General features: G+C 63.5%; 48 protein-coding genes, 1 pseudogene and 1 riboswitch (1 of these 50 running past the window's edge). Of the genes and pseudogenes, 30 read left to right on the top strand and 19 right to left on the bottom strand.

The window, feature by feature from the left end:
• From tolA to ftsH, 6 genes are all read left to right on the top strand, one after another.
• On the top strand, nt 1-311 hold the final stretch of the coding sequence (gene tolA, locus NKI05_RS16880; RefSeq protein WP_023673842.1) for a cell envelope integrity protein TolA. Its footprint begins 847 nt before the window's first position; only the last 311 of its 1,158 coding nucleotides appear in the window; the start codon falls outside the window, past its left edge; the stop codon is at nt 309-311.
• A 38-nt stretch (nt 312-349) separates the two neighbouring features.
• A complete protein-coding gene (gene tolB, locus NKI05_RS16875) occupies nt 350-1,654 on the top strand; it encodes a Tol-Pal system beta propeller repeat protein TolB (protein WP_023673841.1) in 1,305 nt (434 codons plus the stop codon).
• Between the two features lie 259 nt (nt 1,655-1,913).
• The gene (pal, locus tag NKI05_RS16870; protein ID WP_023684182.1) at nt 1,914-2,420 is read left to right on the top strand and encodes a peptidoglycan-associated lipoprotein Pal; all 507 of its coding nucleotides are present in this window, start codon (nt 1,914-1,916) and stop codon (nt 2,418-2,420) included.
• A gap of 211 nt (nt 2,421-2,631) precedes the next feature.
• Nucleotides 2,632-3,714 carry a tol-pal system protein YbgF gene (gene ybgF / locus NKI05_RS16865; protein ID WP_023733018.1) on the top strand — a complete coding sequence of 361 codons (1,083 nt, stop codon included), beginning with the start codon at nt 2,632-2,634 and terminating at the stop codon, nt 3,712-3,714.
• 51 nt (nt 3,715-3,765) lie between these two features.
• Complete coding sequence (gene tilS, locus NKI05_RS16860) at nt 3,766-5,172, top strand: tRNA lysidine(34) synthetase TilS (RefSeq protein WP_023733019.1); 1,407 nt, start codon at nt 3,766-3,768, stop codon at nt 5,170-5,172.
• A gap of 103 nt (nt 5,173-5,275) precedes the next feature.
• Nucleotides 5,276-7,201 (top strand): ATP-dependent zinc metalloprotease FtsH, encoded by a 1,926-nt coding sequence (gene ftsH / locus NKI05_RS16855; protein ID WP_023673598.1) that lies wholly within the window; start codon nt 5,276-5,278, stop codon nt 7,199-7,201.
• 66 nt (nt 7,202-7,267) lie between these two features.
• Here the strand turns inward: ftsH and NKI05_RS16850 are convergent, their stop codons facing one another.
• Nucleotides 7,268-7,606 carry a winged helix-turn-helix transcriptional regulator gene (locus NKI05_RS16850; protein WP_023673597.1) on the bottom strand — a complete coding sequence of 113 codons (339 nt, stop codon included), beginning with the start codon at nt 7,604-7,606 and terminating at the stop codon, nt 7,268-7,270.
• Between the two features lie 215 nt (nt 7,607-7,821).
• On the opposite strand from NKI05_RS16850, the gene NKI05_RS16845 reads away from it, so the two are divergent.
• Both NKI05_RS16845 and NKI05_RS16840 read left to right on the top strand, forming a co-directional pair.
• Nucleotides 7,822-8,586, top strand: coding sequence for an SDR family oxidoreductase (locus tag NKI05_RS16845; protein ID WP_023699188.1), 765 nt, complete (start codon nt 7,822-7,824; stop codon nt 8,584-8,586).
• A gap of 28 nt (nt 8,587-8,614) precedes the next feature.
• Nucleotides 8,615-9,490: an NAD(P)-dependent oxidoreductase gene (locus NKI05_RS16840; protein WP_023736875.1), complete on the top strand. Its 876-nt coding sequence runs from the start codon at nt 8,615-8,617 to the stop codon at nt 9,488-9,490.
• Between the two features lie 73 nt (nt 9,491-9,563).
• Here the strand turns inward: NKI05_RS16840 and NKI05_RS16835 are convergent, their stop codons facing one another.
• Nucleotides 9,564-10,016 carry a hypothetical protein gene (locus tag NKI05_RS16835; protein ID WP_023744990.1) on the bottom strand — a complete coding sequence of 151 codons (453 nt, stop codon included), beginning with the start codon at nt 10,014-10,016 and terminating at the stop codon, nt 9,564-9,566.
• A gap of 238 nt (nt 10,017-10,254) precedes the next feature.
• On the bottom strand, nt 10,255-11,250 hold the full coding sequence (locus tag NKI05_RS16830) for a hypothetical protein (protein WP_023815239.1): 996 nt from the start codon (nt 11,248-11,250) through the stop codon (nt 10,255-10,257).
• 346 nt (nt 11,251-11,596) lie between these two features.
• Here NKI05_RS16830 and glmM point away from each other — a divergent pair, with 346 nt between their 5' ends.
• From glmM to serA, 5 genes are all read left to right on the top strand, one after another.
• A complete protein-coding gene (gene glmM / locus NKI05_RS16825; RefSeq protein ID WP_023704880.1) occupies nt 11,597-12,949 on the top strand; it encodes a phosphoglucosamine mutase in 1,353 nt (450 codons plus the stop codon).
• 251 nt (nt 12,950-13,200) lie between these two features.
• The gene (locus NKI05_RS16820) at nt 13,201-14,046 is read left to right on the top strand and encodes an outer membrane protein (RefSeq protein WP_023673590.1); all 846 of its coding nucleotides are present in this window, start codon (nt 13,201-13,203) and stop codon (nt 14,044-14,046) included.
• A 229-nt stretch (nt 14,047-14,275) separates the two neighbouring features.
• On the top strand, nt 14,276-15,136 hold the full coding sequence (locus NKI05_RS16815; RefSeq protein ID WP_023694608.1) for an outer membrane protein: 861 nt from the start codon (nt 14,276-14,278) through the stop codon (nt 15,134-15,136).
• Between the two features lie 201 nt (nt 15,137-15,337).
• Nucleotides 15,338-16,513, top strand: a complete 1,176-nt coding sequence (locus NKI05_RS16810) for a phosphoserine transaminase (protein ID WP_023726191.1) — start codon at nt 15,338-15,340, stop codon at nt 16,511-16,513.
• 58 nt (nt 16,514-16,571) lie between these two features.
• Nucleotides 16,572-18,173, top strand: coding sequence for a phosphoglycerate dehydrogenase (gene serA / locus NKI05_RS16805; protein WP_023726192.1), 1,602 nt, complete (start codon nt 16,572-16,574; stop codon nt 18,171-18,173).
• Nucleotides 18,174-18,237: 64 nt separating this feature from the next.
• Here serA and NKI05_RS16800 read toward each other — a convergent pair whose 3' ends face one another.
• Both NKI05_RS16800 and NKI05_RS16795 read right to left on the bottom strand, forming a co-directional pair.
• The gene (locus NKI05_RS16800; protein WP_023726193.1) at nt 18,238-18,702 is read right to left on the bottom strand and encodes a DUF2231 domain-containing protein; all 465 of its coding nucleotides are present in this window, start codon (nt 18,700-18,702) and stop codon (nt 18,238-18,240) included.
• Nucleotides 18,703-18,807: 105 nt separating this feature from the next.
• On the bottom strand, nt 18,808-19,713 hold the full coding sequence (locus NKI05_RS16795) for a DMT family transporter (RefSeq protein ID WP_023726194.1): 906 nt from the start codon (nt 19,711-19,713) through the stop codon (nt 18,808-18,810).
• 209 nt (nt 19,714-19,922) lie between these two features.
• Between NKI05_RS16795 and NKI05_RS16790 the strand changes: the two genes are divergently transcribed.
• Entirely contained in the window at nt 19,923-21,221 is a 1,299-nt protein-coding gene (locus tag NKI05_RS16790) for an adenylosuccinate synthase (protein WP_023684197.1), read from the top strand.
• A gap of 76 nt (nt 21,222-21,297) precedes the next feature.
• Nucleotides 21,298-22,938, top strand: a complete 1,641-nt coding sequence (locus NKI05_RS16785; protein WP_027050813.1) for a hypothetical protein — start codon at nt 21,298-21,300, stop codon at nt 22,936-22,938.
• 26 nt (nt 22,939-22,964) lie between these two features.
• Here NKI05_RS16785 and NKI05_RS16780 read toward each other — a convergent pair whose 3' ends face one another.
• The 4 genes from NKI05_RS16780 to NKI05_RS16765 are packed head-to-tail and all read right to left on the bottom strand — an operon-like array spanning nt 22,965 to nt 26,043.
• Complete coding sequence (locus NKI05_RS16780; RefSeq protein WP_023673676.1) at nt 22,965-23,264, bottom strand: CcdB family protein; 300 nt, start codon at nt 23,262-23,264, stop codon at nt 22,965-22,967.
• Complete coding sequence (locus NKI05_RS16775) at nt 23,264-23,506, bottom strand: type II toxin-antitoxin system CcdA family antitoxin (protein ID WP_023693600.1); 243 nt, start codon at nt 23,504-23,506, stop codon at nt 23,264-23,266. Before NKI05_RS16775 ends, NKI05_RS16780 begins: the two co-directional genes overlap by 1 nt.
• A gap of 55 nt (nt 23,507-23,561) precedes the next feature.
• A complete protein-coding gene (locus NKI05_RS16770; protein ID WP_352792698.1) occupies nt 23,562-25,382 on the bottom strand; it encodes an ABC-F family ATP-binding cassette domain-containing protein in 1,821 nt (606 codons plus the stop codon).
• Nucleotide 25,383: 1 nt separating this feature from the next.
• Nucleotides 25,384-26,043 carry a thiamine diphosphokinase gene (locus NKI05_RS16765; protein WP_023737031.1) on the bottom strand — a complete coding sequence of 220 codons (660 nt, stop codon included), beginning with the start codon at nt 26,041-26,043 and terminating at the stop codon, nt 25,384-25,386.
• Nucleotides 26,044-26,204: 161 nt separating this feature from the next.
• Nucleotides 26,205-26,319, top strand: a riboswitch (TPP riboswitch).
• Between the two features lie 43 nt (nt 26,320-26,362).
• Between NKI05_RS16765 and thiB the strand changes: the two genes are divergently transcribed.
• The 4 genes from thiB (at nt 26,363) to NKI05_RS16745 (ending at nt 31,687) form a co-directional block, all read left to right on the top strand.
• Nucleotides 26,363-27,370, top strand: a complete 1,008-nt coding sequence (gene thiB, locus NKI05_RS16760; protein ID WP_023754101.1) for a thiamine ABC transporter substrate binding subunit — start codon at nt 26,363-26,365, stop codon at nt 27,368-27,370.
• Between the two features lie 220 nt (nt 27,371-27,590).
• Nucleotides 27,591-29,189 carry a thiamine/thiamine pyrophosphate ABC transporter permease gene (thiP, locus tag NKI05_RS16755; protein WP_023754102.1) on the top strand — a complete coding sequence of 533 codons (1,599 nt, stop codon included), beginning with the start codon at nt 27,591-27,593 and terminating at the stop codon, nt 29,187-29,189.
• Nucleotides 29,186-29,950, top strand: coding sequence for a thiamine ABC transporter ATP-binding protein (thiQ, locus tag NKI05_RS16750; RefSeq protein WP_027050812.1), 765 nt, complete (start codon nt 29,186-29,188; stop codon nt 29,948-29,950). Before thiP ends, thiQ begins: the two co-directional genes overlap by 4 nt.
• Nucleotides 29,951-30,280: 330 nt before the next feature.
• Nucleotides 30,281-31,687: a M48 family metalloprotease gene (locus NKI05_RS16745; RefSeq protein WP_245260137.1), complete on the top strand. Its 1,407-nt coding sequence runs from the start codon at nt 30,281-30,283 to the stop codon at nt 31,685-31,687.
• A gap of 92 nt (nt 31,688-31,779) precedes the next feature.
• Here the strand turns inward: NKI05_RS16745 and NKI05_RS16740 are convergent, their stop codons facing one another.
• Nucleotides 31,780-32,637 (bottom strand): RNA polymerase factor sigma-32, encoded by an 858-nt coding sequence (locus NKI05_RS16740; RefSeq protein WP_023685806.1) that lies wholly within the window; start codon nt 32,635-32,637, stop codon nt 31,780-31,782.
• A 397-nt stretch (nt 32,638-33,034) separates the two neighbouring features.
• Here NKI05_RS16740 and NKI05_RS16735 point away from each other — a divergent pair, with 397 nt between their 5' ends.
• From NKI05_RS16735 to NKI05_RS16725, 3 genes are all read left to right on the top strand, one after another.
• Nucleotides 33,035-33,808 carry an amino acid ABC transporter substrate-binding protein gene (locus NKI05_RS16735; protein ID WP_023673667.1) on the top strand — a complete coding sequence of 258 codons (774 nt, stop codon included), beginning with the start codon at nt 33,035-33,037 and terminating at the stop codon, nt 33,806-33,808.
• 137 nt (nt 33,809-33,945) lie between these two features.
• The gene (locus NKI05_RS16730) at nt 33,946-34,626 is read left to right on the top strand and encodes an amino acid ABC transporter permease (RefSeq protein WP_023693608.1); all 681 of its coding nucleotides are present in this window, start codon (nt 33,946-33,948) and stop codon (nt 34,624-34,626) included.
• The gene (locus NKI05_RS16725) at nt 34,623-35,390 is read left to right on the top strand and encodes an amino acid ABC transporter ATP-binding protein (protein WP_023673665.1); all 768 of its coding nucleotides are present in this window, start codon (nt 34,623-34,625) and stop codon (nt 35,388-35,390) included. Before NKI05_RS16730 ends, NKI05_RS16725 begins: the two co-directional genes overlap by 4 nt.
• A 197-nt stretch (nt 35,391-35,587) precedes the next feature.
• Here the strand turns inward: NKI05_RS16725 and NKI05_RS16720 are convergent, their stop codons facing one another.
• The 6 genes from NKI05_RS16720 to NKI05_RS16695 all read right to left on the bottom strand — a co-directional run bounded on the left by NKI05_RS16720 (nt 35,588) and on the right by NKI05_RS16695 (nt 43,871).
• On the bottom strand, nt 35,588-36,169 hold the full coding sequence (locus NKI05_RS16720) for a CarD family transcriptional regulator (protein WP_023673664.1): 582 nt from the start codon (nt 36,167-36,169) through the stop codon (nt 35,588-35,590).
• Between the two features lie 426 nt (nt 36,170-36,595).
• Nucleotides 36,596-36,934 carry a ferredoxin FdxA gene (gene fdxA, locus NKI05_RS16715; RefSeq protein ID WP_013529180.1) on the bottom strand — a complete coding sequence of 113 codons (339 nt, stop codon included), beginning with the start codon at nt 36,932-36,934 and terminating at the stop codon, nt 36,596-36,598.
• Between the two features lie 253 nt (nt 36,935-37,187).
• A complete protein-coding gene (locus tag NKI05_RS16710; protein WP_023673663.1) occupies nt 37,188-37,574 on the bottom strand; it encodes an RNA-binding S4 domain-containing protein in 387 nt (128 codons plus the stop codon).
• Between the two features lie 17 nt (nt 37,575-37,591).
• Nucleotides 37,592-41,137 (bottom strand): helicase-related protein, encoded by a 3,546-nt coding sequence (locus NKI05_RS16705; RefSeq protein WP_352792765.1) that lies wholly within the window; start codon nt 41,135-41,137, stop codon nt 37,592-37,594.
• A 694-nt stretch (nt 41,138-41,831) separates the two neighbouring features.
• Entirely contained in the window at nt 41,832-42,557 is a 726-nt protein-coding gene (gene phbB, locus NKI05_RS16700; RefSeq protein ID WP_023698448.1) for an acetoacetyl-CoA reductase, read from the bottom strand.
• 129 nt (nt 42,558-42,686) lie between these two features.
• Nucleotides 42,687-43,871: an acetyl-CoA C-acetyltransferase gene (locus NKI05_RS16695; protein WP_023673832.1), complete on the bottom strand. Its 1,185-nt coding sequence runs from the start codon at nt 43,869-43,871 to the stop codon at nt 42,687-42,689.
• A gap of 302 nt (nt 43,872-44,173) precedes the next feature.
• Here NKI05_RS16695 and phaR point away from each other — a divergent pair, with 302 nt between their 5' ends.
• Nucleotides 44,174-44,788, top strand: a complete 615-nt coding sequence (phaR, locus tag NKI05_RS16690; protein WP_023816382.1) for a polyhydroxyalkanoate synthesis repressor PhaR — start codon at nt 44,174-44,176, stop codon at nt 44,786-44,788.
• Between the two features lie 45 nt (nt 44,789-44,833).
• Here phaR and NKI05_RS16685 read toward each other — a convergent pair whose 3' ends face one another.
• On the bottom strand, nt 44,834-45,289 hold the full coding sequence (locus NKI05_RS16685; protein WP_031194243.1) for a GNAT family N-acetyltransferase: 456 nt from the start codon (nt 45,287-45,289) through the stop codon (nt 44,834-44,836).
• Between the two features lie 50 nt (nt 45,290-45,339).
• Nucleotides 45,340-45,759, bottom strand: a complete 420-nt coding sequence (locus NKI05_RS16680) for a rhodanese-like domain-containing protein (protein WP_023702797.1) — start codon at nt 45,757-45,759, stop codon at nt 45,340-45,342.
• Nucleotides 45,760-45,827: 68 nt separating this feature from the next.
• Between NKI05_RS16680 and ftrA the strand changes: the two genes are divergently transcribed.
• The gene (ftrA, locus tag NKI05_RS16675) at nt 45,828-46,841 is read left to right on the top strand and encodes a transcriptional regulator FtrA (protein WP_352792763.1); all 1,014 of its coding nucleotides are present in this window, start codon (nt 45,828-45,830) and stop codon (nt 46,839-46,841) included.
• Here the strand turns inward: ftrA and NKI05_RS16670 are convergent.
• Complete coding sequence (locus tag NKI05_RS16670) at nt 46,838-47,977, bottom strand: citrate synthase (protein ID WP_023816384.1); 1,140 nt, start codon at nt 47,975-47,977, stop codon at nt 46,838-46,840. The genes ftrA and NKI05_RS16670 overlap by 4 nt on opposite strands.
• A gap of 93 nt (nt 47,978-48,070) precedes the next feature.
• Here NKI05_RS16670 and NKI05_RS16665 point away from each other — a divergent pair.
• The 6 genes and pseudogenes from NKI05_RS16665 (at nt 48,071) to NKI05_RS16640 (ending at nt 56,623) form a co-directional block, all read left to right on the top strand.
• A pseudogene (locus tag NKI05_RS16665) lies at nt 48,071-49,157 on the top strand (citrate synthase/methylcitrate synthase).
• A gap of 384 nt (nt 49,158-49,541) precedes the next feature.
• A complete protein-coding gene (locus NKI05_RS16660) occupies nt 49,542-50,672 on the top strand; it encodes a patatin-like phospholipase family protein (protein WP_023832039.1) in 1,131 nt (376 codons plus the stop codon).
• A 518-nt stretch (nt 50,673-51,190) separates the two neighbouring features.
• Nucleotides 51,191-52,369 (top strand): efflux RND transporter periplasmic adaptor subunit, encoded by a 1,179-nt coding sequence (locus NKI05_RS16655; protein ID WP_023816386.1) that lies wholly within the window; start codon nt 51,191-51,193, stop codon nt 52,367-52,369.
• 65 nt (nt 52,370-52,434) lie between these two features.
• Nucleotides 52,435-55,605: an efflux RND transporter permease subunit gene (locus NKI05_RS16650; protein WP_023734748.1), complete on the top strand. Its 3,171-nt coding sequence runs from the start codon at nt 52,435-52,437 to the stop codon at nt 55,603-55,605.
• 96 nt (nt 55,606-55,701) lie between these two features.
• Nucleotides 55,702-55,860, top strand: a complete 159-nt coding sequence (locus NKI05_RS16645; protein ID WP_023734747.1) for a DUF3309 family protein — start codon at nt 55,702-55,704, stop codon at nt 55,858-55,860.
• A gap of 346 nt (nt 55,861-56,206) precedes the next feature.
• Nucleotides 56,207-56,623: a DOPA 4,5-dioxygenase family protein gene (locus NKI05_RS16640; RefSeq protein ID WP_245261959.1), complete on the top strand. Its 417-nt coding sequence runs from the start codon at nt 56,207-56,209 to the stop codon at nt 56,621-56,623.
• Nucleotides 56,624-57,317: the final 694 nt, after the last annotated feature.

Here is a 57,317-nt window from a genome sequence, read left to right as displayed (position 1 = left end):
AAGGCCAGAAGCTGTCGAAGTCCGAGCAAGGGGCATTGGAAGAACAGCTCGGTGGCTGCTGGACCCTCCCGGTTGGGCTTGAGGGTTCTGAGGATTTCACCGTGGTGATCCGTTTCAGCCTGGATGCCTCCGGCAAGCTGGAGGGCCGTCCGACCGTCGAGAAGTCCAGCGGCAACCCCCAATTCGACAGCAGCGCGGTTCGCGCTGTGCAGAAATGCGATGTCGCCGGCCTGCAGGTGCCCGCCGGAAAGCATGACATTTGGTCCGACGTTCGCGTCAACTTCGATCCCAGAGCGATGCTTGGCCTGTAGCCTGAGCACCCAGAAATCAGCAAGAGAAGCGAGAAGACATGAAATCCATCCTCAAGCCGCTCCTGATGGTCGCCGCGATGGCGATGGGCATGAACGCCGTCGTCACCTTGCCTGCTCGAGCAACCCTCGAGCTCAACGTCAACAAAGGCAATGTCGAACCGATGCCGATCGCCATCCCAGATTTCCAGGGAGGGCTCGGCGCGCAGATTTCCGAGATCGTCACCGCCGACCTGAAGCGCTCCGGTCTCTTCGCACCGATAGACAAGAACGCCTTCATCGAGAAGATCGCCAATCCGGATGCGCAGCCCCGTTTCGACGACTGGAAGGTGATCAATGCGCAGGCGCTGGTCACCGGCAGCGTGAGCAAGGAGGCGGACGGCCGAATCCGCGCCCAGTACCGACTATGGGATATTTTTGGCAACCAGCAGATAGCCGGGGAGCAGTTTTTCGCCAACGACGCAAATCAACGCCGTGTCGCCCACATCATCGCCGATGCGATCTATGAGAAGCTCACCGGCGAGAAGGGCTATTTCGACACACGCGTCGTCTTCATCGACGAATCCGGCGCCAAGAATGCGCGCAAGAAGCGGCTCGCCATCATGGACCAGGACGGCGCCAATGTGCGCTATCTCTCCGATGGCCGCTCGATCGTGCTAACGCCGCGTTTCTCGCCCAACCGGCAGGAAATCACTTACATGTCGTACGAAAGCGGCCAGCCGCGGGTCTATCTGCTGCAGATCGAGACCGGGCAGCGCGAACTGGTCGGCAATTTTCCCGGCATGACCTTTGCGCCGCGCTTTTCGCCCGACGGCCAGAAGGTGATCATGAGCCTGCTGCGCGACGACGGCAATTCCAACATCTTTGCCATGGACCTGCGCAGCCGCTCGACCACCAGGCTCACCAATTCGACGGCGATCGATACCTCGCCGTCTTATTCGCCCGACGGCAGCAAAGTGGTGTTCACTTCCGACCGTGGCGGCCGCGCGCAGATCTATGTGATGGGCGCCGACGGCTCGGGCCAGACCCGCATCTCGTTCGGCGACGGCGTCTATTCGACGCCGGTGTGGTCGCCGCGCGGCGACCTCGTCGCCTTCACCAAGCAGACCGGCGGCGAATTCCAGATCGGCGTCATGAAGACCGACGGTTCGGGCGAGCGCATCCTCTCCTCGGGCTTCCAGCAGGAGGGACCGACCTGGGCGCCCAACGGCCGCGTGCTGATGTTCTTCCGCGACTCCGCCGGCGGCCCAAAACTGGTTTCCGTCGATCTCACCGGCCGCAACGAACAGTCGATCCCGACCGCGAATTTTGCTTCCGACCCGGCGTGGTCGCCGCTGCTGGAGTAACTAAGTTTCGGCCTGGCCCGCTCGCTTCGTTGCAACTCGGCAACACTACCTTAAAAGCCCCGTTTTGGGGCTTTTTTCACGCCAAAGTCGCGTTTTGGCCGCATTTCCGCCTACGGTCCGCGACCATTGTGGCATCAGGTCATTTTGGCTGGGGACGGCGGCTGAAACCAAATTTTAACCGTGTTTCTTGAATGCCGGTTAACCCAAACGTGGTTACTGGGTGATCAACGAAGTCACTCGAATACGAAGGAGAGGCGGCATGGGCCGTATCGCAGCACTTACCAGAAACCCGGCGATGATCGCCCTGATCGCGATGCTCGCCATCACCGGTTGCGCCTCGAAGAAAACCCCTAACAACGCTGCCGATCTCGGTCTCAATGGCGCGGGTGCGGCAACGCCGGGCTCGGCGCAGGACTTCACCGTCAACATTGGCGACCGCATCTTCTTCGACACGGACTCGACCGCGATCCGCGCCGATGCGCAGACGACGCTGTCGCGCCAGGCGCAGTGGCTCAACCAGTACAAGCAGTACGCCATCGTCGTCGAAGGCCATGCCGACGAACGCGGCACGCGTGAATACAATCTGGCTCTCGGCGCCCGCCGCGCCGCCGCCACCCGCGACTTCCTGGTCGCCAGGGGCGTTTCGGCGAGCCGCCTGAAGACCATTTCCTACGGCAAGGAACGTCCGGTCGCGGTCTGCGACGACATCTCCTGCTGGTCGCAGAATCGCCGCGCCGTCACCACGCTCTCCGGCGCCGGCTCCTGATGAGTAAGACGGCGGCCTTAGTCGCATAATTGCAACACTTCCATGCGAAAGGCGGCCTTGTGGCCGCCTTTTTCAGTTTCGGTCCCGGAAACAAACCCGGAAACAAAATTTGGCCGAAGTCTCGCCTCCTGCTAAGAGCCGAGGGCGTCGTGCCGGTCCCACTGTGATCGGAAGGCGCGAACAGGCTCACGATATTCACGGCGAGAGGCACATGCATTTCAGATCGGTCTTGAGCGGCACGCTTGCGCTGCTGCTCGTATCAGGCTTCGCGGCTTCTGCGAGCGGCACCGGACAACCCGCGGATAGCGGCTTTTCCTTCCATCTGCCGACGCTCGGCATTTTCGGCAAGAAGGAGAAGCCGGAGCAGCAACAGATCGCGCAGCAGCAGGACGGCACCGCCGCCGCGGGGCTGGAAGATCAGCTCCGGCAGATGAACGGCAAGCTCGAGGAACTCAACTTCCAGATCCTGCAGATGCAGGAGCAGATGCGCAAGCAGCAGGAAGACAACGAGTTCCGCTTCCAGCAGTTGGAAGGCGGCTCCAGCGGGCAGCCGCCGGCCCAGAAGAAATCGGAGGCCGCGCCGCAGGACGGTGGCGCGGGCACCGGCGTCGCCGAGGCCCCGGCAGACCAGGCGCCGGCCGATGCCGGCGCGCAGTCGGATGGCGGCCAGAGCGTCGGCGAGGTCATCGTCGAATCGCAGACCGGCGATCCCGGCAAGGTGATCAACGGCACGCCGCCCAAGACCTTCGGCACCATCACCGTCGACAAGAACGGCAATGTAATCGACGCCGGCGGCAACACGCAGGCAGCGGCGCCGGCGGAAGGTGCGGCTCCCGCCGCCGAGGCGCCGGCTGCCGGGGCTAAGACCGGCAAGTCGGACGGCACGGTGGTGGCGGCGCTGCCTGCCACCAACAACCCGGAAGAGATCTACCGCAACTCCTACCAGTTCATCCTGTCGGGCGACTACAGCACCGCCGAGCAGGGTTTTCGCGACCACATCGCCCGGTTCCCGAAGGACGCCAAGGCGGCGGACGCGCATTACTGGCTTGGCGAATCGCTGCTTGGCCAGCAGAAGTATCATGACGCTGCCGAGGTTTTCCTCTCCGCCAGCAAGGACTATCCGAAGGCCAAGAAGGCGCCTGACATGCTCCTGAAGCTTGGCGTGTCGCTGGTCGGCCTCAAGCAGAAGGATGTCGCCTGCGCCACCTTCGGCGAGATCGGCAAGCGCTATCCCGATATTTCGGCCGCGCTCAAGGAACGCGTCAAGCAGGAGAGGGCGCTGGCGGCGTGCTAGTCTTTGCCGTGTTGTCCCAGAACCGGGACCACTTTTGCGCGACATGCATTGATGCTCGATACCGAGCCTGACCTTTCGAATTTTTCGCAGATCGACTTTACCAACGGCGCGCTTGCGGCCGTGTCCGGCGGCAGCGACTCGACCGCCCTCCTTCTTCTCCTCAAGGCTCACCTCGACCGCAGCGCCCCGACAGCCCGGCTGCTGGCGGTGACGATCGACCACGGCCTGCGTCCGGAAGCAGCAGCCGAAGCGCGCAGCGTGGCAAAGCTTTGTGCCGAGCGCGGCATCGCGCACCGGACGCTCAACTGGTACGGCGCCAAGCCGTCGGCCGGCCTGCCCGCGGCGGCACGCGAGGCGCGCTACCGGTTGCTGGCCGAGGCAGCGCAGGCGCAAGGCATTGGTGTGATCGTAACCGGCCACACCGCCGACGACCAGGCCGAGACCGTCCTGATGCGAGCCGCGCGGAATGACGGGCGAGAGCTTGCAGGCCGAGGTCTCGCCGGCATGGCGCCTGCCACCCTCTATGACTGGCGGATCTGGATCGCGCGGCCGCTGCTCGGCGCTCGGCGCGCGGCGTTGCGCGCCTTCCTGCAGCGCGAACATGTCGGCTGGGTCGAGGATCCGACCAACATCGACACGAATTTCGAACGCCCGCGCATCCGCGCCGTGCTCGGCGAAGACCGGAGCGGGCAGCGTTTTGCCGAAGCGATCGGCCTGGCCAGGCGGGCCGCCGGCGAGCGCGAACAACTCGGTCGCCGCGCCGCCGCCCTGATCGGTGAATTTGCCAGCCGGCCGGCGAGGGGTCTCATCCGTCTCGATCCCGGTCTTGCCGAAGCTGACGACACGCGAGCCTCGGTCTATGCGCTGCGTGTCCTGCTGGCGGCGACGGGCGGCACCGCCTTGTTGCCGGACCAGGCGCGCGGCGAAGCGCTGTTCGAGCAAATGCGGGCCGGTCGGCTTTGCGCCACATTGTCGCGGGCGGTCGTCGATATCAGGCGAAACGGCATCTTCCTGCGCCGTGAATCGCGCGACCTGCCGCGTTCCGCGCCGATAGCTGGCACTCTGCTTTGGGACGGTCGCCGGCGGATCACGCCAGACATCGAAGCCGGGGCGATCACATTGGGCGACAGTCCGGGTGCATGGTTGATCGCGCCGCTTGGCGCCGCTGCCGCCGCCAGAACGCCGATTGCCGGGGATGGCGCGCCGCCAAGCCTTGTGCGCGCCGCCCTGGCTGCGGAACCGGCGCTATGGCGCGGCGGCGAATGCCTTGGTTTTGCAGGGGATGTAGCGGCGGCGGCGGCAATCGCCGTCAGTCCCGCCGTTGCGCCCTTTGCCCGTTTTCTGCCGTGCTTCGATCTGGTGTTGGCGCAGGCCGTGGCCGAGTTGATCGGCGCACCGCCTGTCCCGGCTTGCCCTTTGGCCGCCACAGTGCCGGTTGATCATGGCGCGAAAGCTTAACCCAGACGTGCTGTTATGCTTGGCAAGGGGGGGCGCTCTCCCTATGTTAGGCGCAAGTTTCCTCTCATGACGCGTGTCCCAGCGGGCACCAACGGGACAATTGATGAATCCGAATTATCGCAATCTCGCGCTCTGGGCGATCATAGCGGTCCTGCTCATTGCTCTCTTCAATCTGTTCCAGACGCCGCAGACTCGCGGGGCCTCGACCGACGTTCCCTATTCGCAGTTCCTGCAAGAGGTCGCGGCCGGCCGGGTCAAGACGGTGGTCATCGCCGGCGCCCGCATCACGGGCACCTACGCCGACAACGCCAATGGCTTCCAGACCTATTCGCCTGGCGATCCGCAGCTGGTCTCGCGGCTGCAGGACAAGAACGTCACCATCAATGCGCGGCCTGAGTCGGACGGTTCCAACTCGCTGTTCAGCTATCTGATCTCCTACCTGCCGATGATCCTGATCCTTGGCGTGTGGATATTCTTCATGCGCCAGATGCAGTCCGGCTCCGGCCGCGCCATGGGTTTCGGCAAGTCGAAGGCCAAGCTTCTCACTGAGGCGCATGGCCGCGTCACCTTCCAGGATGTCGCCGGCGTCGACGAGGCCAAGGAAGATCTGGAAGAGATCGTCGAGTTCCTGCGCGATCCGCAGAAGTTCCAGCGCCTCGGCGGCAAGATCCCGCGCGGCGTGCTTCTGGTCGGACCTCCCGGCACCGGCAAGACGCTGCTCGCCCGCTCCGTCGCCGGCGAAGCGAATGTGCCGTTCTTCACCATTTCGGGTTCCGACTTCGTCGAGATGTTCGTCGGCGTCGGCGCAAGCCGTGTGCGCGACATGTTCGACCAGGCCAAGAAGAATGCTCCCTGCATCATCTTCATCGACGAAATCGACGCTGTCGGCCGCCATCGCGGCGCCGGCCTCGGCGGTGGCAATGATGAGCGCGAACAGACGCTGAACCAGTTGCTGGTCGAGATGGACGGATTCGAGTCCAACGAGAGCATCATCCTGATCGCCGCCACCAACCGGCCCGACGTGCTCGACCCGGCGCTGCTGCGTCCGGGTCGCTTCGACCGCCAGGTGGTGGTGCCGAACCCCGACATCGTCGGCCGCGAGAAGATCCTCAAGGTGCATGTGCGCAACGTGCCGCTGGCACCGAATGTCGACCTCAAGGTGATCGCACGCGGCACGCCGGGCTTCTCGGGCGCCGACCTGATGAACCTTGTCAATGAATCTGCTCTGATGGCGGCGCGCCGCAACAAGCGCCTTGTCACCATGGCCGAGTTCGAGGACGCCAAGGACAAGATCATGATGGGCGCCGAGCGCCGCTCGTCGGCCATGACCCAGGCCGAAAAGGAACTCACGGCCTATCACGAGGCCGGCCACGCCATCCTGGCGCTCAACGTGCCGTCGGCCGATCCGCTGCACAAGGCGACCATCATCCCGCGCGGTCGCGCGCTCGGCATGGTCATGCAACTGCCGGAAGGCGACCGCTATTCGATGAGCTACAAATACATGATCTCGCGGCTTGCCATCATGATGGGCGGCCGCGTCGCAGAGGAGTTCAAGTTCGGCAAGGAGAACATCACCTCGGGCGCCTCCTCGGACATCGAGCAGGCGACAAAGCTGGCGCGCGCCATGGTCACGCGCTGGGGCTTCTCCGACAAGCTCGGCCATGTCGCCTATGGCGACAACCAGGAAGAGGTTTTCCTCGGCCATTCGGTGGCGCGCACGCAGAACGTCTCGGAAGAGACCGCGCAGATCATCGACGCCGAAGTGCGCCGGCTGATCGACGAGGCCTATGTCACGGCCAAGTCCATTCTGACCAAGAAGAAGAAGGAATGGATCGCTCTGGCGCAGGGCCTGCTCGAATACGAGACGCTTTCGGGCGAAGAGATCAAGCAGCTGATCGCCGGGCAGAAGCCCGCGCGAGATTTGGGGGATGATACCCCCACAAGCCGCGGCTCGGCTGTGCCGAAGTCCGGCCGCCGCAAAAAGGGTCCCGAGCCCGAAGGCGGCATGGAGCCTCAGCCGTCGAGCTGAGCTGACATCACTTGATGCAAGAAAACGCCGCGGCTCAATCCGCGGCGTTTTGCTATTCAGGGTCTCTCAAAGAGCATGCGGGACGGATGCATTTGCTTTGCCGGGGCGCACACCGTCAGTCCGGCCAGCATGTTGCTTGCCCCATCTGGCCAGCGGGATCAGGGCATTGTCCAGCTCGATGCCGAATTCGGTAATCGAGTATTCGACCCTCGGCGGCACCTCGGGAAAGATTTCGCGATGGACGATGCCGTCGGCCTCCATTTCGCGCAGCTGTTGGATCAGCATCTTTTCGCTGATGTCAGGCACCAGCCGCTTCAGCTCACCGAATCGTGCCGGCGCCTTGTGAATCTGCCAGAGCAGTAGCGCCTTCCATTTGCCGCTGATGACCTCCAGCGCCGGCCCCAATCCGCAACTATCTGGCTGTTTCTTTCCCATGTTTCATCCAATTCTGAGCAATCGGTGGGTAGCTTACATTTTTGTCGGTACTTGAGAAAAACCAAGCCGGTCCATAGCTTCAAACCAGCTCGCCGGCATCGGCGAACACCACAACATCATATCGGTACCTCGCTTCGACCTGCAAAGGCCGTCGGCGGCCGGATTTTGTCAAAAACGGATGGATCATGACACGATACGCAAACAAGAAGGCCGTTGTCATAGGCGGGACGCACGGCATGGGGCTCGCCGTTGCCGAAGCCCTGATCGAAAGCGGCGCCGAGGTCCTGGTCACCGGCCGCGACCAGCGCAACATCGAGGCCGCGCGAGCCAAGCTGCTTTCGCGAGCTCATGTCGTGCGGTCCAATATCTCAGACATGGCCGATATCGTCACGCTCGGTGCCGAAGTGGGGCAGAAGCTTGGCCAGATCGACTTCCTTCACGTCAATGCCGGGGTGGCCAATCTCGAACCCGTGGAGCGGGTCACCGAGGACAGTTACGATCGCACCTTCGACATCAACACCAAAGGCGCTTTCTTCACCGCGCAGCGCCTGCTGCCCCTCATCAGCGATGGTGGCGCCATAGTCTTCACCTCGTCGATCGCCGACGAATCCGGCACCGGCGGCATGAGCGTCTATTCCGGATCGAAGGCGGCACTGCGCGCCTTCGCCAAGGTCCTGGCCGCCGAGCTTCTGCCGCGCCGCATCCGCGTGAATGTGGTCAGCCCTGGTTTCATCGATACGCCGACGATGGGTGTGGCCGACGCCTCGGCCGAGGAGCGGGCCGCCTTCATGGCGATCGGCGACGCGGTCACGCCGATGAAGCGCCACGGCACGATGGAGGAGGTGGCGCGCGCAGTGCTGTTCCTGGCGTTCGACGCGACCTTCACCACGGGCGCGCGGCTGACCGTGGACGGTGGCCTTGGCCAGGACCTGAGCCCGACACCGGCGTAACCGCGCAACCAAACCAAGGAGAAGCAGAATGAGCGACATAACAGTGATCGGTCTCGGCGCCATGGGCACGGCGCTTGCCGAAGCCTTTCTGAACCAGGGACATGCGGTGACGGTGTGGAACCGTTCTCCGGCAAAGGCTGAGGCTTTGGCAGCCAAGGGCGCCATTGTGGCCAAGAGTGTCGAGGAAGCCGTCAGATCGAGTCCACTGATCGTGGCGTGCCTGCTTGTCTATGACACCGCTCGTGAGGTGCTCGGCCCAAGCCGAGACGCGCTGTCGGGCCGCACATTGGTCAATCTCACCAACGGCACGCCCGAGCAGGCGCGGGCGATGTCGGGCTGGGCGGTGAGCCAGGGCGCGAGCTATATCGACGGCGGCATCATGGCGGTGCCGCCGATGATCGGCGGGCCGCACGCCTTGATTCTCTACAGCGGTTCGCGCCAGGCGTTCGATGCCTGTTCGGGGCAGCTCGGAGCGCTCGGCACCAGCAAATTCCTCGGTGAGGATGCTGGCCTCGCGCCGCTCTATGATATCTCGCTTCTGACCGGCATGTACGGCATGTTCGCGGGCGTTCTGCAGGCGTTGGCATTGACGGGCGCAGCAGGAATCCCGGCCGGCGAGTTCATGCCGCTGCTGGCCTCCTGGCTTCAGTCGATGCAAGGCCTGCTGCCGAAGTGGGCGGAACAGATCGACAGTGGCGATCACACCAGCAATGTCGTTTCCAACCTGGGCATGCAGGTTGATGCCTACGTCAATCTCATCGATGCCAGCAGGTCGGCTGACGTCAGCACCGAACTCGTCTTGCCGATGCAAAGCCTGATGAAGCGCGGGGTGGCTGCCGGCCAGGCCAATGCCGATCTTACAAGCCTGGTCGCACTGCTCCAGCTCTCGAAACAAGGCGCTTGACGGGGCAAGACCCAAGAGAAGGCCCGCCAACCTTGCGGTTGAGGGCCTTCGATCTTCAAACGCTGCTGGTCGATCAGCTCTTCAGCTTGGCGTTGCAGAGGCTGTAATAGCCGCCGCCCTTCTGGATCCAGCGAAGGCCGTTCAACGTACCCGCGTCCTTGTTGCCGTGGTAGCCCTGCAGGCAGGTCTTCATCCGCGCCTTCGAGGGCTTCTCGGTCTTGAATTCGGCGGCGAGGGTGGTCGGGAATGTCACGCCCGTCGGCGCTACAGCGGGGGCGACCGCCGCGCTGGTTTCCTTCTGCGGCTGCGGCTCGGTTTTGACCGCATCCGCATTGGCACTCTCCGCAGCTGACGTCGCACACTTCTCGGTGCGGAAAGCGGTCCAATCCATGCCGTTCAGAGTGCCGCCTTCCTTGGCTGTGCGATAGGCCTCGCCGCATTCCTTCATTGTCAGTGCGCTTGCAGGGGTGACGCTCCACGCAATCCATGCCGTCACAGCCAATGCCGCCAATTTCAATCTGGACATAAGACCCTCCTGGTTGACAAAAGTTCGATGTCCTTTTGTATACCGTTTGTTCTGCATATGTTCAACTGGAATCTTTGCGCCAACCGTAAGTCTGCGGTGGGCAGTGTGGGCGAATAGATGATGCCAACACCTTCCGCGATATGTAAACGCGAGCAACGCCAGATGTTTTCGAGCGCAATAAAAAGGCCCGCGCATGTTGCGATGCGCGGGCCTCTGTCTGGAGAATATGGCTACGCGATCAGCTCTTCAGCTTGGCATTGCAGAGGCTGTAGAAGCCGCCGCCCTTCTGGATCCAGCGCAGGCCATTCAGCGTGTTGGCATCCTTGTTGGCGTAGTAGAGCTCGAGGCAGGTGTGCATGCGGCCCTTGGCCGGCGTCTCGCCGGCGTATTTCTTCGAGATCGCGGCCGGGAACTTCACGCCCTTGGGAGCGGTGACCGAGGGCTTCTCGGGCTCGCTGGTATAGGTCGCCTCGCTCGGAGCCGGCACGGTGTCGTCGTCATCTGCGCCTGCGCCGCATTCGGCCTTGCGGAAGTCGTTCCACTTCTTGCCGCCCAGCGTATTGGCAGACTTGGCAGCCTGGTACTTGGCGCTGCAATCGGCCATGCTCAGGCCCTTGCCGCTGCTGTCGGCAGCTGCCTTGGTGGTTGCCTTGGCGGGTGCTGCCGCGGCCGAGGCCCCGGCGGCGCATTCGGTCTTGCGGAAGTCGTTCCACTTCACGCCGTTCAGCGTGCCGGCGGCCTTTGCCGCCTGGTACTTGGTGCTGCATTCCTTGGCCGTCAGGCCCTTGGCGCCATCGTCGGTTGTGGCTGCGGCCTTGGTCGTGGCCGGTTCTGCCGCGGCGGACGCGCCGGCGGCGCATTCGGTCTTGCGGAAGTCGTTCCACTTTGCGCCATTGAGCGTACCGGCGGCCTTGGCAGCCTGGTACTTAGCGCTGCATTCCTTGGCCGTCAGACCCTTGGCGCCATCATCAGCAGCGGCGGCCTTGGTCGTGTCCGTCTTGGCCGCAGCGGCCTTCTTGGCCGCCGGCTTTGCGGTCTCGGTGGTGGCCGCCGCGTCGGTGCCGCACTCGGCCTTCCGATACTGATTCCAGGTCTGCCCGTTCAGCGTGCCGGCGTCCTTGGCGGCATTATACTTGGTACTACACTGGGCCATGGTCAGCGCGCTGGCGGGCGCCGCCATGAACAAGGTTGCGACGGCAAGACCCGTCAAAGTTGCAAGTCGGTGGATGAGCATGGCGTTCTCCCGTTGCTGCGCCCATAGGTTGTACCTGTGTCAATCAATAGCTCTCAACGCTAGGCTGCGCCAGATGCTAAACGGCGTTCTCCCGATAAGGTGATGGATCCATTGCGATCTGCCCCCTCCAACAGTCCGGCTTACCGGCCCAATCTGCGCGGTGTGGCCCAGTGTGAATGCTATATTGCGGCAACACCGTGTCATGGTACGTTGCCCAACGCTCCGAACAGCCTGCTACAATGATTTTCTAAGAATTGGTAATATACAATCACACAATGTGATAGTCGGGCTCGGACCAATTGTGGCATTACGAGCCGGCTGAAAACCGACGGGGATTCTGGCAAGCATGGCAGGACGTTATTTTGGCACCGACGGCATTCGCGGGCGCGCCAACAAGTTTCCGATGACGGCTGAGATCGCGATGCGGGTCGGCATGGCCGCCGGCCTGTCGTTCCAGCGCGGCAGCCATCGCCACCGCGTCGTGCTCGGCAAGGACACCAGGCTGTCCGGCTACATGATCGAAAACGCCATGGTGTCCGGCCTGTGCGCGGCCGGCATGGATGTGTTCCTGCTCGGCCCGATCCCGACACCGGCGGTCGCCATGCTGGTGCGCTCGCTGCGCGCCGATATCGGCGTCATGATCTCGGCCTCGCACAACCCTTATTACGACAACGGCATCAAGCTGTTCGGTCCCGATGGCTACAAGCTCTCCGACGAGATCGAGGAGCGCATCGAGAGCATGCTCGACAAGGATATCGAACTGGCGCTCGCCGATTCCGACGGGCTCGGCCGCGCCAAGCGCGTCGACGGCGTGCATGACCGCTACATCGAATTCGCCAAGCGCACGCTGCCGCGCTCGATGTCGCTGTCGGGTCTCAGGATCGTCGTCGATTGCGCCAATGGCGCAGCCTACAAGGTGGCGCCTGCCGCACTTTGGGAACTGGGCGCCGAGGTCATTGCCATCAATGTCGATCCGAACGGTTTTAACATCAACAAGGAATGCGGCTCGACCCATCCGGCCGGCCTGCAGAAGAAGGTGCATGAAGTGCGCGCCGATATCGGCATCGCACTCGACGGCGATGCCGACCGTGTCGTCATCGTCGACGAGAACGGCACCATCGTCGACGGTGACCAGATCATGGCGCTGATCGCCGAGTCCTGGCACCAGAGCGGGCGACTGGCCGGCGGCGGCGTCGTCTCGACGGTGATGTCCAATCTCGGCCTCGAACGCTTCCTTGGCGACATGAAGCTGCAGCTGCATCGCACCAAGGTCGGCGACCGCTATGTCGTTGAGCATATGCGCGCGCACGGGTTGAATGTCGGCGGCGAGCAGTCGGGCCACATTGTGCTGTCCGATTTCTCGACCACTGGCGACGGGCTGGTCTCGGCGCTGCAGGTGCTGGCCTGCATCAAGCGGCAGAACCGGCCGGTCAGCGAATTGTCGAAGAAATTCGAGCCGGTGCCGCAACTGTTGAAGAATGTCCGCATCGCCGGCGGCAAGCCGCTTGAAGAAGCCTTGGTCAAGGCGGCGATCGAAGATGCGCGCAACCGTCTAGGCAAGGCCGGCCGCCTGGTTATCCGGCCCTCGGGCACCGAGCCGCTGATCCGCGTCATGGCCGAGGGCGACGACCCACAGCTGGTCGAGGCCGTGGTCAACGACATCGTCGACATCATCTCGGAAACGCGCAGCGCCGCCTGATTGCGCTGCCTCCGACGGGAGGGGCGAACTGCCGGCTCAAGACTTCAAGCCCGCCTGCAGGCGGGCTTTTTGTTTCGGCCAGGGTTGGTCCCAGCGTCATGGCGGCGGAGGCCGTTTGCTAAAATGTCGAGAATTCGTGGTTAATCGACAGGGTTAAACGCCTTTTAACTTTTGCAATTCATTATCCACAACTGAGGTCAAACACATTCGAGCGGATTCAAAGTTCCGACGGGTTCTCAGGGGTGACAAACATGTTCAATGCAGCAAAAATGGCTTTCCTTGCCGCGCTGTTCGCAGGCGTGGCCGGGCCAGTATTCGCCGCCGATCTGGCGGAGCCGCCAGTGGTCGAAGAGGCGCCGGCGCCGATCGCCTATGAACAGCCGGCCGATTTCGGCGGCTGGTACATCCGCGGCGATATCGACTATCACTGGTCGAAGTTCCGCGGTGGTGACTACACCACCTACAGCCCGGCACCGCCCCAACTCCCCGGTTCGTTCGCCTCCGGCAAGTTGAAGAGTTCCTTTTCGGCCGGCGCCGGTGTCGGTTACCAGGTCAACCGGTACTTCCGCACCGATCTGACCTTCGACTGGATGGGCAAGTCCAATTTCCGCGGCTCGACCAATGGTTTCTGCGGCGGCGGCATAGCTTGTACCTCCGTCGACACATCGTCCTATTCGGCGATGCTGCTCCTGGCCAATGCCTATGTCGATATCGGCACCTGGCACGGCGTGACGCCCTATGTCGGCGCCGGCATCGGTGGTGCCTGGGTCAAGTGGGATACGCTGCACAATACCGATCTCGATGGCTCCTTCGAGCACAGCGGCGGCAAGGGCTGGCGCTTTGCCTATGCCCTCATGGCCGGCGCCTCCTACTGCCTGACCGACCGGGTCAAGCTCGATCTCGGCTATCGCTACAGCCACATCAATGGTGGCAAGATGTTCAACTACGCCTCCGACAGCGATGTCGGCCCGGGCTTCGATCGCGGCATCAACGTGCACGAAGTGCGCGGCGGCCTGCGCTACCAGTTCGGCCGGTCGGACTGCGCCCCGCCGCCGGAGCCCTACGTTCCCGAACCGGAGCCGGTCTACACCAAGTAGTCGCTTCGAAATCCAGGAATTTGCGAACCGCCCGGCCATGCCGGGCGGTTTTTGTTTGCCGATTGCGGTGCACTTCCAGGCCGCGGCGTGCGGAGAGAAAGCCTATCGAAATCAAATCGGTAACGTCGCGTTATCCTTAACCCGCACTTAACCACTATGGTTAACAATGCCTACTGAAACGGCGCTTGCGATCAAAATGAAGAGCGCCAATTTCAGGAGCCGGGGACCCATGAATTTCAAATTGCTGACAGCGCCGGCACTTGCCGCACTCGCGCTTGCGCTGCTGACGCCGGCGCAAGCCGCGGACTACGATCCGCCGATCTATGTCGATCAGGCGCCGGACTATCAACCGGTCGAGGTCGGCTCGGGCTGGTATCTGCGCGGCGATGTCGGCTACGCGTTCAGCCATCCCTTCGAGCATGAGGAAGCGACAACCGGCCCGCTTAACAGCTTTACCGATGAGAGCAGCCTTTTCACAGGCAGTTTCGGTATGGGGTATCATGTCAACGACTATCTTCGGGTCGAGCTGAACGGCGGGATTCTTCCGACCGACAAATTCGGGGAACACGCCAAGTTGGCAGCCACTTGCGACGGCCATACGCTTGTGGACGACGGTTTTGGCACCATCAATTCCGTCGCGGCTACGCAGGCATGCGATCTTTCCGACAATGCTTCCAACAAAGGCTACAGCATCATGGCCAATGGCTATGTCGATCTCGGCACCTATGTTGGAATCACTCCATATCTTGGCGGAGGGGTCGGTGTCGCATACAATAAATATTACAGGAGCATTGGGGCGAAGGATTGCGTGGAAGTGGCCCCCAATTCGTCCGGCACGGGCGGGTTCTCTTGTGATGATCCGGCCGGTTACGAGGGTGCAACGGATAAGGAGGGCAAATTCAACCTTGCCTATTCGATCGGGGGCGGTCTTTCCTATCAGGTGGCCAAGAATGTGTCGGTTGACCTTGGCTACGAATATTTCTCGGTGCCGGGCGCCAAATACGTCGCTTATGACAGCGGCGCCTTCAACATCCACAAGGGCATCAATTATCAGACGGTCAAGCTCGGGCTGCGCTACGACCTCTGGTAGGCTGGCTGCAGATACGAAACCCGACGGCGGATCTCTTCGATCCGCCGTTTGCGTTTGGGCTCACGACATCCTGATCCCGGACTGCTTCTATCTTGTCAGCGACAAAAACTTTCCTCTTGACGCCTGAGGGCTGAACGCATATCGCCGTCCGTGGGCCACCCCTCCCCAACGAGGGGCCACTATCTGGAAGGATAGACCACGATGACGACGCATACGAAGCCCGGACTCCGTCCGGCAAATCCCAATTTCTCCTCAGGTCCCTGCGCAAAACGCCCCGGCTGGTCGGTCGAGGCGCTGAAGAATGCCGCGCTCGGCCGTTCCCACCGCGCCAAGATCGGCAAGACCAAGCTCGAACAGGCGATCGAGCTGACTCGCGAAATTCTCCAGGTTCCGGCGGATTACCGTATCGGCATCGTGCCGGCGTCGGACACGGGTGCTGTCGAGATGGCGCTGTGGTCGCTGCTCGGTGAACGCGGTGTCGACATGGTGGCATGGGAAAGCTTTGGCTCGGGCTGGGTGACCGATGTCGTCAAGCAGCTGAAGCTCGCCGATATCAGAAGGATCGAGGCAGGCTATGGCGAACTGCCGGATCTCACCAAGATCGATTTCGACCGCGATGTGGTCTTCACCTGGAACGGCACGACCTCAGGCGTGCGCGTGCCGAATGGCGATTTCATACCGGCGGATCGCAAGGGCCTGACCATCTGCGATGCCACCTCAGCGGCATTCGCGCAAAAGCTCGATTTCCAGAAGCTCGATGTCGTCACCTTCTCCTGGCAGAAAGTGCTGGGCGGCGAGGGCGCACACGGCATGCTGATCCTGTCGCCTCGCGCCGTCGAGCGACTGGAAACCTACAAGCCGGCGTGGCCGCTGCCGAAAATCTTCCGCCTGACCTCGGGCGGCAAGCTGATCGAAGGCATCTTCAACGGCGAGACCATCAACACGCCGTCGATGCTGTGCGTCGAGGACTATCTCGATGCGCTTCATTGGGCGAAGTCGATCGGCGGTCTCGATGCGTTGATTGCCAGAGCCGATGCCAATGCCGCCGTGCTCGATGGCTTTGTCGACAAGTCGTCCTGGCTCGGCCATCTCGCGGTCGATGCGGCGACACGGTCCAACACGTCCGTATGTCTGTCCTTCACCGACGCCGATGTCGCGGCGCTCGACGCCGACGGGCAGGCGGCTTTCGCCAAGGCGATCGTCTCTATGCTCGACAAGGAAGGCGTCGCGTACGACATCGGATCCTATCGCGATGCACCTTCCGGCCTGCGCATCTGGTGCGGCGCCACCGTCGAGACATCCGATCTCGAGGCGCTGCTGCCTTGGCTCGACTGGGCCTTCGCCACGCAGAAGGCTTCGCTGAAGGCCGCAGCCTGAGATTTCGTGGTGGCCTGCGGGCCGCCCTTTCCCGACAATCCAGTTCAAGGAGGCCGCCATGGCGCCCCGCGTTCTCGTCTCTGACAAACTCTCCACCACCGCCGTCCAGATATTCAAGGACCGCGGTATCGAGGTCGACTATTTGCCCGATCTCGGCAAGGACAAGGAAAAGCTGCTCGAAGTCATCGACCAGTATGATGGTCTTGCCATCCGCTCGGCGACCAAGGTCACGGAAAAACTGATCAACGCAGCGACAAGACTCAAGGTCGTCGGCCGCGCCGGCATCGGTGTCGACAATGTCGACATCCCCGCGGCGAGCCGCAAGGGCATCATCGTGATGAACACGCCCTTCGGCAATTCGATCACCACGGCCGAACATGCGGTGGCCATGATCTTTGCACTCGCCCGGCAGATCCCGGAGGCCAATGCCTCGACCCATGCCGGCAAATGGGAAAAGAACCGTTTCATGGGCGTCGAGATCACCGGCAAGACGCTGGGTGTCATCGGCTGCGGCAATATCGGCTCGATCGTCGCCACGCGCGGCGTCGGCCTGAAGATGCATGTCGTTGCCTTCGACCCGTTCCTGTCGGACAAGCGCGCCGAGGAACTCGGCGTCGACAAGGTCGAGCTGGACGAGCTTTTCGCCCGCGCCGATTTCATCACGCTGCACACGCCGCTGACCGACAAGACGCGCAACATCATCGACGCGGCGGCGATCGCCAAAATGAAGAACGGCGTGCGCATCATCAATTGCGCGCGTGGCGGGCTCATCGTCGAAGCCGACCTGGTCGCGGCGCTGAAGAGCGGCAAGGTGGCGGGCGCCGGCGTCGATGTGTTCGAGGTCGAACCGGCGGAGAACAACGCGCTGTTCGGCATGGAGAATGTGGTGGCAACGCCGCATCTCGGCGCCTCGACAGCGGAAGCACAGGAAAATGTTGCGCTGCAAGTAGCCGAGCAGATGGCCGACTATCTGATCAAGGGTGCGGTTTCGAATGCCATCAACATGCCCTCGATCACGGCCGAGGAAGCACCGCGGCTAAAGCCGTTCGTCAAGCTCGCCGAAGTGCTCGGCGCCTTTGTCGGCCAGGTCACCGAGGACCCGATCAACGAGGTCGAGATCCTGTTCGACGGCTCGACCGCGACGATGAACACGCGCGCCCTGATCAGTGCGACGCTCGCCGGGCTGATCCGGCCGCAGGTCGCCGACGTCAATATGGTGTCGGCGCCGATCATGGTGAAGGAGCGCGGCATCATCGTCGCCGAGGTCAAGCGCGACAAGTCGGGCGTGTTCGACGGCTACATCAAGCTGACGGTGAAGACCGAGCACATGACGCGCTCGATCGCCGGCACCTGCTTCTCCGACGGCAAGCCGCGCTTCATCCAGATCAAGGGCATCAATCTCGACGCCGAGGTCGGCCAGCACATGCTCTACACAACCAATGCCGATGCGCCCGGCATTATCGGCCTGCTCGGCACGGTGTGCGGCGAGAACGGCGTCAACATCGCCAACTTCCAGCTCGGCCGCAACCGGCCGGGCGGCGACGCGATCGCGCTGCTCTATCTCGACGCGCCGTTCCCGGAGAAAGTGCTGGAACAGGTCAAGGCGCACAAGTCCATCGACTCGGCCAAGCGGCTGCAGTTCGACGTCAACGCAATGTAGTTGACGGCGTGGCGGATGCGGCGGTCCTCCCCCCATCATTGGGGCGGCCGTCGCAGAGGCCGGTTCAGGTCAATTCGTCTGAGCCGTCGGAGACGCCCACGCGATGCCGATAGACCAGTTCCCAGCCCTTCCACCCTGTAAACAGCAGGATCAGAACCACGATCAGCGATAAGATAAAGCCGGTCGGGATCACAGCCGCCGCTCCACCGGCATAACGCGAGTACCAGTTATAAAGCTCGATCAGCACGACGAGCACGTTGCCGCCGGCATGGAGCCATGCCGTCGTGAGATTGCGGATCTGAACATCGCCGAGAACATCCGTCAGGCCGGTAAGAGCGGCCAAGGCGCCCATGATCAGGCCGGCGCCGAGAAGCCAAAGCGATCCGGTGACCCACCCGGGATCGGCTGTTTGCCAGAAAATCAGATCGCAAACGAAGGTGCCGACAAAGAAGGCGATCGGAAACGGAATCAGCATTGGGTGAATGGGGTGACCGGCAATGCTTGCCGTGCTGCGAGGGTTATGGCTCATCTTGTTGCCTCCCACGCAAGCAAACTCCGCCAGAGGTAAAATGTTCCAGGTCGGCGCGCGGCAGCAGTTATCGCGACGGCGGCGCAGCGCGGCAGCAGCCAAATGTTATCCGCGGCGGTTCGGTGCCGCCATCTTGCGCCCGCTGTATTCGGCGAGCGAAATGCCGCCCAGCACCAGGACGAGCGCCAGCGCCTGGTAGAGCTGGAATGTCTCGCCGACGATCAGCACTGACAGCAGCGTGCCGAAGATCGGCACCAGATTGATGAACAGCCCGGCACGGTTGGCGCCGATCAGTTCGTTGCCCCTGATGTAAGTGATCTGCGAAATGACCGAAGCGCCGATCGCGGTATAGACGATGACCACCCAGCCGCTGATATCGGGGACGATAACCTTGCCGGCGGCGACCTCCCACAGGAAGAACGGCAGCGAGGTGATGAGGGCAGCGATCGCCAGGGACAACATCAGGCTCTGCCAGCGCATCACCGGCTTCAGCCGCAGCCCGACCGAATAACCGCTGTAGAGGACGACCGCGACCAGCATGATGGCGTCGCCGAAATTGAGTTCCAATGGGAGCAGCCGGCGCGGATCGCCGTGGCAGGCAGTCAAGATGACACCGAAGATGGTCAGCACCACGCCCGCAATCTGCGCCCAGCTCACGCGCAGGCGGAAGAAGAAGAAATTGGCAATGATGATCAAGACCGGCATTGCCGCCTGTTCGATCGAGACATTGATCGCGGTCGTGTAGTTGAGCGCGGTGTAAAAAATGGTGTTGAACAGAGTGAAGCCGCTGGCGCCAAGTGCAGCCAGCACGAACCAGTGTTTGCGCACCACCTGCCAGTCCTCCCTGATCGTGCGCCAGCCGATCGGCAGCAGGATCGCGACGGCCAGCACCCAGCGCAGGAAGACCAGCGTCATCGGCGAGACGTGATCGACCGCCAGCTTGCCGGCGACGGAATTGCCGCCCCACAGCAGGGTGGTCAGCAGCAGGAACAGGTAGGCGCGTCGATGCATTGCGGGATTCCGGCCGCCTGGGAAGTTGTGTTTGCCGGCCTATTGCCCCCGCCGACGCAAGTAAATGATGTCAAAGCCGAAAATTGTTGTGCCTCAGGGCATTTTCGGCGGCAAAGAAAGGTCGCGCTTGCGAGGTCTTGACGCTATAGAGGCCTGTCGTTTCGAACCATATCCAGGCCGCCAGGGCGGCATCTCAAGGGAAAAGAAACATGGCCAATGTGGTGGTCGTCGGCTCGCAATGGGGCGACGAAGGCAAGGGCAAGATCGTCGACTGGTTGTCGGAGCGCGCCGACGTGGTCGTGCGCTTCCAGGGCGGCCACAATGCCGGCCATACGCTGGTCGTCGACGGCAAGGTCTACAAACTGTCGCTGCTGCCGTCGGGCGTGGTGCGGCAAGGCAAGCTGTCGATCATCGGCAATGGCGTCGTCTTCGACCCGCACGCCTTCGTCGCGGAAGTGGCAAAACTCAAGGCGCAAGGCGTCGAGGTCACGCCGGACCGCCTGAAAATAGCCGAAAACACGGCGCTTATCCTGTCGCTGCACCGGGAGCTGGACGGATTCCGCGAGGACGCCGCCTCCAATTCCGGGACGAAAATTGGCACGACGCGTCGTGGCATCGGCCCAGCCTATGAAGACAAGGTGGGCCGGCGCGCGGTTCGGGTGATGGATCTGGCGGATTTGGAAACGCTGCCTCTCAAGGTCGACAGGCTGCTGACGCATCACAATGCGCTGCGTCGCGGGCTTGGCCATGGCGAAGTCACGCATGAGGCGATCATGACCGAGCTGACCTCGGTCGCCGATGAGATCCTGCCCTATATGGACCGCGTCTGGAAAATCCTCGACGACAAGCGCCGCGCCGGCGAACGCATCCTGTTCGAGGGCGCGCAAGGCACGCTGCTCGACATCGACCACGGCACCTATCCGTTCGTCACCTCGTCCAACACCGTTGCCGGCCAGGCAGCCGCCGGCTCGGGGGTGGGCCCCGGCGCCATCGGCTATGTCCTGGGCATCACCAAGGCCTATACGACGCGTGTCGGCGAAGGCCCGTTCCCGACCGAGCAGAAGAACGAGATCGGCGAATTTCTCGGTACGCGTGGCCACGAATTCGGCGTCGTCACCGGGCGCAAACGCCGTTGCGGCTGGTTCGACGCCGTGCTGGTGCGCCAGGCCGTCGCCGTCAACGGTATCAAGGGCATCGCCCTGACCAAACTCGACGTGCTCGACGGGCTGGATGAGATCAAGGTCTGCACCGGCTACCGTCTCGACGGCGAAACGATCGACTATCTGCCGGCCAGCCAGGGCGCGCAGGCGCGTGTCGAGCCGGTCTACGAGACGCTCGAAGGCTGGAAAGGCACCACAGCCGGCGCGCGCAGCTGGAACGACCTTCCGGCGCAGGCCGTCAAATATGTCCGTTACATCGAGGAGCTGATCGGGGCACCCGTCGCGCTCCTTTCCACCAGCCCGGAACGGGACGACACGATACTTGTGACCGATCCGTTTCAAGACTAGTTTTCTGAAGCCTTTCCGGGCATCGCGGCCGATTTGCGGGGGCCGGCGCGGAAACAAAATACAGGTCGACTGAAGCATGGCAGATTTCGTTGCTATTCTGAAAAAGGCGCTCGACAAGCACGGCGACGAAACGCCCGAAAAGCGTACGCGGATCTATGACAGCGTTCGTACCATGCTGGCAAAGAAGCTTGCGGAGTATTCGCCGCCGCTGGCCGCCGAAGCCATAAGCACGCAGAAGCGATCCCTGGAAGATGCCATCTCGAGCGTCGAGCGCGACTATGCCAGGGCGGTGCCGGCATCCGATCCGCTGGCGGAGCTGGAGCACATCTTCTCCTCCATCGACCGCAACAAGAACCAGTCCAGTCATGTAAAGCCTTCCGCCACGCCTGCGCCGGCCTGGCAGCCGGCGAAACCCGTGCAGCCGGCGCCGACCGCCAGGACAGAGCCGAGCTGGCAGAGGCCCGCGCCGACACCGCCGTCGCCTGCGGCGCGTGCAGAAACCATCGACAAGCAAGCCGTGGAGCTGGACGCCGACGACGACAGCGCCGATGTGTTCGCCAATGACGAGCAGCCGGTCGCGGACACGTTCCAGCGCCTGCGCCCAGCCGAGCGCAGGCGCAGCTATGGCGGGTTGATCGCGGCTGTCGTCGCGCTTCTGGTGGTCGCCGGCGGCGGCTATGGCATCTGGCTGAACAAGGATGCCTTTGGCTCGATGCTGGGCCTCGGCGGCGACACCAAGACGGTCTCGACCGAACCGCTGGTAAAGCCGGCGCCGGCCAAGCCCGCGGCCGATGCACCGGCACCGGCCGCTGCCGGCGAGGGAACGAAGTTCACCCAGCGCCTGTCGCCCGAAGGCGGTGAAACCGACCCCGGTCCCGCGGCCGGTCAAAGCGGCATCGGCGAGGGCGAGTCCGTCGCCGCGCTGACCACACCGCCCCCCCCGGCTCCAGCGCCACCTGCGGCTCCAGCGCCTGCGACCCCGCCGGCCGGCGACGCCGCAGCCACGGGCGCGCCCGCCACGCCGGCGCCCGACGCTTCCGCCACGCCACCGGCAACGCCGCCCGCCGATGGCGTCGCACCGCCGGCCAATGGGGCAGCACCGGCTGATGCCGCCGCCACGCCGCCCGCTGCGCCGGCGGCCGCCGCTCCCGCGCCGACCGTTGCGGTCGGCCAGAAGGCGATCTTCTACGAGGAACGCACCTCGACCGCGCAAGGTTCGGCCGAACCCGGCAGCATCGTCTGGTCGCTGGTGCAGGAATCGCCCGGCGGCGACCTGCCGCCCGAGCCGGCGATCCGCGCCGAGGCGACCATTCCCGGCAAGGACATCCAGCTGCGCATGACCATCCGCCGCAATACCGACCAGACGCTGCCGGCCAGCCACATCATCGAGATGATCTTCCTGACGCCCGAGGGCTTTGACGGCGGTGGCGTCGACAACATCCTGCGCGTCGCCATGAAGAGTTCGGAACAGGATGCCGGCAGCCCGCTGATCGGCATTCCGGCCAAGATCGCCGACGGCTTCTTCCTGGTGGCGCTCAACGACACCAAGGCCGACGAGGACGCCAATATGACCTTGCTTCGAGGCCAGGACTGGATCGACGTGCCGGTGGTCTACAAGACCGGACGCCGGGCGCTGCTGACCATGGAAAAGGGCATTCCGGGCGAGAAGGTGTTCGACGAGGCGCTGAAGGCCTGGCAGGCCAAGACGGCAGGTTGACGGGCGGCAGTAGCGGCTGCCTTCGCTCAGAAGCCCTGGAACAGCATGTCGAGGGCGGCGACGATGTCGTCGTGATGTCTAGAAAGGTTTCCCTCTGGCATCCGCAATTCGGACGCGCTGAAGGCCGACACAAACTGTGTGACCATCACAAGATCTTTGCCGTTTATAGCGAAGGTCGGGTTCAGGCGGCGGCCAGGAAGCGGGGCAATCTCGGGCGGCATCAAAGGAACGACCACCCTCGTGCTCAGCCCTTCAAGCATATCTGACTGCACGTCGAGAAGATAACCGTCGCTCTCGGTACTCCGATAGAAATCGTAACGCGCCATCAGAACGGCCGGTGTTTAGCCAATGGCAGTCCGTTCTTTCGGACATATTCGTTGGAGCTTTCGATGGCTTCCCTGTTTTCTTCTTGCCATCGACGCGTTTTCTCCGCCGCAATCGCTTTCGCGATCCCTGCTTCGGCAGCGCGGGAGATGTTGATGCCCAACGCTTTGGCGTCCTTGATCAACTGAGAGTCAATGGACGTGTTGACAGAGGTCCGCTGAGTTTTTGGCGTCGATTGAAGCACGGAGATGCCTCCTTTCATGCGCACAATATACGCGCATAAAAGACCGCAGGCAATGCTACCCCTCCATCTCCTCACGCAGCATTTCCAGTTCCAGCCACTCTTCCTCGAGTGCGGCCAGCGTGGCGCGTTCCTTGTCGAGGGCGGCGATAGTCTTTTGGAACGAGGCCGGGTCGCGCTCGTAATAGGCGGGATCGGCGATGTTGTTTTCCAAACGCGAGATCGAGGCCATTACCGCCTCGATCTTCTTGGGCAGCGATTCCAGGGCGAATTTCTGCTTGAACGACAGTTTCTTCGACGGCCCTTTTGGCGCTGCCGGCTCGCTCTTGCCCGGCGCCGGCGCATCGCTGGCTTCGGCCTTGGCGCGCGCCTTGCGGTCGTCGAGCCGGGTGCCGCCGCGCTGCGCCAGCATGTCGGAATAGCCACCGGCATATTCGATCCAGCGGCCGCCTCCGTGCGGGGCGATGATGCTGGTGACGGTGCGGTCGAGGAAGTCGCGGTCGTGGCTGACCAGGATGACCGTGCCGGCAAAGCCGGCGACAAGTTCCTGCAACAGTTCCAGCGTCTCCATGTCGAGATCGTTGGTCGGCTCGTCGAGCACCAGAAGGTTGGCCGGCCGCGCCAGAACACGCGCCAGGAGCAGCCGCGCCCGTTCGCCGCCGGACAGCTCGCGCACCGGGGTGCGCGCCTGTTCCGGCTTGAACAGGAAATCCTTCATGTAGGACACGACATGGCGCTGCTCGCCATTGATGACGAGGTTTTCGCCGCGCCCGTCCGTGAGATACTGCGCCAGGGTCTCGGCCGGATCGACCGCCTCGCGCTTCTGGTCGAGCGTGGCGATTTCCAGATTGGTGCCGAGCCGCACCGAGCCGGCATCGGGCTTCATCTCGCCGGTGAGCATCTTCAACAGCGTCGTCTTGCCGGCGCCGTTCGGCCCGACAAGGCCGACGCGATCGCCGCGCTGGATGCGGGTCGAGAAGCCCTTGACCACGGTCAGGTCGCCAAAACTCTTCTCGATGTTCTTGGCCTCGATCACCAGCTTGCCGGATTCGGCGGCGTCGCTGGCCACCATGGTCGCCGAGCCCTCGGCGCCGCGATGGCCGCGAAAACGCTGGCGCATGGTCTGCAGTTCGCCCAGGCGGCGCATGTTGCGTTTGCGGCGAGCCGTCACGCCATAGCGCAGCCAATGCTCCTCGCGCACGATCTGGCGGCCGAGCTTGTGCTGTTCGCGCTCTTCCTCTTCCAGCACAAGGTCGCGCCATTCCTCGAAATGGCCAAAGCCCTTGTCGAGGCGGCGGGTCTGGCCACGGTCGAGCCAGACAGTGGCGCGCGAGACGCGTTCGAGGAAGCGACGGTCGTGCGAGATGACGATCAGCGCCGAAGACGTCCGGACAAGCTCTTCTTCCAGCCATTCGATGACCGACAAATCGAGATGGTTCGTCGGCTCATCAAGCAGCAGAATATCGGGTTCGGGCGCCATGACGCGGGCAAGTGCTGCGCGGCGCGCCTCGCCGCCGGAGAGATCGTTGGGGTTCTCCGTGCCGGCGAGGCCGAGATGCTCCATCAGATATGTGGCGCGGTAGGGATCGTCGGCAGGCCCAAGCCCCGCCTCGACATAGGCGCGCACATTGGCAAAGCCGTCCATGTCGGGCATTTGCGGGAGATAGCGCACCGTTGACGAAGGCTGGCGGAAGACCTCGCCGTCTTGCGGCTCGATCAGACCAGCAGCAATCTTCAGGAGCGTCGACTTGCCGGAGCCGTTGCGGCCGACGAGCGCGATCTTGTCACCGGCGGACGCCGTCAGTTCGGCGCCATCGAGCAGCGGCGTGCCGCCAAAGGTCAGTCTTATGCCGTCGAGGTTGAGAAGGGGCGGGGCCATGTCAGCTTTCAGGCAAGGGGTAGGGGTGGGCGAGCAGCAGCGCGCGGCCATGGCCGAGCGCGATTTCGAGGCCGCCCCCGGTCGTGTTGGACTTGACCTCGTTCGAGATGGTCAGCGACGAGCCGAACAAGACCTCGACATGGTCGAGCGGCCACTTCGCGCCGGACACGGTGAGGCCCGAAAGATCGGAAAAGCCGAGCACCGAAAACAGCGTTCCGTCGGCATAGTCGAAGCCGGCCTTGCCATGCAGCAGAGGGGCGCCTTCCTGCGCTCCGCTGGTCAACAGCACTTTTGTGCCGGCCTCGGCCAGCCGCAGGCTGAGCGCCAGATGGAGGAAGGCGTGGTCGGCGCGCTTGCCGCCGAAAGCGCCGGCCAGCACCAGGCTGGTGGCGCCGCGTTCCAATGCCGCCGCGATCGCCAGTTCGCCATCGGTCTTGTCCTTTTCGGGAGGAAACACCTCCCGCGGCACGGCGGCGAGATCGGCAGGCAGGTCCGCCGGCACAGAATCGAAATCGCCGACCCACAGCTCCGGCATCAGGCCGATCAGGCGGGCATGACCGATGCCGGCGTCGGCGGCGATGACGCGCGTGCCCGCGACCTGGCGGTCGAGCCGCGGCGTGCGGACGAGATCGCCGCCAAGCAAGATGGTGAATGTGCTCATATCCGCTGGCCCTTACCAGCCCCGCCGACGAAACGGAAGGCCGAGCGGCACCGTCACTCTTTGTTGGAGCATGATCTTTTTCCGGAAACGGTTCCACTTTCCGGGATCATGCTCGGGCAAACTTCCGCTTGCGTGGCACCTTGGCCGGGCCTATGTGTCGAAACGCTCTAACGGGGTGCCGGACGCGATCTTCGCGGACCGGCTGAGAGGCAGTCTCGCCAACCCGCTGAACCTGATCCGGTTTGTACCGGCGGAGGGATTAGACGCTTCGGACAGCCCGACGCCTCAATTCCTTTCAACACGAATGAAGGAGGCGCCGATGCGCATTTTTTTGTCCCGTCTTGTCCCAGCGCTGGGGCTTGCTGTTTCGCTACTGGCAAGCCCTGCGTGCGCGCAGGAAAAACTCACGATCTATACCTATGAGAGTTTCACTGCCGACTGGGGTCCAGGCCCCCAGGTGAAGAAGGAATTCGAGGCCGAGTGTGGCTGCAGCGTCGACTTCGTCTCGGTCGCCGACGGCGTCGCACTTCTCAACCGCGTCAAGCTCGAAGGTGCCTCGACCAAGGCCGATATCGTGCTTGGTCTCGACACCAACCTCACCGCGGAAGCCAAGGCTTCCGGCCTGTTTGTCCCACATGGCGCGGTGGCTGAAAACAACGTGCCGGGCGGCTGGAGCGACGACACTTTCGTGCCCTACGATTATGGTTATTTCGCCGTCGTCTACGACACCGAAAAGCTGAAGAGCCCGCCGAAGAGCCTGAAGGAACTGGTCGAGGGCGATGCCGCCGACAAGATCGTCATCCAGGATCCGAGGACGTCGACGCCGGGCCTCGGCCTGCTGCTGTGGGTCAAGTCGGTCTATGGCGACAAGGCGCCGGAAGCCTGGGCGAAACTCAAGGGCAAAGTGCTGACGGTGACGCCGGGCTGGAGCGAGGCCTATGGCCTGTTCTCCAAGGGCGAGGCGCCGATGGTGCTTTCCTATACGACGTCGCCGGCCTACCACATGGTGGCCGAGAACACCGGGCGCTACCAGGCGGCCTCGTTCGAGGAAGGCGAGTATCTGCAGGTCGAGGTCGCCGGCATCACCACCACGGGCGCGAAGAACCCGCTGGCGGCGAAGTTCCTGGCCTTCATGACCGGGCCGAAATTCCAGGATGTCATTCCGGAGACCAACTGGATGTTCCCGGCCGGGAAAACCGACAAGCCGCTCAATCCGGCTTTTGATAGGCTGGTCAAGCCGGCGAAGACCTTGCTGTTCAGCCCGGAAGAGGTCGCGGCAAATCGCAAGGCCTGGGTGGATGAATGGCTGGCGGTGATGAGCAAGTAGATTTGGCTGTATAGTCAAAAGATGAGTGCTCTACGGCGCCCCCCTCTGTCCTGCCGGACATCTCCCCCACGAGGGGGGAGATTGGCCTTTACGTTGACTTTCGCCAATCTCCGAAGCTGCAGGAATGAGCGGAGCGCTAAAACCGCCAATCTCCCCCCTCGTGGGGGAGATGTCCGGCAGGACAGAGGGGGGCGCGAAGGAACGCGACGCCCGGTAAAGAGTGCAACGCTCTGACCCCCGCATCACGGCCGGCATTGTCGCGCTTGCGGCAATCGCGCTGCTGATCGGTGGCGCCTTCGCCGGCCTTATCCGCGAAGGCGCGCACGACCTTTCCGGCGCCGCGTCCGCCTTTGACCTCTATCTCCTGCGCGTTGTCCGCTTCACGCTCTGGCAGGCTGCGCTCTCGATGCTGCTTTCCGCCGTACCGGCGCTGTTCGTCGCCCGGGCGCTGTCGCGGCATCCGCGCTTCTTCGGACGCGGCTTCATCCTGCAGCTGTTTACTGTGCCCCTTGCCTTGCCGGCGATTGTCGCAGCGCTGGGCATACTGGCGCTCTATGGCCGCGCCGGTTATTTCGCCGCGATCGGTGGCCAGAGCTGGCCCGACATCTATGGGCTGCCGGGCATCCTCGTCGCCCACGTCTTCTTCAACCTGCCGCTGGCCACCCGGCTGTTCCTCGAAGCGCTGGGAACGGTGCCGGCCGATCAATGGCGGCTGGCGAGCCAGCTCGGCATGGGGGCGAGGCCAGCCTTCCGGCTGATCGAGTGGCCGGTGCTGCGCGCCGCGCTGCCGGGCGTCGCCGGGCTTGTCTTCATGCTTTGCATCACCTCCTTCACCATCGTGCTGATCCTCGGCGGCGGGCCGGCGGCGACGACGCTGGAAGTCGCCATCTATCAGGCGCTGCGTTTCGACTTCGATCCGGCGCGAGCGGTGACGCTGACGGTGCTGCAGATCGCGCTGACTTTTGCCGTCATGCTGGCGCTGACGCGGCTCGGCGCCAATGTGACCGGCGACGCCAATTTGCCTGTCGCGCCGCGCCGCTATCACTTGGCCGGCAAAGCAGAAACAGCGTTCAACGCCGTCCTGATCGTGCTCGCCTTGCTGTTCGTCGCCGGACCAATGGCGGCCACCGTCGCGTCCGGCCTCGACGCCGATCTCGGCCGGCTGGCGGGCGAGAGTGCCGTGCGTCAGGCGACGCTGACCAGCGCCGGTCTCGCCTTCTCGGCGGCGCTACTTTCGGTGGCGCTGTCGCTGTCGCTGATCATGGCGCGTCGGGCATTGTCGCTGCGCCGCCGGTCCAGTGCCCGTTCATTGCTCGAGCATGCCACCGACACCGGCGCCGGCTTCGTCCTCGTCGTGCCGCCCGTCGTCATCGGCGCCGGCTGGTTTCTCCTGCTGCGCACGGTCAGCGATGTCTTTGCCATCGCGCCGGTCATGGTCGTCACCGTCAATGCGGTGATGGCGATGCCCTTTGCCATCCGCGCGATGCGCCCGGCCTATGATGCGGCGAGCGAGCGCCATGAGAGGCTGTGCGCGCAGCTCGGGATTGCGGGCTGGAACCGGCTGCTTCTGGTCGACTGGCCGTCGCTCCGGCGGCCGCTGGCCACCGGCTTTGCCTTCGCCATGGCGCTGTCGCTCGGCGATCTCGGCGTCATCGCGCTGTTCGGCAGCGATTCGGTGCAGACCTTGCCCTATCTCCTGCTGGCGCGCATGGGCAGCTATCGCACGGCCGATGCTGCCGGGCTGGCTTTGCTGCTCGGGGCGGTCTGCCTTGCATTGGTGGTCGCGGCAGACTGGCTGGGACGGGGAGAGAGATCGTGACGTCCGCTGTGGAGAAAGGCACGACTGTCCGGCTGGACACGGTCTCGTTCAGCTATGGCGAAACGTCATTCCTGTTCGATGTCGAATTCGATACATCGAAGATCACCGCCATCATGGGGGCAAGTGGTTCGGGCAAATCGACCTTGCTCAATCTGGTGGCTGGTTTCGAGACGCCAGAGTCCGGTCGTGTGCTGATCGGCGGCGCCGATGTCGGCGCCGAGCCGCCTTCGGTGCGGCCGGTGTCGATGGTATTCCAGGAAAACAATCTGTTTGCTCATCTCTCGGTGGAGAGGAATGTCGGGCTCGGCCGCTCGCCATCGCTCAACCTGACCGACGCCGATCGCGCCGCAATCGCCGAGGCGCTTGACCGCGTCGGCCTGGCCGGCAAGGAAATGCGCCTGCCGCGCGAACTCTCCGGCGGCGAAAGGCAGCGCGTGGCGCTCGCCCGCGTTCTGGTGCGCGACCGGCCGGTGCTGCTGCTCGACGAGCCGTTCGCTTCGCTCGGGCCAGCGCTGCGCGACGACATGCTCGACCTGGTGGCCGGCGTTCATGCCGAGCGGGCGATGACGGTGCTGTTCGTCACGCATCAGCCGGAAGACGCTCGCCGTATCGGCGAGCAGATGGTTTTTCTGGACAATGGCAGGGTTGCCGCGACGGGACCTGCCGCCGATTTTTTCGACGGCACTGGCCCTGAAGCGTTTCGGCGCTATATCGGCGCAAGTTCGGGCGGATCACGCGATATTGCCCGGAAGCGGACATAATTTACGACCAAACCGGCTACAGGTGATGTGGCGCTTGCTTGCCATGGTCCAGTCGATGTGGCTAGGTCCGCTTAGTACTGGTCCGGCACGAGCCGTGATTTGCCCCTACAGCGCCGCACCCGGCCGGATGCGTAAACGCTGTAGGTTTTTTGATGTGTGCAGGATTGCCAACGAAAACCGATTTTTCGCTGGCGCGGACCCCGGTCCAAATCATGCGCCGAGAGCTGAAGGAACGCCGTGCTGCCGACCGGCACTGACACTTTGAAACGCAGACCGCTGGTGCGCTTCCTCGTGCTGGCCGGCCTTGCCGTGGCGCTGGCCAGCTGCCAGATGTTCACGCCTCCCGAAGTGCAGGAATCCGGCTTCCAGCCTTCCGACAAGCCGATCACGGTCGACAATGTCGCCGCCAACAGCAAGCTTGCCGAACTGGCGAAGGCGCAACATCCGCGCATCCTTGCCACCTATGGCGGCGAATATTCCGATCCCAAGCTCGAGCGCATGGTGGCCAAGGTTGTCGGCAGCCTGACCGTGGTGTCGGCCAATCCGACCCAGACCTATCGCATCACCATCCTCAATTCGCCCAACGTCAACGCTTTCGCGCTGCCGGGTGGCTATCTCTACGTCACCCGCGGCCTGCTGGCGCTGGCCAATGATTCGGCCGAACTCGCCGCCGTCATCGCGCATGAGATGGGCCACGTCACCGCCAATCACGGTCTGCAGCGACAGCAGCTCGAGGCCGAGGAAGGCCTGGCGACCAAGGTGGTCTCCGATGTGCTGGGCGACAGCCCGACCGCCAAGCAGGCATTGATCCGCGGCAAGCTGAGGCTGGCGCAGTTCTCGCGCAACCAGGAGCTGGAGGCAGACGCCATCGGCATCAAGTCGATCGGCGAGGCGGGTTACGATCCCTATGCCGCCGGGCGTTTCCTGCAGTCGATGTCGGCCTACACCGATTTCCGCTCGATCAGCGGCGCCACCGACGCCAGCCTCGACTTCCTGGCCACGCACCCCAACACGCCGCAGCGAATTGATCTGGCGCAGCGCCACGCCCGCCAGTTCGGCGCGCCGGGCATCGGCACCCGCGACCGCGATTCCTTCCTGGCCGGGATAGACGGCCTGCTCTATGGCGACACGCCGGAAGAGGGCTATGTGCGCGGCCAGACCTTCCTGCATCCGGGCCTCGGCGTTTCGTTCACGGTGCCCGACGGCTTCATCATCGACAATTCGGCGGCGGCGGTGACGGCGACCGGTCCCGGCGACATGGCGATCCGCTTCGACGGTGTGTCGATCGACAAGGATCGTGCGCTGACCGACTACATCAGAAGCGGCTGGGTGGCCGGTCTCGACGAGACCAGTGTGCGCCAGGAGACGATCGACGGCAACCAGGCGGCGACCGCGCACGCCGGCGCCGATGGCTGGCAGTTCGACATTGCGGTGATCCGCGCCGGCGGTCAGGTCTACCGGCTTTTGACAGCGGCCCCCTCGGCCAGCACGACACTCGATCCGGTGGCACGCTCGGTCAGCGGTTCGTTCCGCGTGCTCAGCCCCGCCGAGAAGGCGGCACTGAAGCCGCTGCATATCCGCGTCGTCACGGTACAGGCCGGGCAGACGATGGGCACACTTTCGGCGCAGATGGTCGGCGTCGACCGCAAGCTCGATCTGTTCCGCGTGCTCAACGCGATGTCGCCGGGCGCCTCGGTTTCGGCCGGCGACAAGGTCAAGATCGTCACGGACAGATAGCGCCGGTCTTCGTCAGAAACCCCAGCCTTCGTAGTGCTTTTTTCTGAGATAACTTTTCTGAGATAACTCGGGGTACCCCGTTCCTGGCAATCTCAGGCCGCCATGAACTCCGGATTCTGCTTCACCAGCGCGAGCTTGAGCTTTTCCATGGCGCGGGCCTCGATCTGCCGGACACGCTCCTTGGAAATGCCGAGCGTCTCGCCAAGCGCCTCAAGCGTCGCACCTTCGTCGCTCAGCCGGCGCTCCTCGATGATCCTGAGTTCGCGGGCATTGAGCGCGCGGAGCGCCGTCTTCAGCCACATCAGGCGCCGTTCGACGTCGATGGTGTCGCCGGCGACCTCGTCAGGCAATGGATCGTCCGAAATCAGGAAGTCCATCCGCTCGGTGGTGCCAGCTTCGTCGGCGAGCGGTGCGTTGAGCGAAGAGTCAGGTGCTGAAAGCCTGGAATCCATCTTCGCGACATCGGCCTCGGAGACGCCTAGGGCTACCGAGACTTCGCGGTAGAGCGTGGCGTTGGAGATCGGCTCGGCGCCATTGGCAAGACGGGCGCGCAGGCGCCGCAGGTTGAAGAACAGCGCCTTTTGCGCCGAAGAGGTGCCGCCGCGAACGATCGACCAGTTGCGCAGGATATAGTCCTGCATCGAAGCGCGGATCCACCATGTCGCATAGGTCGAGAAGCGCACCTCGCGCTCCGGCTCGAAACGCGCGGCTGCTTCCAGCAGCCCGACATGGCCCTCTTGGACCAGATCTCCGAGCGGCAGGCCGTAATGTCGGAACTTCGAAGCCATGGAGATGACCAGCCGCATATGGGCGACGGTGATCTGATGCAGCGCCTGCTGATCCTGGTCCTCCTTCCAGCGCAAGGCGAGAACATGTTCCTCATCGCGCTCGAGGTAGGGGGCTTTCATTGCCGTGCGGACCATGGTCCGTCCTGCCGTGTCTTCGATCATGCCGCGCTCCTGCTCCCGGACATTTTCGGACGGCCTGGCGGCCGTTATCTCTGTTTGACGCAATTCCGAAGGAAACCGCTTTCCCACTTTCCTGGAATTGCTTCGGGCCTAGCGCAGCCAAGGGTTCTTGAAATGGAAACGCGGCGCCCTACAACAAGCCATGAACGTGCCATACCGGGGATTGGTTCCGCCGCCGAGGGCGGTTGTTTTGTGCGGTCCGACAGGGCGCATCGACACCGCAGATCGGGACTATTGGCACCGATCGGAGCTGCTTTGAGAATCTGATTTCTGGATCGCCGTTTTTTTGAAATCTGGTTCCTTATTTTGCTGCGCTGTATCTGTCAGTTTCCGGCTCTCACAAGCGCCGGACACCGGCCAAGGACGGGATCATATAGAAATGAAATGGCTCAATTCGCTCATCATCGCCGGAACGCTGCAGGTTCTGGCTGTTACATCAGGCCACGCCGGCGCCAATCTCGACCAGATCAAGCAGGCCGGCACACTCAAGGTCGGCACCGAAGGCACCTATGCGCCCTTCACCTATCATGATGCTTCCGGCGCGCTGGTCGGCTTCGACGTCGAGATCGCCAAGGCGATCGGCGACAAGCTCGGCGTCAAGGTCGAGTTCCTCGAAGGCAAATGGGACGGGCTGATCGCCGGCCTCGACGCCAACCGCTACGACGCCGTGATCAACGAGGTCGGCATCACCGACGCGCGCAAGGCCAAGTACGATTTCTCCGATCCTTACATCGCCTCCAAGGCCGTGCTGATCGTGCGCGGCGACAACACCGACATCAAGACCTTCGCCGACCTCAAGGGCAAGAAGTCGGCACAGTCGTTGACATCGAATTTCGGCAAGCTCGCCGAGACCAACGGCGCCGAACTTGTCGGCACCGACGGCTTCGACCAGTCGATCCAGCTGCTGCTCACCGGCCGCGCCGACGCCACCATCAATGACAGCCTGTCTTTCCTCGACTTCAAGAAGCACAAGCCGGACGCCAATGTGAAGATCGCCGCGCAGGAAGAGAACGCCGACTATTCCGGCGTCATCGTGCGCAAGGGTGATCCGGAGCTGGTCGCGGCGATCAACAAGGCGCTGGCCGACATCAAGGCCGACGGCACCTACAAGAAGATCGCCGATACCTATTTCGGCCAGGATGTCTCGCAGTAAAGACCATCTCCCGGCGGTTTGCCGGCAATGACAAATAGCGGCGGGCCGTCTTTGACGGCTCGCCGTTATTCGCATGATATGAGAAGCACACAATCGCACTGCCGTCACCGCGGCGGTCTGTGAGGGAGGAGCCGTTCGTGCCGCACTGGCTACACCTGATGCTGGACTCGTTGCCGACACTGCTGTGGGCGGCGTTGATCTTCACCGTACCGCTGACATTGCTATCGTTCGCACTCGGCCTGTTCGTCGGCCTGGTTGTCGCCCTGGTGCGGCTGTTCGGCCCCAAGCCTCTGGTTGCCGTGGTCCGCTTCTATGTCTGGATCTTTCGCGGCACGCCGCTTCTGGTGCAGCTGTTCCTGATCTTTTACGGCCTGCCTTCGGTCGGCATATTGCTGGATGCTTTTCCGGCGGCGCTGATTGGCTTCACCCTCAACATAGGCGCCTACAGTTCGGAAATTATCCGCGCCGTGATCGGCTCGGTGCCGAAGGGCCAGTGGGAAGCGGCCTATTCGATCGGCATGACCTGGAGCCAGGCGATGCGGCGCACCATCCTGCCGCAAGCCGGCCGCGTCGCCGTGCCGCCGCTGTCCAACACCTTCATCTCGCTGGTCAAGGATACGTCGCTGGCCGCCGCCATCACCGTGCCGGAGATGTTCCAGGCGGCGCAGCGCATCGTCGCCACCACCTATGAACCGCTGATCCTCTATGTCGAGGCGGCGATCCTTTATCTGGCGATGAGCTCGGTGCTTTCGGCCTTGCAGACGCGGCTGGAGGAGCGGCTCAACCGCTATGGCGGCTTCCTGGAGGCGCGCTCATGATCGGCCTCACCGATATCGAAAAGCGCTTCGGCGACAATCTGGTGCTGAAGGGCGTGACGGTCACCATTGCCGAAGGCAGCGTCACCGCGCTTGTCGGTCCCTCCGGCGGTGGCAAGAGCACTCTGCTGCGCTGCATCAACCTGTTGGAGATCCCGACCTCGGGCATGGTGCGCATCGGCGACGAGACGCTGGAATTCCGTCCCGGCATCAAGATCCCCAGCCGCGACATCCAGCGCCTGCGGCTGCAGACCGGCATGGTGTTCCAGAACTTCCAGCTGTTCCCGCATCGCACCGCGATCGAGAACGTCATGGAAGGCCTGGTGACGGTGCTCAAATGGCCGACGGCAAAGGCGCGCGAGCGGGCACTGGCGCTGCTCGAGAAGGTCGGCATGGCGCACAAGGCGGACGATTGGCCGGCAACGCTGTCGGGCGGCCAGCAGCAGCGTGTGGCCATCGCCCGCGCCCTGGCGCCGTCGCCCAAGGTTCTGCTTTGCGACGAGCCGACCTCGGCGCTCGATCCGGAACTGGCGCAGGAAGTGGTCGACGTGCTCGGAAAACTCGCCAGCGAAGGCACCACCATGGTGATGGCCACGCACGACCTTCGCCTTGCCTCCAAGATCGCGCAGGAGGTGGTGTTCCTCGATGCTGGTGTCGTCGTCGAGAAGGGGCCGTCCACCGTGGTGTTCAGCAATCCGGAGCGGGAACGGACCAAGCGTTTTATTGCGACGCTGAAGCAGGAGGCGGAGAAGGAAGCCGGCGGCTGAGCCTTCTACGTTCCCCTTGTGGGGAGGTCGGACGGAAGGTCCGGGTGCGGTCTGGTGTCGTCCCCATCCTCGCTGCTTCGCAGCGACCCTGCCTGGGCGAGCCACGGGTCTCGCCCGTCCTTGGAACCCCACAAGGGGGAAAAAAACAAAAACCCGGCACAAGGCCGGGTTTTTCATGATTTCGACGGTGAAAGCGATCAGGCAGCTTCTTCCTGCTCGGCTTCCTCATTGTCGGCCTTGGCGCCGCGCTTCGGGCCCTTGTTGAGGTTGACCTCGATCAGGCGCACGGCTTCGGTTTCCGACATGCGGTTGACTGCCGCGATCTCGCGCGCCATGCGGTCGAGTGCCGCCTCATAGAGCTGACGCTCGGAATAGGACTGTTCCGGCTGGTTGTCGGCACGGTAGAGGTCGCGCACGACTTCCGAGATCGAGATCAGGTCGCCCGAATTGATCTTGGCATCATATTCCTGCGCACGGCGCGACCACATGGTGCGCTTGACGCGGGCGCGGCCCTGCACGACCTTCAGCGCGCGCTCGACATAATCCTCTTCCGACAGCTTGCGCATGCCGATGGAGGTCGCCTTGGCGACCGGAACCTTCAGGCGCATCTTGTCCTTCTGGAAGTCGATGACGAACAGTTCCAGCTTGTGGCCCGCAACTTCCTGCTCGTCGATCGAGACGATCTGGCCGACGCCGTGTGCCGGATAGACGATGTACTCGCCGGTCTTGAAACCGTGGCGTGCCGAGGTGGACTTCTTCTGCGGGGTGATCGTTGCCATTACGCCCTGAACTCCTTGTTGTGGCACCGGCGGCCTGCCGGTCCGAACGCATGCGACCGGGGACACCGATCGTTAGCCGCACAACAGATGAACCCATCGGAAAAAGCCGGGACCGGCAAACCGCATACATAGCGACTGCCTGGCCCAGATCGCTCTGGTCCGATTGGGGATTTCACCTTTCAGTGATTTGGGGCGCTTGCGCCATAAATCGACGTTGTGTCACCGGCATGTTTCAACTGGTGTAGCACAAAAAGTCGGAAGAATCAAGGTTTTGCTGCAAACGCGAAGGTCGAGCGCCATCGCCGCCTGTCAAGGCAGTTAATGTATGATGCGCGTTACGCAGCGTTATGAAGATCCAATAGGCCGCACTTTTTTGCTTTGCGCATCACCCTTTCCGAAATCGATTCCGATTCCAGCGTCATGTGCTCAGTCGCCTTCGCCGGGCTCGGCGGAGAAATATTTCTCGAACTTGCCGGCTTCGCCGTCGAAGCTCTTGGCATCTGCCGGAGGCTCCTTCTTGGCGGTGATGTTGGGCCATTTCTCGGCGTATTCGGTGTTGACCTGCAGCCATTTGTCGAGGCCCGGCTCGGTGTCGGGCTTGATTGCATCGGCCGGGCATTCCGGTTCGCAGACGCCGCAGTCGATGCACTCGTCGGGATGTATGACAAGCATGTTCTCGCCCTCGTAGAAGCAGTCGACCGGACAGACCTCGATGCAGTCCATGTACTTGCATTTGATGCAGTTGTCGGTCACGACATAGGTCATTGGTCGGCTCCGGGACGTCCCGTTCTTGCTAGAGCGACGTGCGTCCAATTGGACGCACAAAGTACGCTCTGACACTTTGAATCTGCGCATCGTGCCTTCCGAAAAATCGATTTCCGATTTTCGGGCCGATGCGGCGGCTTTTTTGGTGAGGTAACGCCTTTGCCTGCCGCTTGCAAGGGCAGCCATTGCAGGCGGGGCCCGCGTGTCCGGAATGAAATTCCAGACCGCCGGCATGGCGCAGACGGCCAAGGCTTCAGTCTTCGCCGAACAGCCGGTCGGTTTGCCTGCGCTCTTTCTTGGTCGGCCGGCCGCTGCCGGCGTCGCGCAGCGCCGGAATGGCATCGGCAACAGCCTCGCCTTTCGGCGCCGGCGGCGGGGACATGTCCTCGTAGAGCGTGCGCGCTTCCTCGGCCGGACCGCGCCGCACGCCGGTGCCAAGCACCTTCCAAATGAAAATGCGGCGCTCGTGCGTAATGGTCAAAACGTCGCCAGGCTTGACCAGATCGGAGGCCTGCGCTGCTTTGTCGCTGTTGATGCGGACGCGTCCGGCGACAACCAGCTTGGCCGCCAGCGAGCGCGATTTTATCGCGCGCGAAAAGAACAGCCACTTGTCGATGCGCTGACGACCTTCAGCAACCATCGCAGCGAACCTGGGGCTTATTTCTTCAGCTGGTCGCGCAATGCGGCGAGCTTGGCGAAGGGCGAGTCCGGATCGAAGCGCGCAGGGCGTTCCTCGCGTGGCTTGGCTTGGAAAGCCGGCTTGGCGCCTTGCGGTCCGCCTTTGCCTTCCGGCCTGCCGCCTTTCCAGTCAGGCCGGCCCTCGCGCGGACGCTCGCCTTGCGGCTTGCCGTCGCGGCGCTGTTCGCCCTCGGCCTGCGGCTTGGGCTTGAACTTCGAACGGTCGAAGCGTGGCTTGGCGGCACCGTCGCGCTGGTCGCGCCGGCCCTGATAGGCCGGCCGTTCGCCCGGTGCCGGCTGTCCGCCGGCAGCGTCGGCCGGCGCATCGGCGCGGCCAGCCTGGCCGTTACGCGGGCGATTGTCCCGGCCTTGACGATGGCGCGGGCGCTGCTCGAAACGACCCTGCCGCCACAGCAAGATGGGCTTTGGCGCTTCGGCCTCGGGGACAGGCTCAGCGCTTCCACCCTCCCCCTCGTGGGGAGGGTCGGCGCGCAGCGCCGGGGTGGGGGCAGCGCCGGCGTCGGCGGTTGCGCCTGAAGTGTCTGCTGTGTCTGCACCTGCTTCGTCAACGCTGTCACCCGCGTCGCTTCGCGCCGCGACCTCCGCCATCGAGGGGGAGGTAAGGGCGTCGGCGTTTTCGGCGACGGTGGCGTCGGCAGTGTCGTCAGCTTCCGCAACAGCCGGAGCTTCTTCCGCGATTTCTGCGTTAGCTTCGACTTGCTCGTCCGCGACAGGCTCTGCCGTTGCTTCCGCGATGGCTGGAGCTTCGGCGGTAGCTTCAGCGGCCGGAGTTGGCTCCGTACCCTCTTGAGGCGCGCCCGGCTGAGCGTCCGCAGCAACAGCCTCCGCTGCGGCTTCGGCGACGGGCTGCTCAGCCGCAGGCTCAGCGGCGGCAACCGCATCCGGCTCCGATCCAACGGCCGGCGCTTCAGCGACGGCTTCACTTGCAGCGGCTTCCGCCGCCTTGGCCTGTTCAGCTTTTGCAGCCGCGTCCGCAGCCAGCTTGGCGGCAGCCGCTTCCCGCGCCGCGTTGTCCTGTGCTTCCAGCCGCGCCTTGACCTCTGCCGGCGGCTTCGGCTCGGCGCGATAGCCGAGACCTTTCAGGATCTCTTCCATGTCGTCGGCGGTGGCGCCGAGGATGGACATCATCGGCGGCGTCACCATGAAGGACTGGCCGTCATAGGCGCCGTCCGGGCGCTGTCCCAGACCGGGCTTCCAGTTGGTCGCAGGCCGGATCAGGTCGGCCAGCCGTTCCAGAATGTCGATGCGCACGGCGCGGCGGCCGAGATTACGGTAGCCGGCGAGCTTGTAGAAGCTCTTGTCGAAAGCCGGATCGATGACCACCGAGGTGCGGCCGGAGGCCAGCGCGTGCACGACGTCGCCAAAGCCGGGCTTGTCCTTGCCGTCGTTCTTCAGCGCCCACAAAAGCGTGATCAGTCCGGCGGGCGCCGGCTTGATCAGCGCCGGCACGAAGACGTGGTAGGCGCCGAAGCGCACACCGAGCCGGCGCAAGGCGGCGCGACCCTCCTGGTCGAGCGACTTCATTTCCTCGGCGATGTCGCGGCGGTTGATGAGGCCGAAATGCTCGACGAGTTGGAAGGCGATGCCACGGCCGATGCCGGCGATCTGCTCGGCATTCTTCAAGTCGACCAGCGGCTTCAGCAAGGATTCGATCTGGAAATTGACGAAGCGCTCGGCGCGCGCGGCGACCTTGTCGCGGGCGGGACCGGTCAACTGCTCGTCGGCCAAAAGCACCAGGCGCGGCTTCAGCGCGTCCTCGCCGGCAACCAGCGTGCCGATCGGCGCGCCGATCCAGCGCAGCGTGCCGTCGGAGCCGAGCGCAAGGTCGCCATTGGCGCAGGCGCCGAAGCGTTCGGCACGTGCCTCGAACTCGGCGGCCAGCGCTTTTTGCGCTGCCGTACGCACGGCCTTGGCGTCTTCGCCGCCGGCGCTCTGATCGGCGGTGAAGCGGAACCCTTGCAACTCGCCGACATGATGGCCTTCGACAAGGACGGTTCCGGTAGGACTGATTTCGGCTTCAGGCATTGTATTTTCTCTAAGGCGCCGCATGAGGACGGAAGTCCTGCGGTCTACAAACCGTTTCGTCAACCGCTCATGCAGCGCATCCGACAATCTGTCTTCGATTTCGCGCGTCTTTTCCCGCCAGTGTGCCTGATCGGCCAGCCAGCCCGGCCGGTTGGACACGAATGTCCAGGTGCGGATCTGCGCAATGCGGTGCGACAGCGTGTCGATGTCCCCCTCGGTCGTATCGGCGCGGCGCACCTGCTCGGCCATGTAGTTCTCGTCGACATGGCCGTGTTTGGCGAGGTCGGTGTAGATAGAAGCGATCAGGTCGGAGTGCTGGGCCGGCGCGATCTTGCGGTAGTCCGGCAACGCGCAGGCTTCCCACAGCAGCGCGACGCGCTTGGCATTGGTAGCCAGCGCGCGGATGTCCTCGTCGCGGGAGAGATGTTCGAGCGCCTGGGCATCGACCGCCGGCAGCGCCCGCGTCAGGCCTTCGACCGGCGCGTTGGTTTCGATCGAGCGCTTCAGCGCGTCGAGGCTGGCGAAGTCGAAATGCGCGGTGCGCCATTGCAGCACCTTTACCGGATCGAACTCATGCCCCTCGATGCGCTTGACCAACTCCTCGTCCAGCGGATCGACCTGGCCGGTGACGCCGAAGGTGCCGTCGCGCAGATGCCGGCCGGCGCGGCCGGCGATCTGGCCGAGCTCGGCCGCCGTCAGGTTGCGGTACTGGTAGCCGTCGAATTTGCGGTTCTGGGCGAAGGCGACATGATCGAGATCAAGGTTGAGGCCCATGCCGATGGCGTCGGTGGCGACGAGATAGTCGACGTCGCCTGCCTGGAACATTGCCACCTGGGCGTTGCGGGTGCGGGGCGACAGCGCGCCGAGCACGACCGCCGCTCCTCCTTGCTGGCGGCGGATCAGCTCAGCGATGGCATAGACCTCGTCGGCGGAGAAAGCGACGATCGCCGTACGCCGCGGCAGGCGGGTCAATTTCTTCGAACCGGCATAGGCCAGGTGCGACAGGCGAGGGCGCGTCACCACCGAGACGCCTCTTAGCAGCTTTTGCAGGATGCCATGCATGGTGGCCGCGCCGAGCAGCAGCGTTTCCTGGCGCCCGCGCAGGTGCAGGATTCGGTCGGTGAAGATATGGCCGCGCTCGAGGTCGCCGGCGAGCTGCACCTCGTCGATGGCGACGAAGGCAACGTCGGTCTCGCGCGGCATGGCTTCGACGGTGCAGACCGAATATTTCGCGCCGGGCGGCTGGATTTTTTCCTCGCCGGTGATGAGCGCCACCTTGTGGGCGCCGACCTTTTCGCAGACGCGGGCATAGACCTCGCGCGCCAGAAGGCGGAGCGGCAGGCCGATAATGCCGCTCTCATGCGCCACCATGCGCTCGATGGCGAGATGGGTCTTGCCGGTGTTGGTCGGACCCAGCACGGCAGTCACGTCGCGGCCCGACAGGATCAGCGGCTCGGTGTGTTTCGGCTGGATGTTCATCGGCCTGGAGATGAGGCTTTCTGCATCGTGTTGTCGGGAGCGCGCCTCGCGTGGCGCGTATGACAGGCGACACATAGGGATTTCAGGCGCGAAGCGAAAGCGGAATGTTCCGGCCGGCAATCCCACGGTTCGTCTTTGAGGTCTCAATTAACAGTTGGAACGAGTCTGGAACGAATCGGCGACGAATCAGTGACTCCGGCAGATTCAGCTTTTGTTCACGGCTACATGTGGATTTTGCGAGCCTGAGTCTCACCATATGCTGAATCGCGGAAACTGGCCCGATTCCTGCAAGGCGACCATTGGCGTTAACCTTTGCCGGCGGGGCATCGTCGTGATCCGATACGCCTCGGCCAACATTATGAAATTGTTGAATTTTCTTAATCGGCCTTAACCATTTGCCGGTGATTTTCGGCCTTGGTCGTTAACGTTGCGCTCAAAGCCGGAACGAATCGGCGATGAATCAGCGATGGCGGGATTTTCCTGGTTTGTTCACCCCAACATGTTGTGTTATCCACAGCTTGTCCACCGAGAATTCACAGCTTGCGAACCGGGTTTTGCACAAGGCGCCTGGAAATCGTTAATCTTTGCGTGCCGGAACGGGTCAATGTCTAGCGCGCAGCCCGGGAACATCGCCGGCCGGCGATGAAAAAACGGGCCATAAGCCGGCCCGTCCTACCGGGCGAAATGCTGTCGTTCAGGCGAAATACTGGCCGCCATTGGCTGTGATGGTCGAACCGGTGATGAAGCCGGCGTCTTCGGAAGCGAGGAAGACGACGCAACGCGCGATCTCTTCCGGTTCGCCGAGGCGGCCGACCGGAATCTGCGGGATGATGCGTTCATTCAGCACCTTCTCGTCGATCGCCTTGACCATCTCGGTGGCGATGTAGCCGGGGCAGATGACATTGACTGTGATGCCCGCGCGCGCGCCCTCCTGCGCCAGCGCCTTCGAGAAGCCGATGTCGCCGGCCTTTGCGGCGGAATAGTTGACCTGGCCGGCCTGGCCTTTCTGGCCGTTGATGGAGGAAATGGTGATGACGCGGCCGAATTTGCGGTCGCGCATGCCGCCCCACAGCGGATGCGTCATGTTGAAGACCCCAGACAGATTGGTGTCGATGACTTCCTTCCACTGCTCGCGCGTCAGCTTGTGGAACATGGCGTCGCGGGTAATGCCGGCATTGTTGACCAGCACCGAGACCGGGCCGAGATCGGCCTCGACCTGTTTGATTCCGGCGGCACAGGCGTCGTAGTCGGCGACCGACCATTTGTAGGCCTTGATGCCGGTTTGTGCGCTGAACTTCCCCGCTGCCTCGTCATTGCCGGCATAGTTGGCTGCAACGGTGTAACCGGCATTCTTCAGGCCGATCGATATGGCGGCGCCGATGCCGCGCGATCCACCGGTGACGAGCGCTACTTTGGTCATTGAAAGTTCTTCCTCCCTTTGGTCGGAAGAAGGGAATAGGGAGTAGGGAGTAGCGAGTAGGGATCGATATCCCGCCGCGCTGCTCCTTGTTCCCCATTCACTACTCCCTATTCACTACTCACTTCTCTTTCACAGCGCTTCCACGCACAGAGCGACGCCCATGCCGCCGCCGATGCACAGCGTGGCAAGGCCCTTCTTGGCGCCGCGGCGGCGCATCTCGAAAACCAGCGTGTTGAAGACGCGGGCGCCCGACGCGCCGATCGGATGGCCGATGGCGATGGCGCCGCCATTGACGTTGACGATCGACGTATCCCAGCCCATGCCCTTGTTGACGGCGCAGGCCTGCGCGGCGAAGGCTTCATTGGCCTCGACAAGGTCGAGGTCCTTGACCGACCAGCCGGCTTTCTCGAGCGCCCGCTTCGAGGCGGGAATTGGTCCGGTGCCCATGATCGCCGGATCGACGCCAGCCGTCGCCCAGGATGCGATGCGCACCAACGGGGTGATGCCGCGCCGCGTGGCTTCGGCCTCGCTCATCAGCAGCGCGCCGGCGGCGCCGTCATTGATGCCCGACGCGTTGGCGGCGGTCACCGTGCCGTCCTTGTCGAAAGCCGGCTTCAGCTTGGACATGGCGTCGATGGTGGCGCCGTGGCGGATGTACTCGTCCTGGTCGACGACAGTGTCGCCCTTCCTGCCCTTGATCGTGAAGGCGACGATCTCGTCCTTGAACTTGCCGGCCTTCTGCGCGGCCTCGGCCTTGTTTTGCGAGGCCAGCGCAAACTGGTCCTGGTCGTCGCGGGTGATCTGGAACTGGCGGGCGACGTTCTCGGCGGTGTTGCCCATGTGGTAGCCGTTGAAGGCGTCCCACAACCCGTCCTTGATCATGGTGTCGATCATCTTGTAGTCGCCCATCTTGACGCCGGCGCGCAGGTGCTCGGCGTGCGGCGACAGCGACATCGATTCCTGGCCGCCGGCGATGATCACCGTGGCGTCGCCGGCGGCGATCTGCTGCATGCCGAGCGCGATGGCGCGCAGGCCCGAGCCGCAAACCTGGTTGAGGCCCCAGGCGGTCGTCTCCTTGGGCAGGCCGGCATTGATCGACGCCTGGCGGGCGGGGTTCTGGCCCTGCGCGGCGGTCAGCACCTGGCCGAGAATGACCTCGTCGACTTCGCCCGGCTCGACGCCGGCGCGCGCCAAAAGCTCCCTGATGACGACGGCGCCAAGTTCATGCGCCGGGGTGGCGGCGAAGGCGCCGTTGAAAGAGCCGACAGCCGTGCGTGCGGCGCTGGCAACGACGATTGAATTGGAAGCGGACATTTTTCTCTCCAGACTTCGAGGTGTCGTGTTCTTGGGGGCTTGTTGGGACTTTTCTTGCCCGTTCCACACCCCAAGTCAAACCGGAAATGGGCATGCCGGCCAAGCGCCGCAAGCAGGGCGCGGGCGGCCGGCGGGATCGCCCAACCTTTGCTGCGCAGCATAATTAGCCCGCCATGCAGCAATAAATGATGCCGCACTGCACAAAGCGCTTGGAATTATAGAGCTTTTGCGCATATCCTTAAAAATGGCGCAATCGTTACCGGCGGCTTACTCAGGCGCGCCGGTGTCCCGGGAGGATGCTGATGGCCGCGAAAGACGACCCTATCATTATCAAGAAATATGCCAATCGCCGGCTCTACAACACCGGCACCAGCACCTATGTCACGCTCGAGGATCTGGCCGAGATGGTCAAGAAGGGCGAGGAGTTCACCGTCCAGGACGCCAAGACCGGTGACGACATTACCCATCCGGTGCTGACGCAGATCATCTTCGAACTGGAGAACAAGGATGGGCAGAACATGCTGCCGATCCCGTTCCTGCGCCAGCTGATCGCTTTCTATGGCGACCAGATGCAGCAGATCGTGCCGAGCTTCCTCGAACAGTCGATGATGGCCTTCTCCAAGGAACAGGAGCGGTTCCGCGAGCAGATGAGGGGCGCGATCGGCAAGTCGCCGCTGGATGTGATGAAGATCGCCACGCCGATCAAGGCGCTGGAAGAGCAGACACGCCGCAACATGGAAATGTTCCAGAACGCGATGCGCCTGTTCACGCCCTTCCCGACCGCCGCCACAAATGCTGCGGCCGCGGCTGCACCCGAGCCGGCCCGCAAGGACGTCCCGGAAAAGAGCGGCGACGACCTTCAGGAACTGAAGCAACAGATCGCCGCCATGCAGCGCAAGCTCGACACCATGTCGTAAGCGACCGCCGCATGGTCGACCGCCCTCAGTTGGTCGAGGCGGCTGTCACGGGTCGATTTTCAGCTGCCACGGTTCCCAGATATCGTCGGGCTGGCCGTCGAGCGAGCGGTAGAAGGCTTTGGCCGGCGAGTTGGATTTCAGCACCGTCCATTTGATGGCGGAGGCGCCAATGCTCAAAGCGTGTTGGCGAAGCTGTTCAACAAGCGCATGGCCGACCCCCATGCCGCGCGTCGCTTCAGTGACGTAGAGTTCCTTCAGCCAGACAACCGGCTTCAGGTCGTAGGTCCAGGGGATGAGGTAGTGGACGGCGATGCCGACGATCACGCCCTCTCGCTCCGCCACCAACACGCCGAACCGGGGCGATGGCCCCAGCCCGTGCTCGATGAGGTTCGCTTCGGTGACGCGAAGCTTGTCGTCATAACCCTCGAAGACGGCTAGCGCCCGCATGAGGGCGAGCACCGCACCGACATCCTGGCGCTCGAATGGACGAATTCTAACCATCGCCTTCTGCATGCTTGCTCAGTCTTCAAGGCCGACCATATCGCGTGGCCTCACGCGTGCAAGACACCGGGCTCCTTGCCTGAAGCGAAAGGAAGGTCCTCGTCCTGCCAACCGGTTATGCCGCCGATCATGATCTTCACGGGACGACCGAGGCTGGCCAGCTTGAAGGCCGCCTGATCCGCGCCATTGCAATGCGGTCCCGCGCAATAGACGACGAACAGCGTCCTTTCGGGCCATTGCACCATCCGCCCGGCCGATATTTCGCGGTGGGGCAGATGCAGCGCGCCCGGCACATGGCGGCGTCCATAGGCTTCCGGCGAACCGACCACATGCAGGAGAACAAAGTCCGGCTCTCCGGCACGCAGTGCGGCGGCGACGTCGGAACAGTCGGTCTCGACGGAAAGCCGGCGCAGAAAATGGTCGCGGGCGATATCCGGCGATGCCGCCGGAATGTCTGTCACGTGGCTCATCCTCGTATCTCCATTGCTGATGCGACGGAGAGATAAGACAGGAAGCAGGGCGATTGCAGCTGGCAGCTTTGCCATATATCGTCAAGATCATGCCATCCTCTGCCAATCCGCGCCCTGCCAACCCTCTTGTCGTTGCCGTTGCCTATGACGGGCTGTGCACGTTCGAGTTTGGCGTGGCGGTTGAGATCTTCGCCTTGCCCCGGCCGGAAATGGGTGAGGATTGGTACCGTTTTGCGGTTGCCGGGATCGATGGCGGTGAAATGCGCGCGCTGGGCGGCGTGCGTATTGTTGCCGACGGCGGGATCGATCTGATCGGCCAGGCCGGCACGGTGATCGTACCGGGATGGCGCGGAACGGAGGCTCCGGTGCCGCCGGCGCTGATCGAGGCGCTTCGAAAGGCACACGAGCGCGGCTCTCGCATTCTTTCGATCTGTTCGGGCGTGTTCGTGCTTGCCGCCGCCGGCCTGCTTGCGGGCAAAAGGGCGACCACGCATTGGCGCTACAGCGAGAAGCTGACGGAGATGTACCCCGACATCACCGTGATCCCGGACGTTTTGTACATTGATGAGGGCAATGTGCTGACATCGGCAGGCAGTGCCGCGGGCATCGATCTTTGCCTGCATCTGGTTCGGCGCGACTTCGGCACCAAGGCTGCAAACATGGTGGCGCGCCGTCTGGTGGTACCGCCGCATCGCGACGGCGGCCAGGCGCAGTATGTCGAGAGTTCCGTACCCGAGCCACATGAGCGCAGCCGGCTTGGACCGTTGATCGACAGGATGCGCGCCGATATTTCTGCCGACTATCCCGTCGCCATCTTGGCCGAGCTTGCCGGGATGAGCGAGCGGACGTTCCTGCGCCGGTTCGCGGCCGCGACCGGCGTCACGCCGGCGCGCTGGCTGCTGTCGGAACGGCTTTCGCGGGCGTGCACGCTACTGGAAGACACCGCCATGCCGATCGAACGGATTGCCGAGACCGCCGGCTTTGGCGCGGCAGGCACGCTGCGGCATCATTTTCGTCAGCAGTTCGCCACGACGCCCGTCGCGTACCGTGCGCGGTTCGGGAACACGGCCAGGTCGGCTTAAGTCACGCGTCCCTCATAGCGGCCACGCGGCCTGATGATGCTGCCGCTAATGATCTGTTCGACCATATGCGCGGCCCAGCCGACACTGCGTCCGAGCGCAAACAGCTGGAACGGTGCATCGCGCGGCAAGCCAAGGCCGCGCGTTAGTGTGGCCAGGGCGAAGTCGATGTTGGGCTGGGCACCGACCGCCGCCATGGCGGCTTTTTGCAGCTGTTGCAGCGTCTCGTCGACAGGGATGACTTCCAGAAGTGCGGTGGCACGGGGATCGCCGTCGGGATAGAGCGGATGGCCGAACGCCGGCAAGGGCCGATCATGGCCGAGCCAGCGCCGGATCGCCGCATCCGCGCCGTGGGCTGCTGCATCTTCAGCCAGTTGCATCGCCGCTTCGCCGGCGCCACCGTGGCGCGGGCCGGACAGCGTTGCCAGGCCGGCCAGCAGGCATGCGGCAGGCGAGGCGCCTGTGGACGCTGCGACGCGGGCGGCGAAGGTCGATGCGTTGAGTTCATGATCGGCGAGCAGGACGAGGGCGCAGCGGATCGCTTCCGCGCCGGCATCATCCACCGACCAGCCCTGCGCCAGGCGCTTATGGACGGGCGCTGTGCCGGCTTCAGCGCCCAGCGACTGCGCCAGCGCTCCGACTGTGCGCGCGGCCTCGGTGCACAGCGAGGCGGCGCTGCGTCCTAGCGAAGGCCGCCCGTGGCCTGCAAGCATGGCAAGCTGCGCAAAGGCCGAGGCGCGGCCGACTGGATGAGGCGCTTCAGATGACGGAGCTTTGAAAGCCACCGGTTCAGGCGAGGCCCAGAGCACAGCAGCGGTTTCCTCCAGCGTCGCCGCTTTGGAGAGCGCAACGGCGTCTTGCCCTCGGTAGATGAGGCTCCCGTGCAGAACGGTCGAAATTGCTGTTGCGATCGAGGGTTCGCCCCAGGCGATCGCACTCTCGGCGATGGCCGAGGGACTGCGGCCGCGCGCCCGGCGGGTCGCCAGTGCGGCGATGTCGTCGGCGCGGTACTGGCTGCGGCGCGGGTCGCTCTCATCCGGCCGCATGCCGATGCGGCCACGGCTGACATAGGCGTAGAGCGTCTGCGGCCGGACCTTGAGCCTTTCCAGCGCCTCTTCCCGCGACAGCCATTCGGACATTTTTAGCCCATACATTGATTATATTGATCAAGATTGATCGAGGCGCAGCCTAACCCTTATCTCCCATGCAGAAAAGCTGCAAGGAGATGAGATATGGCGAACGGGCTCGATGATGTGGTGGCGGCGGAGACCGTGCTCTCCGATGTCGATGGCCTTGGCGGCCGCCTGACGATCCGCGGTCATTCGCTGCCGGAATTGGCGGGACGCTGGCGCTATGCAAGTGGTTCGCCTGTTGCTCGACGGCTTCTTCGACGGCCTTCCCGGCGATGCCGAACTGGCAGCGAGGCTGGGCAAGGCTCGCGTCGAGGTGTTCGAGCGGCTTGCGCCCTCGCTGCCGCTGCTCGCACCGCTCGAGATCTATAGCGCCATGCGCGCCGGCATGGCGCTGCTGCCGGATGGCGAGACGCTGACGGACGCCTTGCGGCTGATCGCGGCGCCCGCCGTGCTGACGCCGGCTCTGCTGCGGCTGGCGCGCGGCGAGCAGCCGACCGCACCTGACGCTAAGGCCGATCATGCCGCCGACATGCTGAGGATGCTCGAGGGATCCGTCCCGTCGCCGGCGCTGGCAAGGGCACTCGACACCTATCTGGTGACCGTGTGCGATCACGGCCTCAACGCCTCGACCTTTGCCACCCGCGTCGTCGCATCGACGCTGGCAGGGCTGACATCGTCGGTGCTGGCCGGGCTCGGCGCGCTCAAGGGGCCGCTGCACGGCGGCGCGCCCGGCCCGGTGATCGAGATGCTCGATGCAATCCAGGCGCATGGCGACGCGGCCGGTTGGCTGCGCGAGAAGGTCGCGCATGGCGAGCGCATCATGGGTTTCGGCCATCGTATCTACCGCGTGCGCGATCCGCGCGCCGATGTGCTGAAAGCCGTCGTGCGGCAGCTCGGCAGCGAAGGCGAAGCCGGCCGCCGCCTGGCCTTCGCCGAACAGGTCGAGCAGACGGCGCTCGAAGTGCTGCGGATCGCCAAGCCGCAGCGCTCGCTGCAGACCAATGTCGAGTTCTACACAGCGCTTGTGCTTGAGGCGGCGGGCTTTCCGCCACAGGCGTTCAGCAATGTCTTTGCCGCCGGACGTGTCGCCGGCTCGATCGCGCATGCGCGCGAACAGCAGACGACCGGGCGGCTGATCCGGCCACAGTCGCGCTATGTCGGGCCGGTGCCGGACCTCGTGGCCTGAGGTTCCAAGTTCAGATTGTTGCGAGAGGACCCCACCCTAGCTTGCCGGGGCGAGCCACGGGTCTCGCCCGTCCTTCGGACCCCCACAAGGGGGAGGGCAGCTGGCGCCCGCCGCCGAAACGTCGGTGGCTTGCTGAGATCAGCGTCTACCAAGTCTCCCTCCCCCTTGTGGGGAGGGATCAAGGGTGGGGGTATTCGTAGGGCGAAGACCTCGGCGTGGAGGACCATTCCCCATGACCAAATTTCATGTGATCACGCGACCGTGTTCGTGTTCTTGCCTTGGTCATCCCTTATATGCTGCACTGCAATATAAGTCCGCTGCCGTCGAACCCGCCCGATTTCCGGGCGGAATGAGGCAGCAGCGACCAAACCGAACAGGAACGCCATGACCAAAAACGGCAAGGCGGAGGAAACGAAGAAGATCAACATCGCGCTGCAGGGCGGCGGCTCGCACGGGGCTTTCTCCTGGGGTGTACTCGACCGGCTGCTGGAGGATGGCAGGCTCGACATTTCAGCCGTGTCCGGCACCAGCGCCGGCGCCATGAATGCGGTGGCGCTGGCCGATGGGTTTGTGCGCGCCGGCGTCGAGGGTGCACGGCAAAAGCTCGACGACTTCTGGCGCGCGGTGGCGGCCAAGGGCCGCTTCAGCCCGGTGCAGCGCATGCCGTGGGACGTCGCCTGGGGCAACTGGTCGATCGAGAATACGCCCGGCTATTTCTTCTTCGACACCATGTCCCGAGTGTTCTCACCCTATGTCGCCAATCCGCTGGGCTTGAACCCGCTGCGCGACGTGGTCGAGCAGGAGATCGATTTCAAAAATGTCCACGCCTGCAAGTCGATGGAGCTGTTCATTTCGGCGACCAATGTCGAGACCGGCCAGCTGCGCGTCTTTTCCGACGGCGAGATCGACCTCGACACGGTGATGGCCTCGGCCTGCCTGCCGCAATTGTTCCGCGCCGTCGAGATCAAGGGCGTGCCCTATTGGGATGGCGGCTATGGCGGCAATCCGGCGCTGTTTCCGTTCTTCAAGACGGCGGCGACCGAGGATGTGCTTTTGGTGCAGATCAATCCGGTGGTGCGCGAGGGCACGCCGAAAAGCGCCAATGAAATCCAGAACCGCATCGACGAGATCACCTTCAATGCCGGGCTGCTGAACGAATTCCGCTCGATCGCCTTCGTCAAGGAGCTGATCGCCGCCGGCCGGCTGCCGCCTGGCGAATACCGCGACATCCGCATGCACCGCATCGATGCCGACGAAGCGTTCAAGGATCTGTCGGCGTCATCCAAGGTCAACGCCGAATGGGCTTTTTTGACCTATTTGCGCGACCTTGGCCGCATAGCGGCGAGCGACTGGCTGGAGGAGAATTACGACGCCGTCGGCAAGCGGCCGACGCTCGATCTTTCCGGCGAACTCGATGACGGCTTCAAACCGGTGCGCGGGCCGGCACCGGGACGGCGGGTGAAGGAATTTCTCGCCGCCCGCAAGAAGCCGGACGCGGAACGCCGGCGGGCCTGAGTCCGCCCGGATCGATCAAGACGATCAGCGAAGTGTTCGGAAAATCGGAGTAGCGCCGATGACTTTCCGTCCCGGAACAATCGTTGCGTGTGACGGTATACAAAATCATACTGACGCCTGCTGCCATTCACTCAGTGGCTACGCAGGTCGCGCCCACATTTGAGCGTCAAAAACTAGTGCGGGCACGGGGGGTGTCAGTGCTCAAAACGCCTTGAAAACAAAGCGCCTCCAACATCCGTATGGTTCCGAGACTGTGGTTCCGCCGCCTGACGGGGCGCCGATAAAACCGTTTTCGTTGGCCACACTACATCGCCTGGCACAATGTTCCTGCAACTTTTCGACTGTATTGCGATGCAACTTTGATGTAGAAGCGCGGCTTCGCCGTTCACGGTAAATTGAACACGGCCTGGCGCGCACCCATATCGGCGACGCGCCCGAGTTGGAAGACACGGTAGCTGTTAGACGACGGACTCCTGTTGGATAACGACTTGGCCGAACCCCGCAGTGGAAAAACAATGATGCCGAAGATCAGGTTTCACAAGCTTGCCGCTATTGTCGTGCTCATCGGCTTCGCCGCCTGGATGGGAACAGGCGCGTTCTCGTCCGTCGGCAGCGCCGCTGTCGAAGGTGCTGGCAAGGCAGGCGATCAGGCCAAGCCGGGCGATCAGGCCAAGGCACCGGATGCAACCAAGACCGCCGAGGCCGAACCGAAGGCGCCGCTGCGCACCGTCGCGGTGGTGACGCCGCCGCGCAAGACCTATGCCCGCGCCATCCGCATTTCCGGGCTGACCGAGGCCGACAAGCGCGCCGTGCTGGCGACGCGCGTCGCCGGCGTCATCGAAAAGCTGCCGGTCAAGCAGGGCGATCACGTCAAGACCGGCGACCTGGTGCTGATGCTGGCGGCCGAAGAAAAGATCTCGATGGTCGACAGTGCCAGGCAGCTCGTCGCGCAGCGCCAGGCTGAACTCGACGCATCGCTGCGGCTCATGAAGACCGGCAATCTGCCCAAGCTGCAGCTCGACACGGCGCGTTCGAACCTGACCGCTGCGCAGTCGCAGCTGGAAACGGCGCAGGCCGAACTCGACCGCAATCTGGTCAAGGCGCCCTTCGACGGCGTCATCGACCGGGTGCCGGTGGAGCTCGGCAGTTCCGTCATGCAGGGCGGCGAGGTGGCAACCATCCTCAAGCTCGATCCGGTGATTGCGCGCGGTGAAGTCAGCGAACGCGACCTCGGCTATCTCAAGCTCGGCGACAAGGCTGCTGTCCGGCTGGTCAGCGGCCAGACCGTCGAAGGCACCGTGCGCTACATCAGCCGCGACGCCTCGTCGGCGACGCGCACCTTCCGCGTCGAGATCGCCGTCCCCAATGCCGACGGCTCGGTGCCGGCCGGCATGACGGCAGAGATTGCGCTCAGCGCGCAGCCGACCGACGCCGTCATGTTGCCGCGCTCCGTGGTGACGCTGGGCGACAAGGGAGACCTCGGCATCCGCGCCGTCGACAAGGACAACAAGGTGGTGTTCTTCCCGATCGACCTGGTCGATGACTCGCCGAAGGGCCTGGTGCTTGGCGGCATTCCCGCCGATGCCCGCGTCATCGTCGCCGGCCAGGAGCTCGTCAAGGAAGGGGACGTCGTCAAGCCGGTCGAGGCCGACCAGGCGACCATCCAGAAACTGTTGGGCGAAGCGACAACGCAGTAGCGCCGGGTGGCCCCGGGCGGGGACAACCGGCCGCCATGCGGCTCCTGAAATCTTGAGAACAGGCCATGGATATCGTCAAACTCGCGATCAACAATGCCCGGCTGACCATTGCGGTGCTGGTCTTCCTGCTGCTGGCGGGCTGGGTCGCCTATCAGTCGACACCGAAGGAAGCGGAACCCGACGTTCCTACCCCTTATGTTTATATAAATGTTGCCTATCAAGGCATCGCGCCCGAAGACGCTGAAAGACTTCTGCTTAGGCCTCTGGAGGCAAAGCTTAAGAGTCTCAAGGGGTTAAAGGAGATGAAATCATCCGCCTATCAGGGCGGTGCCTTTGTCTTCCTTGAGTTTCTGCCGTCTATAAAAGTCGACACCGCGGTGACTGATACACGCTCGAAGGTTCAGGACGCGAAGGCTGACCTTCCCCAAGCGGCAGAAGAACCGGTTGTTACCGAGGTCAACATTTCCGAGTTTCCCGTCCTGGTCGTCACGCTGTCCGGCGATGTGCCCGAGCGTGTGCTTACGGCGGCGGCGCGCGAACTGCGCGACCGCATCGAGGAAGTCCCGGGCGTTCTTGAGGGCACCATACAAGGCGCGCGCGACGATCTCGTCGAGGTCGTCATCGACCCGATGAAGCTGTCCTCCTACGGCCTGCAGCTCGACCAGTTGATCGGCGCGGTCGGCGCTTCCAACAGCCTGGTCGCCGCCGGCAATATCGAGGGTTCGGAAGGCAAATACGCGGTCAAGGTGCCGTCGCTGATCGAGACACCCGAGGATGTCGCGTCCTTGCCGGTGGTCGCCGGCCCCAATGCCGTCGTGCAGGCGAAGGACATCGCCACGGTGCGTTCGACCTTCGCCGACGCCGAGACCATCACTCGCCTCAACGGCAAGCCGGCCATCGCCATCGAAGTCAAGAAGCGCATCGGCGCCAACCTGATCGACACGCTGGCCAAGGTGCGGGAAGTGTCCGACGCCTACGTCAAGACGATGCCGGAAGGCATGAACATCACCTACACGCAGGACAAGTCTGTCTTCGTCAACCAGCTGCTGGGCGACCTGCAGAACCACGTGATGATCGCCGTCATCCTGGTGTTCATCGTCATCCTCTATGCGCTGTCGGGCCGCGCCTCGCTGCTGATCGGGCTTGCCATTCCGTCATCCTTCCTGATCGGCATCCTGCTGCTTGCGATGATGGGCTACACGATCAACATGATCGTGCTGTTCAGCCTTATCCTGGCGGTCGGCATGCTGGTCGACGACGCCATCATCGTCACCGAATTTGCCGAACGGCGCATGGGCGAAGGCATGCCGAAGGCGGAAGCCTTCACGCTGGCCGCCAAGCGCATGGCCGGTCCGGTCATCGCCGCGACCATGACCCGCATCGCGGCGTTTTCGCCGCTGCTGTTCTGGCCCGGCATCATCGGCGACTTCATGAAATACATGCCGATCACGCTGATCGTCACGCTGTCGGCCTCGATGCTTTATGCGCTGGTGTTCGCGCCGACGCTGGGCGCGCTTTTCGCCAAGGCGCCGGAGCATCACGAGGAACACAATCGCGACGGCTGGTACATGGCGCTGGTCAAACAGGCGGTGCGCTTCCCCATCACCGTGCTGGTGCTCACCGCCGTGCTGCTCACCGGCGTCGGCTTCGCCTATTCGAAATATGGCGCCGGCGTCGAGTTCTTCCCCAGCGTCGAGCCCGATTACGGCCTGCTCTATGTGCATGCCCGCGGCAATCTCTCGCTGGCCGAAATGGACACGGCGACCAGGATCGCCGAAAACCGGCTGCTTGGCTGGCCTGGCGTCAAATCGGTCTATACCCGCGTCGGCAAGACGCAGGGCGGCGGACAGGACGTGCCGGAGGACGTCGTCGGCGTCATCCAGTATGAGTTCATCGACTGGCGCGAGCGCAAATCGGCGAACAATATCCTGGATGAGCTGCGCACCGTCATGGCCGGCATTCCCGGCGTCGATGTCGAAGTGCGCGTGCCGGAGGCCGGTCCTCCCACGGGCAAGGCGGTGCAGCTGCGGCTTTCGGCCATCGACCCCAAAGGGCTCGACGACCAGGCCCGCGCGGTTGCGGCGCGCATTGCCAAGGTGCCCGGTGTCATCGACGTTTCCGACGGCCTGCCGCCGCCCGGCGTCGACTGGGCGCTCGAGGTCGACCGCGCCAAGGCGGCGCAATACGGTATCAGCCCGACCGCCGTCGGCACGGTGGTGCAACTGGTGACCAACGGGTTGAAGCTGTCCGAGTACAGGCCTGCCGGCGCCGACGATGCCGTCGACATCAGGCTGCGGCTGCCTGAAGACCGCCGCACGCTGTCGACGCTCGACGAGCTCCGGGTGCAGACTGCGCAAGGCTCGGTGCCGATCTCCAACTTCGTCGTGCGCAAGCCGGAGCCGACCGTCGGCATCCTCAACCGCATCGATGGCGCCCGCACAGTGGTCGTCCAGGCCAACGTCGCCGCCGGTAACCAGGTTGCGGCGGTGCAGGCGGAGGTGACCAAGGCGGTCACCGACATGAAGCTCGACAACGGCATACGCTGGAAGCTGGCGGGGTCGAACGAGGACAGCGCCGAAGCCAGCGCCTTCCTCGGCAAGGCCTTCGGCGCGGCGATCTTCCTGATCTTCCTGGTGCTCTTGATGCAGTTCAACAAGTTCACCAGCGTGCTTCTGGTGCTGTCCTGCGTGGTCATGGCGACGATCGGTGTGTTCCTGGGGCTGCTGCTGACCGGCGAAGCCTTCGGCATTGTCATGTCGGGCATCGGCGTCATCGCGCTGGCCGGCGTGGTGGTGAACAACAACATCGTCTTGATCGACACCTATGACCGGCTGCGCGAAGAGGGCTGGGACAAGATGGAGGCGGTGCTGCAGACCTGCCGCGAACGTGCCCGCCCGGTCGTGCTGACGGCGGTCTCGGCCATCCTTGGCGTGCTGCCGATCGCCTTTGGCCTCGGCCTTGAAATCTTCCATCACGAGACGACGATCAACGCGCCGTCGACGCAATGGTGGATTTCGCTGTCGTCGGCCATCGTCTTCGGCCTGTCCTTCGCCACGCTGCTGACGCTGGTGGTGACGCCGTCCATGCTGATGATCTTCACGCGCAGCAAGAACAGCCGCTTCTACGCGTTCTTCCGCCGGCTGTTCGGGCGCGAAAAGAAAAGGGATGCGTCCACAGGGCCGAAGCCGGGTCCGCTCGATGAGCCGGCAATCGCCTTCCCGAAAGCCGCGGAATAGCTGCATTCGAGCAGTCGGACAAAAGGCCGTCCGGAACAACCGGGCGGCCTTTTGCATTGTCCCTCCGTATCCGACCAGCAAGGCGAGGGACTCTTAATGACCGTCAGCACCATCCTCATCATCGTTCTAGTCCTGATCCTGATCGGCGCCGTACCGGCCTGGCCACACTCGCGCTCCTGGGGTTATGGGCCATCGGGCATCGTCGGCATTGTGCTGGTGGTGCTGCTGATCCTGGTGCTGATGGGCAGGGTTTGATCGGGGCAAGAGACCTCTGCGATCAGCGTTTCCTCGCCCGATGAAGTGCTGGCAATAGGCATACGGCGCGCCCGCCCCCACTCCGGCCGCTGGGCGGCCACCCTCCCCCATGTCCATGAGGGAGAGGAAATGCCAAGCTTTTCAAGGCCACGACCTCGGCGGTTAGCATTTCCTCTCCCCCACGAATGTGGGGGTAGAGGTGGCTCGGCGAAGCCGAGACGGAGTGGGGGAACGCCTATGCGATTGGCCTGAAATCGAGATGACGAGCACACGCTGTTCCCCCTTGGCCACCCCGCTCCCTTGCGTATACGCTGCCCGCACAACAATCACCGAGGGAGCCATCAAGGTGAACACCGCCAGCCCGCCCAGGCCGCTCGCCGAGATCGCCAGCTATCACGCCCACATCTACTATGACGGGAAAGCCGAACGGCAGCAGGCCGAATGGCTGCGCCTGCGCATCGGCGAACGCTTCCGCGTGCGCCTGGGCAACTGGCGCGACGAGCCGGTCGGCCCGCACGAACAGGCCATGTACCAGGTCTCCTTCGCCACCGAGATCTTCGCCACGCTGGTCCCCTGGCTGATGCTGAACCACAGCGGCCTCAGCATCCTCATCCACCCCAACACCACCAACCCCAAGCGCGACCATCTGGTCGATCCGATCTGGATCGGGCGGCCGCTGGGGGTTCATGGCGAGGTGCTGGGCGAGGAGGACGAGGCGGAAGACGCGCTGGAGGTGAACACGGAGCCGACGCTGGGGGCGTAGGGAGGCGTTCTGCAAAGTAGAGACTTGGCCTTGGAGACGCGTTCGCCAGTAGCCTAGCTCAGGCATGCATGACAGGCCGCTTTGCGCCTCAAGCCGTATCCTATGCCTTCATCATTACTTCGTCGAAGGTGCCGAACCAGCGCGGGGCCGTTGGAGCGATGGACCGTCAATTGATGGCAAGGGAGAGTTCTCCTTGGTCGCCGGTACGCCGAGGCGGGGTCGCCGAATAGGCAAAGATTGCAATAGAGGAGGCAGCCGGCACTCGTTCCCGCAGGGTCGGGCGCACCCGTTCGTACGGAACAACTGGCGCTCCGCACGAGGGACAGGGCAACTCACTGGTGCCTGGGTGCGTGCCTGACGAAGCTCTTCGTTTCGGCTGAGATAAATGCTCTCACTTACGGAACATCGCAGGTTCGTCGAAGTTGGAAAGCTACGGAGGACGTGCACATGAACAGTGTAATCTATCTTATCGGCCTTATCGTCGTCGTGCTCGCGGTCCTCTCCTTCCTCGGTTTTCACTAGGTGGCCTCATGCAGCATGAGAAGGATCAGGGCGGACAGCCCACCGATTTCGACAAGGCGAAAAGCGACGTCTCCGAAAGACTTCGCCAGGAAAATGAGCGTGCCAGCGAGTTGCTTCACGACGCGCGGGACGAGGTGACCCGTAAGGCTGGCGACTATGCATCTGAAGCCAC

Origin of the sequence: Mesorhizobium sp. M0771 (genome assembly GCF_040320155.1) — a bacterium.
Lineage (GTDB): Bacteria > Pseudomonadota > Alphaproteobacteria > Rhizobiales > Rhizobiaceae > Mesorhizobium.
Note: the sequence above shows the minus strand (reverse complement) of the source record. Positions and strands in the feature narration are given on the sequence as shown.

What these genes read in the sequence shown, in the direction of transcription:
- NKI05_RS16740 (WP_023685806.1), bottom strand. Translation starts at nt 32,637, where the DNA reads ATGATCGAAGACACGGCAGGACGGACCATGGTCCGCACGGCAATGAAA.
- NKI05_RS16695 (WP_023673832.1), bottom strand. Translation starts at nt 43,871, where the DNA reads ATGTCCGCTTCCAATTCAATCGTCGTTGCCAGCGCCGCACGCACGGCT.
- NKI05_RS16820 (WP_023673590.1), top strand. Translation starts at nt 13,201, where the DNA reads ATGTTCAATGCAGCAAAAATGGCTTTCCTTGCCGCGCTGTTCGCAGGC.
- NKI05_RS16725 (WP_023673665.1), top strand. Translation starts at nt 34,623, where the DNA reads ATGATCGGCCTCACCGATATCGAAAAGCGCTTCGGCGACAATCTGGTG.
- NKI05_RS16660 (WP_023832039.1), top strand. Translation starts at nt 49,542, where the DNA reads ATGACCAAAAACGGCAAGGCGGAGGAAACGAAGAAGATCAACATCGCG.
- NKI05_RS16815 (WP_023694608.1), top strand. Translation starts at nt 14,276, where the DNA reads ATGAATTTCAAATTGCTGACAGCGCCGGCACTTGCCGCACTCGCGCTT.
- NKI05_RS16790 (WP_023684197.1), top strand. Translation starts at nt 19,923, where the DNA reads ATGGCCAATGTGGTGGTCGTCGGCTCGCAATGGGGCGACGAAGGCAAG.
- serA (WP_023726192.1), top strand. Translation starts at nt 16,572, where the DNA reads ATGGCGCCCCGCGTTCTCGTCTCTGACAAACTCTCCACCACCGCCGTC.
- NKI05_RS16835 (WP_023744990.1), bottom strand. Translation starts at nt 10,016, where the DNA reads ATGTCCAGATTGAAATTGGCGGCATTGGCTGTGACGGCATGGATTGCG.
- fdxA (WP_013529180.1), bottom strand. Translation starts at nt 36,934, where the DNA reads ATGACCTATGTCGTGACCGACAACTGCATCAAATGCAAGTACATGGAC.
- NKI05_RS16680 (WP_023702797.1), bottom strand. Translation starts at nt 45,759, where the DNA reads ATGAGCCACGTGACAGACATTCCGGCGGCATCGCCGGATATCGCCCGC.
- glmM (WP_023704880.1), top strand. Translation starts at nt 11,597, where the DNA reads ATGGCAGGACGTTATTTTGGCACCGACGGCATTCGCGGGCGCGCCAAC.
- NKI05_RS16745 (WP_245260137.1), top strand. Translation starts at nt 30,281, where the DNA reads ATGTTCACGCCTCCCGAAGTGCAGGAATCCGGCTTCCAGCCTTCCGAC.
- NKI05_RS16795 (WP_023726194.1), bottom strand. Translation starts at nt 19,713, where the DNA reads ATGCATCGACGCGCCTACCTGTTCCTGCTGCTGACCACCCTGCTGTGG.
- ybgF (WP_023733018.1), top strand. Translation starts at nt 2,632, where the DNA reads ATGCATTTCAGATCGGTCTTGAGCGGCACGCTTGCGCTGCTGCTCGTA.
- phaR (WP_023816382.1), top strand. Translation starts at nt 44,174, where the DNA reads ATGGCCGCGAAAGACGACCCTATCATTATCAAGAAATATGCCAATCGC.
- NKI05_RS16785 (WP_027050813.1), top strand. Translation starts at nt 21,298, where the DNA reads ATGGCAGATTTCGTTGCTATTCTGAAAAAGGCGCTCGACAAGCACGGC.
- NKI05_RS16830 (WP_023815239.1), bottom strand. Translation starts at nt 11,250, where the DNA reads ATGCTCATCCACCGACTTGCAACTTTGACGGGTCTTGCCGTCGCAACC.
- pal (WP_023684182.1), top strand. Translation starts at nt 1,914, where the DNA reads ATGGGCCGTATCGCAGCACTTACCAGAAACCCGGCGATGATCGCCCTG.
- NKI05_RS16845 (WP_023699188.1), top strand. Translation starts at nt 7,822, where the DNA reads ATGACACGATACGCAAACAAGAAGGCCGTTGTCATAGGCGGGACGCAC.
- tilS (WP_023733019.1), top strand. Translation starts at nt 3,766, where the DNA reads ATGCTCGATACCGAGCCTGACCTTTCGAATTTTTCGCAGATCGACTTT.
- thiB (WP_023754101.1), top strand. Translation starts at nt 26,363, where the DNA reads ATGCGCATTTTTTTGTCCCGTCTTGTCCCAGCGCTGGGGCTTGCTGTT.
- NKI05_RS16655 (WP_023816386.1), top strand. Translation starts at nt 51,191, where the DNA reads ATGCCGAAGATCAGGTTTCACAAGCTTGCCGCTATTGTCGTGCTCATC.
- tolB (WP_023673841.1), top strand. Translation starts at nt 350, where the DNA reads ATGAAATCCATCCTCAAGCCGCTCCTGATGGTCGCCGCGATGGCGATG.
- NKI05_RS16840 (WP_023736875.1), top strand. Translation starts at nt 8,615, where the DNA reads ATGAGCGACATAACAGTGATCGGTCTCGGCGCCATGGGCACGGCGCTT.
- NKI05_RS16810 (WP_023726191.1), top strand. Translation starts at nt 15,338, where the DNA reads ATGACGACGCATACGAAGCCCGGACTCCGTCCGGCAAATCCCAATTTC.
- NKI05_RS16670 (WP_023816384.1), bottom strand. Translation starts at nt 47,977, where the DNA reads ATGTCCGAATGGCTGTCGCGGGAAGAGGCGCTGGAAAGGCTCAAGGTC.
- ftsH (WP_023673598.1), top strand. Translation starts at nt 5,276, where the DNA reads ATGAATCCGAATTATCGCAATCTCGCGCTCTGGGCGATCATAGCGGTC.
- NKI05_RS16765 (WP_023737031.1), bottom strand. Translation starts at nt 26,043, where the DNA reads ATGAGCACATTCACCATCTTGCTTGGCGGCGATCTCGTCCGCACGCCG.
- NKI05_RS16645 (WP_023734747.1), top strand. Translation starts at nt 55,702, where the DNA reads ATGACCGTCAGCACCATCCTCATCATCGTTCTAGTCCTGATCCTGATC.
- NKI05_RS16650 (WP_023734748.1), top strand. Translation starts at nt 52,435, where the DNA reads ATGGATATCGTCAAACTCGCGATCAACAATGCCCGGCTGACCATTGCG.
- NKI05_RS16800 (WP_023726193.1), bottom strand. Translation starts at nt 18,702, where the DNA reads ATGAGCCATAACCCTCGCAGCACGGCAAGCATTGCCGGTCACCCCATT.
- phbB (WP_023698448.1), bottom strand. Translation starts at nt 42,557, where the DNA reads ATGACCAAAGTAGCGCTCGTCACCGGTGGATCGCGCGGCATCGGCGCC.
- NKI05_RS16685 (WP_031194243.1), bottom strand. Translation starts at nt 45,289, where the DNA reads ATGGTTAGAATTCGTCCATTCGAGCGCCAGGATGTCGGTGCGGTGCTC.
- NKI05_RS16780 (WP_023673676.1), bottom strand. Translation starts at nt 23,264, where the DNA reads ATGGCGCGTTACGATTTCTATCGGAGTACCGAGAGCGACGGTTATCTT.
- NKI05_RS16710 (WP_023673663.1), bottom strand. Translation starts at nt 37,574, where the DNA reads ATGGTTGCTGAAGGTCGTCAGCGCATCGACAAGTGGCTGTTCTTTTCG.
- NKI05_RS16735 (WP_023673667.1), top strand. Translation starts at nt 33,035, where the DNA reads ATGAAATGGCTCAATTCGCTCATCATCGCCGGAACGCTGCAGGTTCTG.
- NKI05_RS16770 (WP_352792698.1), bottom strand. Translation starts at nt 25,382, where the DNA reads ATGGCCCCGCCCCTTCTCAACCTCGACGGCATAAGACTGACCTTTGGC.
- NKI05_RS16720 (WP_023673664.1), bottom strand. Translation starts at nt 36,169, where the DNA reads ATGGCAACGATCACCCCGCAGAAGAAGTCCACCTCGGCACGCCACGGT.
- NKI05_RS16705 (WP_352792765.1), bottom strand. Translation starts at nt 41,137, where the DNA reads ATGAACATCCAGCCGAAACACACCGAGCCGCTGATCCTGTCGGGCCGC.